Raw genomic sequence first — 57671 nt, forward strand, 5'->3', positions numbered from 1 at the left:
TACGACACCCTCCTCACCGTCGCCAAGGCCACCGAAGACCTCGGTTTCGACGCCTTCTTCCGCTCCGACCACTATCTGAAGATGGGTGACGGGGACGGCCTGCCCGGCCCCACCGACGCCTGGATCACCCTCGCCGGACTCGCCCGCGAGACCAAGCGGATCCGCCTCGGCACCCTCATGACCGCCGGAACCTTCCGGCTGCCCGGCGTGCTCGCCATCCAGGTCGCCCAGGTCGACCAGATGTCCGGCGGCCGGGTCGAACTCGGCCTCGGCGCGGGCTGGTTCGAGGAAGAGCACAAGGCGTACGGCATCCCCTTCCCGAAGGAGAAGTTCGGCCGCCTGGAGGAGCAGCTGGCGATCGTCACCGGGCTCTGGGAGACCAAGCTCGGCGACACCTTCGACTTCCACGGCACCTACTACGACCTCACCGGCTCGCCCGCGCTGCCCAAGCCCGCCCAGGCGCGGATCCCGGTGCTGATCGGCGGCCACGGCGCAAGCCGCACCCCGAAGCTGACCGCGCGGTACGCCGACGAGTTCAACATGCCGTTCGCCTCGGTCGAGGACAGCGACCGGCAGTTCGGCCGGGTGCGGGACGCCGTCGAGGCGGCAGGGCGCGGGGCGGACGAACTGACGTACTCCAACGCCCTCGTGGTCTGCGTCGGCAAGGACGACCAGGAGGTCGCACGGCGCGCCGCCGCGATCGGCCGCGAGGTCGCCGAACTGAAGGAGAACGGCCTGGCCGGCACCCCCGCCGAGGTCGTCGAGAAGATCGGCCGCTACGCCGAGATCGGCTCCCGCCGCTTCTACCTCCAGATCCTCGACCTCTCCGACCTGGACCACCTGGAGCTGATCTCCGCCCAGGTCCAGTCGCAGCTGTCGTAACCGGCCGGGACCGCGCATCCGGCCGGCTGTGACACGGCTGTGACCGGAGCTATGGCTTCCGTCACAGTCACCCGGCGTCCGCCCTGATGAGGTGGCCGGATGCGCAGACCCCGCCCTCGTCTCCTCGTCCCTGCCGCCGCCCTCCTCCTGGCCACGGCCTGCGGCACGGAGCATCCGGCCACCGGCGGCGGAGTCGGCGCGGCCGTCCCGACACCCCGCGCCACCGTCACCGACCCCCCGGTGGACGGCGTCCGGATCACCTCGGTCACCATCCCCGCCGCCTCCCCGACCCCGTCCGCCACTCTGGGCTCGGTGCACGCGGACCCGCTGCCCGGCGACTCCGGCATCTCCGCCGCCTACCAGGTCGGCAACGACGGCGACGAGGCCATGACCTACACCGTGCTCTTCGCCTTCACCACGGACACCGGCGAGGTCATGGGCAACAAGAAGGTGACCGTGCCCGGGGTCCGGGCGGGCCGCAGCACCGCCGGCACCGTCGAACTGGGCGTGCTCGCCCCCGGCGCATCCTCGGTGACCCGGGTGAAGGTGGCCGAGGTGACCAAGGTCCCCGCCGACGAGGCACCGACCGAGACGGGCGCCTGCCCCGCCTCCGGGGTGCGGCTGTGGGCCGACGCCGGCGACGCCGCGATGGGCCTGCGGGTCGTCGGACTCCACCTGGAGAACTGCGGGAAGCGGGACTACACGCTCGACGGCTACCCGTCGCTGAGCCTGCTGGACGACGACCGCGAACCCGTCGACGGCATCCGCATCCTGCACGGCGGCGCCGCCATCGCCATGGGAACCGGCTTCGACGACCCGCCGAGCCCGCTGGTCCTGAAGCACGGCGAGGCCGCCCTCTCCGGCCTGATCTGGCGCAACACGACCCTGGCGGGCACCGCCGTGAACGTGCCCTACGTCCGCGTCCTGGCGAAGCCCGGCGCCGCGCCGGTGACGGTCACCCCCGGCCTGGACCTCGGCACCACGGGAAAGCTCGCGGTCGGCGCCTGGAAACGCGCCGACGGCTGAGCGGGGCCGGCAGCGCCCCGTAAGGGGCGCGGGGAACTGCGCGACCAGCCACGGCGCCGCAGCCGACCGACAGCACATCGCGGTACGTGCCGGCCGGAAATTCCGCGCACCCACCCCGCGAACCTAGGTACGTTGGAACCGCGAACAAGCGCGCGACCAGCGCATTCGCACCCTTCCCTGATCCTTTTCGAGGCGATCCACCGTGTTCCTGACGATCACCACCACCGGCACCCCCGAACGTCCCGCGACCGACCTCGGGTTCCTGCTGCACAAGCACCCCGACAACGCCCAGACCTTCACCACCTCGCACGGCATCGCGCACGTCTTCTACCCCGAGGCGGATGCCGGGCGCTGCACGGCGGCGCTGCTCCTGGAAGTGGACGCGGTGGCGCTGGTCCGGCGCGGCAAGGGCAAGGGACGCGGCGGAGCCCCCGACGCGGCGCTCGCGCAGTACGTCAACGACCGCCCGTACGCGGCCTCCTCGCTGCTCGCCGTGGCGATCGGCAACGTCTTCTCCAGCGCGATGCGCGGCGTCTGCAGGGCCCGCCCCGAAGCCCCCGCGCAGGCACGGCCGTTGCGCGTGGAGGTACCCGCGCTGCCCGCCCGCGGCGGCCCCGACCTCGTACGGCACCTGTTCGAGCCGCTCGGCTGGACGGTGACCGCCGAACCGGTCGCCCTGGACGCCGAGTTCCCGGAGTGGGGCGAGTCGCGGTACGTCGGCCTGGTCCTGGAGTCCGAGGCGCTGACCCTCTCCGAGGCGCTGCGCCACCTCTACGTCCTGCTGCCCGTCCTCGACGACGCCAAGCACTACTGGGTCTCCTCCGAGGAGGTCGACAAGCTGCTGCGCGCCGGCGAGGGCTGGCTGCCCGGTCACCCCGAGCAGAAGCTCATCACCAGCCGCTACCTGTCCCGCCGCTGGTCCCTGACCCGGCAGGCGATGGAGCGGCTGGAACTGGTGCGGCTCGCCGAGTCCGACGACAGCGGGGTCGAGGAGATCGACAACGCGGTCGAGGAGGAGACGGAGACCGAGGAGAAGCCGACCCCGCTCGCCGTGCAGCGCCGGGACGCGATCCTCGACGCGCTCAGGCGCTCCGGCGCCGCCCGGGTCCTCGACCTCGGCTGCGGGCAGGGCCAGTTGGTGCAGGAGCTGCTGAAGGACCCGTCCTTCACGGAGATCGTCGGCGTCGACGTGTCGATGCGGGCGCTCACCATCGCCTCCCGGCGGCTCAAGCTGGACCGCATGGGGGAGCGGCAGGCGGCCCGTGTCAGCCTCCTCCAGGGCTCGCTCGCCTACACCGACAAGCGGCTCAAGGGGTACGACGCGGCCGTGCTCAGCGAGGTCGTCGAGCACCTCGACCTGCCGCGGCTGCCCGCCCTGGAGTACGCCGTGTTCGGCGCCGCCCGCCCGCGCACGGTCCTCGTCACCACCCCGAACGTCGAGTACAACGTCCGCTGGGAGACCCTCCCCGCCGGCCACACCCGGCACGGCGACCACCGCTTCGAGTGGACCCGCGAGGAGTTCCGCGCCTGGGCCCACCGGGTCGCCGAACTCCACGGCTACGACGTCGAGTTCACCCCTGTCGGCCCGGACGACCCCGAGGTCGGCCCACCCACCCAGATGGCCGTTTTCGAAATGAGCACAGTTCCCGCAGGCGTCGCGAAGGAGGCGAAGGCGGCATGACCGAGACACAGCGCACCGGACGGGTCCTCGCCGTCACCGACCTCTCCCTGGTCGTCCTCGTGGGCGCCTCCGGCTCCGGCAAGTCCACCTTCGCCCGGCGCCACTTCAAGCCGACCGAGGTCATCTCCTCCGACTTCTGCCGCGGTCTGGTCTCCGACGACGAGAACGACCAGAGCGCGACCAAGGACGCCTTCGACGTCCTGCACTACATCGCCGGCAAGCGGCTCGCAGCCGGCCGCCGCACGGTCGTCGACGCGACCAGCGTGCAGCAGGAGTCCCGGCGCCAGCTGGTCGACCTCGCCAGGCAGTACGACGTGCTGCCCATCGCCGTCGTCCTCGACGTGCCCGAGGAGGTGTGCGCCGAACGCAACGCGAGCCGCACCGACCGGGCCGACATGCCCCGCCGGGTCATCCAGCGCCACATCCGCGAACTCCGCCGCTCCGTACGGCACTTGGAGCGCGAGGGTTTCCGCAAGGTGCACATCCTGCGCGGCGTCGAGGAGATCGAGTCGGCGACCGTCGTCACCGAGAAGCGGTTCAACGACCTGACCCACCTCACCGGCCCCTTCGACATTGTCGGCGACATCCACGGCTGCGCCAGCGAACTGGAGTCCCTGCTGACCGAGTTGGGTTACCGGGACGGCGTCCACCCGGAGGGCCGTACGGCCGTCTTCGTCGGCGACCTCGTCGACCGCGGCCCGGACAGCCCCGGCGTGCTGCGCCGGGTGATGTCGATGGTCGGCTCGGGCAACGCCCTGTGCGTCCCCGGCAACCACGAGAACAAGTACGGCCGTTATCTCAAGGGCCGCAAGGTCCAGCACACCCACGGACTCGCCGAGACCGTCGAGCAGATGGACGGCGAGAGCGAGGAGTTCAAGGCGCAGGTACGGGAGTTCATCGACGGACTGGTCAGCCACTACGTCCTCGACGGCGGAAAGCTGGTCGTCTGCCACGCCGGGCTGCCCGAGAAGTACCACGGCCGCACCTCCGGCCGGGTCCGCTCGCACGCCCTGTACGGCGACACCACCGGCGAGACCGACGAGTTCGGCCTGCCCGTGCGCTACCCGTGGGCCGAGGACTACCGGGGCCGGGCCGCCGTCGTCTACGGCCACACCCCGGTCCCGGAGGCCACCTGGCTCAACAACACCATCTGCCTGGACACCGGCGCCGTCTTCGGCGGCAGGCTCACCGCGCTGCGCTGGCCGGAGCGGGAGCTGGTCGACGTACCCGCCGAGCGGGTCTGGTACGAGCCGGCCCGCCCGCTGCTCACCGAGGCGCCCGGCGGCCAGGACGGACGCCCGCTGGACCTGGCGGACGTCCACGGGCGCCGGGTCGTCGAGACCCGGCACCAGGGCCGGATCGCGGTCCGCGAGGACAACGCGGCGGCCGCCCTGGAGGTGATGAGCCGCTTCGCGATCGACCCGCGCCTGCTGCCCTACCTCCCGCCGACCATGGCCCCGACCGCCACCTCGCACATGGACGGCTACCTGGAGCACCCGGCGGAGGCCTTCGCCCAGTACGCCGCGGACGGGGTCGCCCGGGTGGTGTGCGAGGAGAAGCACATGGGCTCGCGGGCGGTGGCGCTGGTGTGCCGGGACGCGGAGGTCGCCCACAAGCGCTTCGGTGTCGCCCCCGGCCCGACCGGCTCCCTGTACACCCGCACCGGACGCCCGTTCTTCTCCGACGAGTCGGTCACCGAGGAGATCCTCGGCCGCATCCGCGGCTCCGTCGACGCGGCCGGCCTCTGGGACGAACTCGCCACCGACTGGCTCCTGTTGGACGCCGAACTGCTGCCCTGGTCGCTCAAGGCCTCCGGCCTGCTGCGCACCCAGTACGCGGCCGTCGGCGCCGCCTCCGGCGCGGTCTTCCCGGGCGCGCTTGCGGCCCTGGAGCGCGCGGCGGCCCGGGACGTGCAGGTGACCGATCTGCTGACCCGGCAGCGCGAACGCGCCGCCGACGCGGCCGCGTTCACGGACGCCTACCGCCGCTACTGCTGGACCACCGAGGGCCTGGACGGGGTGCGCCTGGCCCCCTTCCAGATCCTCGCCGTCCAGGGCCGCAGCCTCGCCGCCCTCCCGCACGACGAGCAGCTCGCCCTCCTGGACCGGCTGGTCGAGCACGACCCCACCGGCCTGCTCCAGACCACCCGCCGCCTGCACGTCGACACCGGCGACCCGGAGTCGGTGCGGGCAGGCGTCGACTGGTGGCTGGAGATGACCGGCCGGGGCGGCGAGGGCATGGTCGTCAAACCGGCCGCCGCGGTGGTCCGCGACCCACAGGGCCGACTCGTCCAGCCCGGCATCAAGTGCCGGGGCCGCGAGTACCTCCGGATCATCTACGGCCCCGAGTACACCCGCCCCGACAACCTCACCCGCCTGCGGGGCCGCTTCCTCAACCACAAGCGCTCCCTGGCCATCCGCGAGTACGCCCTCGGCCTGGAAGCCCTGGACCGCCTCGCGGACGGCGAGCCGCTGTGGCGCGTGCACGAGGCGGTCTTCGGGATCCTGGCCCTGGAGTCGGAGCCGGTGGACCCACGGTTGTGACCCACGGCCGTGACCCGCGGCGGTGAGCCGCGGTCGTCACCTGTGGCCGGTCGGCTGACCCGCGGCGGCTGCGGACGGCCGGTCAGCCGACCAGCCGCAACCGCCGCCCGCACGCCCCCACCCGGACCGTCTGCCCCCAGGTCAGCTCGAGGGCGTCGGTCTCGATGCCGTCGCCGAAGGCGATGAGGCGGTCCGACTCGACCGTGAGGGTCAGGGACGCCGAGGCCGTCAGCTCGCCGGCGACGAGGGAGGTCCCGGTCGCCGGTGAGGGCCAGGCCTCCCGGACGAACCAGAGGAGGCGGTCCTCCGTGGGGGCGGGCAGCGGGAGCCGGGCGCCGCGCTCCTGCCACACCGAGCGCAGCCAGCCGGTGGCCCCGGTGCCGGTGCCCACCAGCACCCCGGAGGAGGCCTGGGCCTCGACGACACCCCCGTCGTTCTCGAGGCCCAGGCGGTATCGGGCGGTCTGATGACCGGCGGTACCGAGGTAGATCTCGTTGAGCGCCACGAGCCGCTGGGTGTCGTCGGCGACCGCCTCGACCATCGTCAGCTCGTCGGCGCCCGTGGCCGTGGCGCCCACCGAGGCCAGCAGGACGGGCGCCTGCTCCGGGCGGTGCCGTACCAGGACCCCCGGGTTGCGGCCGGGGTCGGTGTCGACGCCGATCACCGGCTGGCCGTCCAGGTACTTGGCGACGTTCGCCACCAGCCCGTCCTGGCCGACCACCACGACCACGTCCTCGGGCGCGAACAGGAAGCGGTCCAGGTCGGCCCGCTCGACCCGGGCCTGGCGCCAGGCCAGCGGCACCGCCGAGGTCACCTCGGTGAGCGCCCGCCGGGTGCGCCGGTGGCGTTCGGCGACCTCGGCCACGTCCCGGCCCCGGGAGGCGAGGAAGAAGGCGGCCTGGCCGTGCGTGCCGTGCCGGGCCACCAACTCCTCGTACTCCGTGGTCCGGTGGACCAGCACGGCCCGCGGCGCGAGGCTCATTCCCGCTCCCCGCCCAGCTTGGCGAGGAGCCCGGTCAGCACGTCCGGCGACACGGTCACGCTGTCGATGCGCGGCAGGTTCTCGGCGAGCCGGGCACCGGTGAGGGCGTGCAGCGTGGCCACGTCCGCCTCGCCGTGCACCCGCAGCCAGGCCGCCTGCGCCGCGGCCCGCGCCTCGCCGACCTCCCGCGCCCCTACGGCCTCGGCCCGCGCCAGGGTGACCGCCCGGGCCGCCTCCGCCTCGCCCAGCTTCGCCGACCTGGCCGCCTCCGCCTCCGCCAGCCGTACCGTGCGTGCCGCCTCGGCGTCCGCAAGCGTCACGGACCTGGCCGCTTCCGCCTCCGCCAGCCGCACGGACTTGGCCGCCTCCGCCTCCGCCAGCTTGACCGTCCGGGTCGCCTCCGCCTGCGCGCGCACCGCGTCCGCCGCCGCGAGCTCCTCCGCTTCGCGCCGCGCGTTGGTGCCCCGCTGCTCGACCAGCTGCTCCTCGCGGCGGGCCAGTTCGATCTGGCTCGCCAGCTCGTTCTCGGCAATCGCCCGCTCCCGCTCGACGGCCACCGCGCGCCGCTCGTACGTCGCCCGGTCGGCCTCCTGCTGGATCTGCTCCCGGGCCGGGGTGCGCAGCGCGCGCTCCACCTCGGGCTCCGGCCGCAGCGCCATCACGCGGACGGCCACCACCTCGATGCCGGTCGCGGGCAGCCGCGGTTCCGCCGCCAGGCCGGCCGCGATCCGCTCCCGGACCACCGCGACCCCGTCCACCAGCGTCTCCGCCAGCGGGGTGCGGGCCAGCGCGTCCAGCGCGTGCTGCTGGGCCGTCTCCGTGAGCAGGGTGCCCAGCTGTTCGAGCGGGGTGCCGCGCCAGACCCCGGTGTCCGGGTCGATGGAGAAGTCCAGCCGGGCCGCCGCGACGGCCGGGTCGCCGACGCGGTAGGTGACGGTCGCCTGGACCGCCACGTCCTGGAAGTCGGCCGTACGGGCGTGGAACGTCATCGCCAGTTCACGGTCGTCGACCGGGATCTCGGAGATCGCCGCGGTGAGCGCGCGGTACCAGAAGCTGAGCCCCGGCCCGTCGTGCAGCAGCTTGTCGCCCCGGTGGTGTCTGACGTGCGCCGTCGGCGCGCCGCGCAGATGGCGCCAGCCCAGGCGTCGGGTGATGTCGGCCATCGGATCCGCCCCCTCGCTTTAAGAGTCATGATGACCATAATCTTGGACGCTGTTTGTCGTCAAGAGGACGAGAACAAGATTCGGTCGAGCAGGGGGTGAAGACGGTCGCCGATGGTCAGGATGGAGACATGGGATTCCACGTCGACTCCGAGGCCGGGCGGCTGCGCCGCGTCATCCTGCACCGGCCGGATCTGGAGCTCAAAAGGCTCACCCCGAGCAACAAGGACGCCCTCCTCTTCGACGACGTCCTCTGGGTGCGCCGGGCCCGGGCCGAGCACGACGGGTTCGCCGACGTGCTGCGCGACCGCGGGGTCGCCGTCCATCTCTTCGGCGACCTGCTCGAAGAGGCACTGGCGATCGAGGCCGCCCGCACCCTCGTCCTGGACCGCGTCTTCGACGAGAAGGAGTACGGCCCGCTCGCCACCGACCACCTGCGCGCCGCCTTCGAGAAACTCCCGGCGGCCGAACTCGCCGAGGCGCTGGTCGGCGGCATGACCAAACGGGAGTTCCTGGACGCGCACGCGGAGCCCACCTCGGTCCGCTTCCACGCCATGGACCTCGACGACTTCCTCCTCGAACCGCTCCCCAACCACCTCTTCACCCGCGACACCTCCGCCTGGGTCTACGACGGTGTCTCCATCAACGCCATGCGCTGGCCCGCCCGGCAGCGCGAGACCGTGCACTTCGAGGCGATCTACCGGCACCACCCGCTCTTCCGCGGCGAAACGTTCCATGTGTGGTCGGAGGGGCAGGCCGCCTACCCCTCCACCATCGAGGGCGGCGACGTCCTGGTGATCGGCAACGGCGCGGTCCTGATCGGCATGAGCGAACGCACCACCCCGCAGGCCGTCGAGATGCTCGCGCACAAGCTGTTCGCGGCCGGCTCGGCGCGGACCATCGTCGCGCTCGACATGCCGAAGCGGCGCGCCTTCATGCATCTCGACACCGTGATGACCATGGTCGACGGCGACACCTTCACCCAGTACGCGGGCCTCGGCATGCTCCGCTCGTACACCATCGAACCGGGCACCGGCGAGAAGGAGCTCAAGGTCACCGACCATCCGCCGGAGCACATGCACCGGGCCATCGCCGCCGCCCTCGGCCTCAGCGAGATCCGCGTCCTGACCGCCACCCAGGACGTGCACGCGGCCGAACGCGAGCAGTGGGACGACGGCTGCAACGTCCTCGCCGTCGAACCCGGCGTCGTCGTCGCCTACGAACGCAACTCCACCACCAACACCCACCTGCGCAAGCAGGGCATCGAGGTGATCGAGATCCCGGGCAGCGAACTGGGGCGGGGGAGGGGTGGGCCGCGGTGCATGAGCTGCCCGGTGGAGCGGGATGCCGTGTGACGCGTGACGCGTGACATGCGACATGTGACATACCACTGAGCCCGCCCCGGCCGGACCCCCACCGGTGCCTGTATAGAAATGTGGAACATCGTATAGACTTCCAAGGTCCCCGAAGCCGACCCGACCGCTGGAGCGCCCCATGGCGACTGTCCCGACCGCCCTCGCCGGCCGCCACTTCCTCAAGGAGCTGGACTTCACCCAGGAGGAGTTCCGCGGGCTGGTCGAGCTGGCCGCCGAGCTGAAGGCGGCCAAGAAGGCCGGGACCGAGACGCGGTACCTGCGCGGGAAGAACATCGCGCTGGTCTTCGCGAAGACCTCCACCCGCACCCGCTGCGCCTTCGAGGTCGCCGCCGCCGACCAGGGCGCCGCCACCACCTACCTCGACCCGGCCGGTTCGCAGCTCGGGCACAAGGAGTCGGTGAAGGACACCGCCCGGGTTCTCGGCCGGATGTACGACGCCATCGAGTACCGCGGGCACGGCCAGGGCGTCGTCGAGGAGCTGGCCGCGTTCGCCGGGGTGCCCGTCTACAACGGGCTCACCGACGAGTGGCACCCCACCCAGATGCTCGCCGACGTGCTCACCATGACCGAGCACAGCGACAAGCCGCTCACCGGGATCGCCTTCGCCTACCTCGGCGACGCCCGTTACAACATGGGCAACTCCTACCTCGTCACCGGCGCCCTGCTCGGCATGGACGTCCGGATCGTCGCGCCCCGCCTGCTGTGGCCGGACGACACCATCGTCGAGCTGGCCCAGCAGCTCGCCGGCGCGTCCGGCGCCCGGATCACGCTCACCGAGGACGTGAAGGAGGGCGTGCGCGGCGCGGACTTCGTCGCCACCGACGTCTGGGTGTCGATGGGCGAGCCCAAGGAGGTCTGGGACGAGCGCATCGCGCTGCTCGGGCCCTACGCCGTCACCATGGACGTGCTGCGCGCCACCGGCAACGCCGACGTCAAGTTCCTGCACTGCCTGCCGGCCTTCCACGACCTCGGTACCGTCGTCGGCCGCGAGATCCACGAGCGGCACGGGCTGACCGAACTGGAAGTCACCGACGAGGTGTTCGAGTCCGAGCACTCGGTCGTCTTCGACGAGGCCGAGAACCGGATGCACACCATCAAGGCGGTCCTGGTGGCCACCCTCGCCTGACCGGCGCCCGACCGGCGCCCGACCAGCCCTCTTCATTGCCCCTATGCTGTGCGGCGGCCCGGCACCACCCCTCGCCGGAGCCGCCGCCGCGACCGACCCCGGATCGCACCCGCACCACCAGAAACGAGCACCACCCGCATGCCCCGCATCAAGTCCCCGCACCTCCTGGTGGCCGAATCCGGCGCCGACCGGGAGGGCCACGGCCTCCGCCGCACCATGGGCCTCTTCCAGCTGATCTGCTTCGGCATCGGCGCGATCGTCGGCACCGGCATCTTCGTCGGCCTCTCCGACTCGGTCGCCCAGGCCGGTCCCGCCGTCGCCGTCTCCTTCGTGCTCGCCGCGGTCACCTGCGTCTTCACCGCCCTCTCCTTCGCCGAGCTGGGCGGCGCGATCCCGGTCTCCGGATCGTCGTACTCCTTCGCCTACGCCGGACTCGGCGAGTCCACCGCGTTCCTGGTCGGCTGGTGCCTGCTCCTGGAGTACGGCATCTCGATCTCGGCCGTCGCGGTCGGCTGGAGCCAGTACGTCAACGAGCTGCTGCACAGCCTCACCGGCCTGCAGCTCCCGCACGACCTGTCCGCGGGCCCCGGCGACGGCGGGACCGTGAACCTCCCCGCCGTGATCGTCATCGCGATGGCCGCCGTCCTGCTGGTGCGCGGGGTCCGGGAGAGCGCCCGGGCGACCGCCGCGATGGCGGCCGTGAAGCTGGTCGTCCTGGTCGCGTTCTGCGCGATCGGCTTCAGCGCGTTCAAGGACGGCAACCTCGTCCCGTTCTCGCCGGCCGGGCTCGGCGGCATCGGCGCGGGCACCACCGCCGCGTTCTTCTCCTACATCGGCTTCGACGCGATCACCACGGCCGGCGAGGAGGCCAAGAACCCGCGCCGGGACATCCCGGTCGCGATCCTGGTCTGCATGGGCGTGGTCACGCTGCTGTACTGCGCGGTCGCGCTGGCCGCGATCGGCGCCATCGGCGGCGGTCAGGTCGCGGGCCGCCCCGCCGCCCTCTCCTACGTCGTGAACCAGGTCACCGGTTCCACCATCGGCGGCGGTGTGATCGCCTTCGGCGCGGTCGTCGCCATCGCCTCGGTCGTCCTCGCGGTGATGTACGGCCAGACCCGCATCCTCATGTCCATGTCCCGGGACGGCCTGATCCCGCGCGTCTTCGAGAAGGTCTCCCCGAAGACCGCCACCCCGGTGGCCGGCACCCTGATCGTCGCGGCCGTCTTCGCGCTTCCGGCGGCCTTCGCCTCGCTGGACGCGGTGATGAACCTGTGCACCATCGGCACCCTCGCGATCATGGCCGTGGTGAACATCGCGGTGATCGCCCTGCGCCGCCGCGAACCGTCCCTCGCCCGCACCTTCCGGGTGCCGCTCTACCCGGTCGCCCCGCTGCTGGGCGTGGGCTTCTGTCTCTACCTGATGTACGAGACGGGCTGGACGACCTGGCTCCAGTTCGCCGTCTTCCTGGCCGTGGGCCTGCTGGTCTACGTCGGCTACGGGCGCCGGAACTCCAGGCTGGCCGCTTCGGCGGTCGCTACGCCGGACGCCACTGACGCGGTACTACAGGAAGCCTGAACCACACCGCCTTGCCGGACTCGGTGGGGCGGTGCCCGCAGGACGAGCTGAGGGCGCGGATCAGCAGCAGGCCGCGCCCGCCCTCCTGCATGGGGTCGGGCTCCTCGATCACCGGACGGGTGAGATGGCCGGGCGGCGCCGGGTCCGGGTCGTGCACCTCGACCCTGCAGCCCCCCGGCACCATCTCGACGACCAGCTCTATCGGCCCCTTGCCGGCGGTGTGCTCCACGGCGTTGGCGACCAGTTCCGCCGTGAGCAGTTCGGCGGTGTCGGCGTCGGGCGCGTGCTCGGCCTCCTCCATCGCCGAGCGCACCAGGGCACGGGCGACCGGCACGGCCGCGACGGTGTGCGGCAGCGCGATACGCCAGGAGGCGGCGGAAGGTGGTTCGTACACGGCGATTCCGTTCATGGCGCAGGCGATCACTGCTTGTCCTGCTTTCAACTGTAGGAATGGTACGGGTCCCGTCCCGGACGCTGTCGGCGCCCCCCTGACGGGACCTTCGTCCCGGTAACGGGTGGCTTACCCCGCCCGGGGGCCCGTCTCGCACATCCGGCTCCGCTGTTACCGCGTTATTGACGCGCCGTGACCTTGTGACGCGGTACATACGGAAGAGCCCCCGGAATCCGGGGGCTCTTCCGTCGCAGGAGGGATGGGGGGGATCAGCCGAACTCGACCATTCCCGCGGTCAGCGTCGCGCCGTCCGCCGGGTCGATCAGGATGAACGCGCCGGTACGGCGGGAGACCGCGTAGGCGTCCAGCGGCAGCGGCTCGGCGCTGCGCAGGGTGATCCGGCCCAGGTCGTTGGCGGTCAGCGAGGTCGCGCCCCCCAGGTCCCGGACGATCGCCTTGACGGTCCGGGTGGCGTGCTTGAGCAGTACCCGGTCGCCGACCCGGAGCGGCCGGTCGGCCAGATGACACACGGCCGCCGTCACGTTCTGGGTGAGCACCGGCGCCTCCGGACCGGCGGTGATCATGTCACCGCGGGACACGTCCCGCTGGTCGGCCAGCCGCACCCCGATGGACTGCGGGGCATGGGCCGCCCGGGCGCCGGCCCCGAGCACGTCGATCGCCGCGATCTCCGAGGTCTCGCCGGACGGGTGGACGGTGACCCGGTCGCCGACCCGCAGTGAGCCCGAGACCAGCTGGCCTGCGTAGTGACGCACGTCGCCGTGCCGGATGACGTACTGGACCGGGAAGCGGGCCGGGGCGTCGGCGGCGTCCGCGGCCACCGGGACGTTCTCCAGGAACTCCAGGAGCGCCGGGCCGCCGTACCAGTCCATGTGCGCGGAACGGTCGACGACGTTGTCGCCCACCAGCGCCGAGACCGGGATCGCGGTGACCTCGGGGAGCCCCAGTTCGGCGGTCTGGGCGGTGAAGTCGGCGACGATCCGCTCGAACTCGGCGCGCTCGTAGCCGACCAGGTCCATCTTGTTGACGGCGAGGACGACGTGCGGGACGCGCAGCAGGGCGGCCACGGCTGCGTGCCGCCGGGTCTGCTCGACCACCCCGTTGCGGGCGTCGACCAGGATGATCGCCAGTTCGGCGGTGGACGCGCCGGTGACCATGTTGCGGGTGTACTGCACGTGGCCCGGGGTGTCGGCGAGGATGAACCGGCGCTTCGGGGTGGCGAAGTAGCGGTACGCCACGTCGATGGTGATGCCCTGCTCGCGCTCGGCCCGCAGACCGTCGGTCAGCAGGGCGAGGTCCGGGGCGTCCTGGCCGCGCGAGGCGGACGCGCGCTCCACGGCCTCCAGCTGGTCGGTGAGGACCGACTTGGAGTCGTGCAGCAGCCGTCCGACCAGGGTGGACTTGCCGTCGTCGACCGAGCCGGCGGTCGCGAACCGCAGGGTGTCGATGGTCGTGCTCATGCTTAGAAGTACCCCTCGCGCTTGCGGTCTTCCATCGCGGCCTCGGAGAGCTTGTCGTCGGCACGCGTGGCGCCGCGCTCGGTGAGCCGGGAGGCGGCGATCTCGGCGATCACCTTCTCGATGCTGTCGGCGTCGGAGTCGACCGCGCCCGTGCAGGACATGTCACCGACGGTCCGGTAGCGGACCCGCCGCTTCTCGACGGTCTCGTTCTCCCGCGGCCCGCCCCACTCGCCGGCCGTCAGCCACATCCCGCCGCGCATGAAGACCTCGCGGTGGTGGGCGTAGTAGATCTGCGGGAGTTCGATCTCCTCGCGGGCGATGTACTGCCAGACGTCGAGTTCGGTCCAGTTGGACAGGGGGAAGACGCGGACGTGTTCGCCGGGGGCGTGCCGGCCGTTGTACAGGTTCCAGAGTTCGGGGCGCTGGCGGCGGGGGTCCCACTGGGAGAACTCGTCGCGCAGGGAGAAGACGCGTTCCTTGGCGCGGGCCTTCTCCTCGTCCCGGCGGCCGCCGCCGAAGACGGCGTCGAACTTCTCGCTCTGGATCTTCTCGGTGAGGGGGAGGGTCTGGAGCGGGTTGCGGGTGCCGTCGGGACGTTCGCGGAGCACACCGCGGTCGATGTAGTCCTGTACGGAGGCCACATGGAGGCGCAGCCCATGTGCGGCGACCACACGGTCGCGGTACTCCAGGACCTCGGAGAAGTTGTGTCCGGTGTCCACATGCAGCAGCGAGAAGGGGATCGCGGCGGGGGCGAACGCCTTCAGCGCCAGGTGGAGCATGACGATGGAGTCCTTGCCGCCGGAGAACAGGATCACCGGCCGTTCGAACTCGCCCGCCACCTCGCGGAAGATGTGGACCGCCTCGGACTCCAGCGCGTCCAGGTGCGACAGCGTGAAGGTGCTCATGCCAGCCCCCGCTCCGCCAGCAGCGCGTGCACCGCGTCCGCCGACTCCTGCGGGGTCTGCTTCTGGGTGTGCAGCACCAGCGCCGGGTCGACGGGCGGCTCGTAGGGGTCGTCGATGCCGGTCAGCCCGGTCAGCTGACCCGCGGCCTGCCTGGCGTACAGGCCCTTCACGTCCCGCTCGCTGCACACCTCGACGGGGGTCGCCACATGGACCTCCAGGTACGGCGTCCCGCTCTTCTCGTGCCGGTTGCGGACCGCCTCGCGGCTGTCGGCGTAGGGGGCGATGACCGGGACGACGGAGAGCACGCCGTTGCGCGCGAGCACCTCGGAGACCAGGCCGATGCGCTGCACGTTCGTGTTGCGGTCCGCCCGGGAGAAGCCGAGGCCGGCCGAGAGGAAGCGGCGTATCTCGTCGCCGTCGAGGACCTCCACGCGATGTCCCTCGGCCTTGAGCCGGTCACCGAGGAGGCGGGCGATCGTCGTCTTGCCCGCGCTCGGCAGCCCCGTCAGCCAGACCGTGGCTCCCTGAGCCCTTGGCGTGGTGGTCATGCGCAACAGACCTCTTCCTTACCTTCTCGGCGAACTCGCGTACGACCCGTCGAAGAGTAGGTAAGAAGTCTGAGAGGAGTGGTTAAGGAACCTGAGGTTTGGCTGAGTGACTCCTGGTACGCAAGAGGTCACAGCCTCCTGCAATGAACATTTCACAAAGGGCGGCCCGTTCACAGACCGGCGAAGGCGCCCCCGGCCTCCCGCAGCCGTTCGTGCAGCGCCTGGAAGACGGCCGCCGAGCGGGTGCCGGGCCAGTCGGCCGGCAGCAGGTCCGTCGGCAGCCCGGGGTCGGTGTACGGCAGGTGGCGCCAGGTGTCGAGGGCGCGGAGATAGTCGCGGTAGGCATCCTCGGGCGGGGTGTCGGCGCGGTGCTCCCAGGCGCGCAGCACCGGCTCGTGGGCGTCGAGGAACTGCTCGTGGGCCTTGGCGATCGCCGTCAGGTCCCACCAGCGCGCGACCGCCTCGGTGGTGGGCTGGAAGCCCAGGTGGTCGCCGCGGAAGAAGTCCACGTACGGGTCGAGGCCGAGCCGGGACAGGGTGTGCCTGGTCTCCTCGAACAGCCGGGCCGGGGCGATCCACACGCCCGGCGCGGCCGTGCCGAAGCCGAGCCCGGCCAGCCGCGAGCGGAGCACGTGCCGCTTCTGCCGCTCCGACTCGGGCACCGAGAACACCGCGAGCACCCAGCCCTCGTCCTGCGGCGGTGCGCAGGCGTACACCCGGCGGTCGCCGTCGTCGAGCAGCTGCCGTGCCTCCGCGGAGAGCTCGTACCCGGCGGCGCCCTGCGCGGTTCTGGCCGGTGCCAGCAGCCCGCGCCGTTTCAGCCGGGACACCGACGAACGTACGGACGGGGCGTCCACGCCCACGGCGGCCAGCAGTCTGATCAGCTCGGCGACGGGCACCGGGCCGGGCAGGAAGCGGCCGTACGCGCCGTAGAGCGTGACGATGAGGGACCGCGGGGCGTGTTGCTCGGGCACGTTGATCATTTTAGGTCCCCGGCATCACTGCTGGTCACCTTCGGTGCACGGCTGAATGAGAGTCAGGGCTCCGGGGCCCGTCCCGGATGCCGCGCGCCGGTTGCCGGGGGCCTGCTCAGGCGGCGGCGACGAGGCGGTCGGCCGGGCCGCGGTGCGGCGGGACCACGCTGCCGTCGGCGTGCAGCTCGCCGGTGTCGTCGAAGACGATCGCCCCGTCGCACAGCAGGGTCCAGCCCTGCTCGGGGCGGGCGGCGACGATGTGCGCCAGGCCGCGGTCGGCCGTCGCGCTGGGGGACTGGTGGGAACACATGGCGCACCTCCACGGGTCTGCCTCCGGCACGGTCGCCGACCGGCATGACCAGACCATGCTCCTGCCGTGAACGCCGGGGAACCTCCTGCCGCGACCTGTGACAACACGCGGACAACCTTCGGACGCCGTCACGACGGTCGCCGCGCCGCCGGGACACGGACACCGCCGTGGGACGCGCCACCGAAGGGGTGACGGTCACGCTCCCGGGCCCGGTCGCCCGGTATCCAGGGCGTACCCCCCACCCCGTTTTCCGGGAAGGAAACCATGCCTGTACGCCCCGCCCTCGCCGCGGCCCTCGGTTCCGCCGCCCTGCTCTGCGGCGCCGTCGCCCCCGCGACCGCCGCCCCGGCGAGCGCCCCCACCGAGGCCGTCACCGTCGACACCACGGGCCGTCTCGCCGCCGACGGCACCGTCACCCTGTCCGGCACCTACACCTGCACCGACGCCACCGGACCGGTGTTCATCAGCTCCTCGCTCAGCCAGGACTCCCCGAACTTCCGGCACGGCATCGGCGGCAGCCAGGCCGTATGCGACGGCACCGAGCACCACTGGGAGAACACCGGCGAGATCACCGGGGAGAAGCTGAAGCCCGGCGCGGCCAACGTCGAGGCCACGATCCTGGAGCTGCGCAACACGGGCGGCCTGCCGCTGCCCTCCATCCACGCCGTCGGCCGGCAGGACATCACCCTCGCCAAGGCCTGAGCCGCGCCTCCGGGCGGTCCGGCGCCCCGGCGGTGCCGGACCGCCGGCCGTCGCCGGCCGTCGCCGGCCGTGGCGAGCCTCCGTCAGCGGGCCAGCAGCTTCCGCAGCGCAGCCCCCACCTCGTCCGGCGCCTCCTCCGCCATGAAGTGCCCGCAGTCCACCGTGCGGTGCTCCAGGTCCGGTGCCCACGCCCGCCACAGCGCGGCCGCGTCGTAGCCGAGGGCGGCGCCCCAGTCCTGCTGGAGGACGGTCACCGGCATGCGCAGCACGTTCCCCGCTGCCCGGTCGGCCCGGTCGTGCTCGGTGTCGACGCCGGCCGAGGCCCGGTAGTCGGCCACGATCGAGGGCACCGCCGCCCGGCAGGCCGCGAGATAGGCGGCGCGGACGCCGGCCGGGATCGCCCCGGGGTCACGCGTCCACAGGTCGAGGAAGTGGCCGAAGAACAGGTCCGGGGCCGCGCCGATCAACTCCTCGGGCAGACCGGGCGGTTGCGCCATCAGGTACAGATGGAAGGCGACGGCGGCCGTGGCGCCGTGCAGCACCTCCCACATGTCCAGGGTGGGCAGCACGTCCAGCAGCGCCAGGTGCGTGACCGCGTCCGGATGGTCGAGCCCGGCCCGGAAGGCGACCAGCGCGCCCCGGTCGTGCCCGGCCAGCGCGAACCGCTCGTGTCCGAGGGCCCGGGCGAGCGCCACGACGTCGGCGGCCATGGTCCGCTTCGCGTACGCCGTCCCGTCCGCGTCGGCCGGTCTGTCGCTGGCGCCGTAGCCGCGCAGGTCGGGACAGATCACGGTGTGTGCGTCCGCGAGGCCGGCGGCCACGTGCCGCCACATCAGGTGGGTCTGGGGGAAACCGTGCAGCAGGACCACCGGGCTGCCGGTGCCGCCGACGGCCGCGTGCAGGGCGACGCCGTCCGCGACCGGGACGCGGTGCTGCCGGAAACCGGGGATGTGCGTACGGGGGATGTCCGTACCGGGGATGTTCATGTGCCGAGGCTCCCGCGCCCGGATCAGCAGCCGATCAGCAGCGTGTGCGGCACGTACGGTGGGCGGGTGAGGATCGACCAGGTCGCCTTCGGGGTGCTCGGGCCCGTGACGGCCGGGCGGGCCGGCCTCCCGCTCGCCCTGAAGGGCCCCCGGCACCGCGCCGTACTGGCCCGGCTGCTCGTCGCCCGCCGGCGCGTGGTGCCCGTCGCCCGGCTGGTCGCCGACCTCTGGGAGGAGCCGCCGCCCGCCGCCGTCGGCGCGATCCGCACCTTCGTGGGCGACCTGCGGCGGATCCTCGAACCCGACCGGCCGCCCCGCGCCCCCGCCCGGCTCCTCGTCACCGACGGCCCCGGCTACGCCCTGCGCGCCGAGACGGTCGACGCCTGGCGGTTCGAGCAGGCCGTGGAGGCCGCCGCGCAGGAGGAGCCCGCACGCGCCGCGCACCTGCTGCGGGAGGCGCTGGAGCTGTGGCGGGGACCCGCCTACGCCGAGTTCGCGGACGAGCGGTGGTGCGGGGGCGAGCGGGCCCGCCTCGCCGAGCTGCGGCTGCGGGCCGTGGAGCAGCGGGCCGAGGCGCTGCTGGCGGCGGACCGGGCGGCCGAGGCGGTGCCCGACCTGGACGCCCACCTCACCGGCCACCCGTGGCGCGAGGAGGCCTGGCGGCTGCTGGCGCTCGCCCTCTACCGGACCGGCCGCCAGGGCGACGCCCTCGCGGTGCTGCGCCGGGCCCGCGCGACCCTCGCCGGGCGGCTGGGCGTCGACCCGGGCCGGGCGCTGCGCCGCCTGGAGGCCGACGTACTCGCCCAGGACCCCGGCCTGGACGCCCCCGCCGCCCGGGAAACCGGCGCGGCCCGGGTCTGGTCCCGGGCGGCCGAGGCGTACGACCGCAACGTCGCCGCCGGTGCCCGGGTCCGGCTGGAATCGACCGTCGGGCTGCTGCGCACGCTCGCGGTGACCGGCTCCGGCGGACTGGCCGCCGCCCGCGAACACCGGCTCGCGGCGATCACCGCGGCCGAGGAGTCCGGCGACCCGGAACTCACCGCCCGGGTCATCGGCGCCTACGACGTCCCCGCGGTCTGGCCCCGGTCCGACGACGAGACGGCCGCCCGCCGCATCGTCCGGGCCGCCGAACGGGCCCTCGTCCTCCTCCCCGCCACCCCGGCCCAGGACGCGGCCCGTTGCCGGCTGCTCGCCACCGTCGCCCTGGAGACACGCGGCACCAGGTCCGGCCGCGCCGCGGCTGCCGCCGCCGAGGCCGAACGCCTCGCCCGCCGCCTGGACGACCCTGCGCTGCTCGCCTTCGCCCTCAACGGTGTCTTCATGCAGTCCTGCGCCCGCACCGGCCTCGCCCCGCGCCGCGACGCCGTCGGCACCGAACTGGTCGCCCTCGCCGCCCGGCACGGCCTGGTCACCTACGAGGTGCTCGGCCACCTGATCAGGACCCAGGCCCGGGCCGCCCTCGCCGACTTCACGACGGCCGACGAACACGCCGCGGCGGCCGACCGGCTGGCGGAGCGTCATGAACTGCCACTGGCAGGGGCGTTCACGACGGGATACCGGGCGCTGCGCCTCGCCGCGCACGGCGGGGGCGGAGCCGAGGCCGCCTACCGCGAGGCCGGCCGGCTCCTCGACGGGCCCGGCATGCCCGGTGTGCGCGACGGGCTGCTTCCCCTCGCGCTGCTCTGCCTCCACCTGGCCGGACGGCCGTACGGCATCCGGGACGCCGTCGACCCGGCCGCCGACTGGGGACCGTACCTCCCCTGGCTCCGCCCCGCCCTCGCCCTCGCCGCCGCCGACGAGAGGACAGCCCGCGCCGCCCTGCGCGAGCTGCCCGAGCCGCCCGCCGACCTCGTGCAGGAGGCCCTGTGGTGCATCGCGGCAGCCGTCGCCCTGGCCCTCGACGACCGCCCGGCCCTGCGCCGCTGCCTGGCGGCCCTCCGCCCGGCCGCGGGCCAACTCGCCGGCGCGGGCAGCGGCTTTCTTACGGCCGGTCCGGTCGACGTCTGGCTGACGGCGATCGAGGAGGCTCTCGGCTGAGCGGGCCCCGCGAAGTTCACCGCGGTTCGGCAGCGCCCCGAAAGGGGCGCGGGGCTGTATTTGATGTGCGGCTGCCGCCGCGTGGGCGCGACCAGCCACGACGCCGCCGCAGCCGACTGACGGCATATCGCGGGAGCGCTACGCCACCAGCTCCTTCCTGATGCGGTCCAGCATGAACGCCGAGGACTCCCGCGCCCGTTCCTCCCACGCGAAGACACACGCGGTGGCGACCCCGTCGAAGCCCAGCTCCCGCAGCGTGCCGAAGAACGCGTCCCAGTCGACCTCGCCCTGGCCGACGTCCAGGTGCTGGTGGATACGGGCCGTGGTGCCGGGCGGGTTGAGGATGTAGCGCAGGCCGCTGGAACCCTTGTGGTTGAAGGAGTCCGCGATGTGCACGTGCCGGAGCCTGTCACCGGCGTACCGCATCATCGCCGCGATGTCCGCCGTCGGGTCCGCGCCCGACAGGTGGAAGGAGTGCGGGGCGCAGTACAGGTAGTTCACCCACGGCTTGTTGATCGCGCGGACCAGGTCGACCGCGGGGGTGTTCTCCTCGCAGAAGTCGTCCGGGTGGGCCTCCAGGTTGAGGGCGATGCCCTCGCGCTCGAAGAGGGGGAGGAGTTCCTCCAGGGAGCGCCAGAAGGCCGCCTCGCTCTCCGCGGCCCGCTCGGGGCGGCCGTTGAACTCGCTGTTCATCAGCGGACATCCGAGGTCCGCCGTGATCTCGATCATCCGCTTCCAGTAGCGGACGGCCGCCTGCCGCTCCGTCTCGTCCGGCGACGACCACTTGTACAGCGGCAGCACCGAGGACAGCTTCACCCCGTGCGTGCGCAGGGAGTTCTTCAGTTCCGCGATCCGGTCGTCGTCCGCGCGCGGGTGCAGGAAGAACGGCATGAAGTCGTCGCGTGGCGACAACTCGATGTACTCGTAGCCGAGTTCGGCGACCGTGCGCACCATGTCGTCGATCGGCAGGGCGCGGAACATGTACGGGTCGAGGGCGATCTTCACGCGGTGCCTCCGTAGAAGGCCGGGCGGGGCTTGAGGTCGGTGGCGACGACGGTGCCCGACTCCAGGGCCTCGACGGTCGCGGCGGTGATGACGGTGGCGGCGTAGCCGTCCCAGGCCGAGGGACCGGTGGGCTCGTTGCCGGCCGCGAGGCCGGCGGTCCACTCGCGGAACTCGGTGTCGAAGGCGTCGCGGAAGCGGCCCACCCAGTCGGTGAGGACCTCGGTGCTGTGCTGTCCGGCGGTACGGACGCCGACCGCGGCCGGGTCGGGCAGCCGGACCAGGCCCTCCTCGCCCACCGCCTCGCACTGGATGTCGTAGCCGTACCGGCAGTTGACGAAGACCTCCAGGTCGATGCGGGCGCCCTTGGCGGTCTCGAAGAGCATGATCTGCGGGTCCTTCAGGTGCGCGAACCGCTTGCTCGTCGCGCGTGGGGTGATCACCTGGGTGGAGACGATCTCGTCGTCGAGGAGCCAGCGCAGCACGTCGACCTCGTGCACCGCCGTGTCCAGCGCGGCCATCGCCGAGGTGTAGGACTCCGGGACGGTCGGGTTGCGGTGGGCGCAGTGCACCATCAGCGGCTCGCCGATCCGGCCGGCGTCGATGACCTGCTTGAGCTGCCGGTAGCCGGTGTCGTAGCGGCGCATGAAGCCGACCTGGACCAGGTGGCGGCCGTGTGCCTGTTCGGCCTCGACGATGCGCAGGCAGTCCTCCGCGGTCGTCGCGAGGGGCTTCTCGCAGAAGACCGGCTTTCCGGCGGCGATCGCGTTCAGCACGTGCTCGGCGTGGGTGGGGCCCCAGGAGGTGACGAGTACGGCGTCCACGTCGTCCGCCGCGACCACGGCCGCGCCGTCGGGCAGCACCCGTGCGCCTACCGGCTCCGCGGCACCGGCGGCGCGGGCCGGGTCGATGTCGGTGACCGCGGTGACCCGGGCCCCGGTGACGGTGTGGGTGAGGCGCTGGATGTGCTCGTTGCCGATCCAGCCGGCGCCGATGACGCCTACACGTACGGTCATGGTCGTCCCTTCAGGGGGTCGTTCGGGAGGTCAGGAGAAGCGGGCCCGGAGTTCGGCTTCGAGGGTTTCGAGGGTGCGGCCCTTGGTCTCGGGGACGTAGAGCTTCACGAAGGCGAGCGAGAAGATCCCCGCCACGACGAAGAGGAAGAAGGTGTTGGAGATCCCGATGGCGGAGACCAGCGACGGGAAGACCAGGCCGATCACGAAGTTGGTCAGCCACAGCACCACGGCCGCGACGCCCATCCCGAAGCCGCGCATCCGCATCGGGAAGATCTCGGAGAGCATCAGCCAGGTCACCGGCGAGATCGCGCCCTGCTGGAAGGCGAGGAAGGTGACGGTCATCGCGAGCACGGCGTAGGCCCGGCCGTCGCCGGCCGGCAGCAGCAGGGAGAAGACGCCGATGAGGAGCAGGGCGAGGGTGGTGCCGAGCTGGCCGGTCATCAGCATGGGCCGGCGGTTGACGCGCCCCAGGAGCCAGATGCCCACGAACGTGGCGAGGACCGAGATGACGCCGTTGGCGATGTTCGCGGTCAGCGCGGTGTCCGAGGCGAAGCCGGCGTCGGAGAGGATCTGGGTGCCGTAGTACATGATCGTGTTGACGCCGGTGATCTGCTGGACGATCGCGATGCCGAAGCCCACGAACATCAGCTTGCGCAGCCACGGCGTGGCCCTCATGTCCTGCCAGCCGCCGAGCTTCGCCTGCTCCTCCTTCACCGCGAGCGCGGACACCTCGGCCAGCTCGGCCTCGGCGCGCTGCTGGGAGCGGACCTGCTTCAGGACTTCCAGCGCCTCGCCGAACCGGGTCCGGGAAGCGAGCCAGCGCGGGCTCTCCGGCATCACCAGCATGCCGAACCACAGCACCACGGCCGGGACGGTGGCGATCACCAGCATCCAGCGCCAGATGCCGCCGCTCTCGCTGCCGACGTGCGCGATCACCGCGTTGGAGGTGAAGGCCAGCAACTGACCGCTGACGATCATCAGTTCGTTGCGGGTGACCAGCGCACCGCGCCGCTCGGCGGGCGAGATCTCCGCCAGGTACACCGGCACGGTCACCGACGCGCCGCCGACCGCGAGGCCGAGCACGAAGCGGGCGACGATCATGAACGCGGTGGTCGGGGCGAGAGTGGCGCCCAGCGCGCCGACGAAGAACAGCACCGCGAGGGTGAGGATCGTACGGCGGCGGCCCCGCGCGTCCGACAGCCGGCCGCCGGCCACCGCGCCGAGCGCGGCGCCCAGCAGCAGCGAGCTGGTGACCATGCCCTCGGTGACCGAGTTCAGCCCGAGGTCCTTGCTCATGTAGGGCAGGGCGCCGTTGATGACGCCGGTGTCGTAGCCGAAGAGCAGACCGCCGAAGGTGGCGATGACCGTGATGACCCGCAGCCGCCGGGAGACCGCGGGGGAGGGCCGGTCGGTGCCGGGGGCGGTGGCCCGGAGCGTGTCGTCGCCGACGTTCATGGGCCGCCTCCTCACCCGTCGAGGGCGGGGCGCCGGGTACCGGACAGCCCGTGGCCGTTCAGGTACTCGCGGGTGCCGGTGGCGATGGGCAGCGGCACCTCGGGGGCGCACGGGTACAGGTCCTGCTCGACGATCACGAACAGTTCGGCGTCGAGACCGGCCAGTTCGGCGATCACGTCGGCGGGGTCCGGCACCCCGGCCGGCGGCGAGACGCACACGCCCCGCTTCACGGCCTCGCCGAAGCCGAGGTCCTCGGCCGCGACCTGGGCGAGGACCGCCGGGTCCATCTGCTTGACGTGGACGTAGCCGACGCGCTCGCCGAAGCGGCGGATCAGGTCGACGTTGTCACCACCGCCGTAGGCCACGTGACCGGTGTCCAGGCACAGGTTCGTGTAGCGGCCGTCGGACTCGTCGAGCAGCCGCTCGATCTCCGGCTGGGTCTGGATGTGGCTGTCGGCGTGCGGGTGGACGACGAGGCGCACGTCGTACTCGTCGAGGAGCAGCCGGCCCAGCCGGTCGGCGGCCTTGCCGAAGCCCGCCCACTGCCCGGCGGTCAGCTCGGGCGACTCGGTGAACGCGCCGGTCTTCTCGTCCCGGTACATGGGCGGGATGAGGACCAGGTGGTGGGCGCCGGCGGCCTGGGTCAGCGTGGCCACCTGGCGGACGTGGGCGAGCATCTCGTCCCAGGCCTCGGGGCGGTGCAGCGCGCCGAACGCGGTGCCGCCGGAGACCTTGAGCCCGCGGGCGTCGAGTTCCTCCTTGAGCTGCCGCGGGTCGGTGGGGAGGTAGCCGTAGGGGCCGAGTTCGAACCACTCGTAGCCGGCCTGCCTCAGCTCGTCGAGGAAGCGGGTGTACGGCACCTGGTGCTCGTCCTCGGGGAACCAGATGCCCCAGGAGTCGGGGGCCGAGCCGAGGCACAGGTTGCCGGCCGTGGTGCGGAGGGCGGATGGCGCCGTTGCCATGGCATGTCCTTCGGGGAGGGGGCTCTGCCGCGTGAGGCGGACCTTTGTCGCGCTCTACTAGCGCGCTCTAGTGCGAGTACGATGACCCCTGTCCGAATGTCATGTCAATACCTTGTTGCCGGGGGATTTCCGGGAGTGTTCGGGGGCAGCCCGTAGGGTGGGCTCCGGCGAAGGGCGGGTGCACAGGTGGATGCGGCGGGCAGGCGGCGGCCGACGATGGCCGACGTCGCGGAGCGGGCGGGTGTCTCCCGGGCGCTGGTGTCGATCGTGTTCCGCAACCAGCCGGGGGCCAGCCAGGAGACGCGTGAGCGGGTGCTGCGGGTCGCCGACGAGATCGGCTACCGCCCGGACAGTGCGGCCCGGCTGCTGGCCCGCGGGCGCAGCCGCACCCTCGGCGTGATGTTCACCGTCCACCAGACCTTCCACACCGACCTCATCGAGGGCATCTACCCGGAGGCCGAGCGGCTCGGCTACGACGTGCTGCTCTCGGCCGCCGCCGAGGGCCGCAGCGAGGAGAAGGCGGTCGAGGCGCTGCTCGGGCACCGCTGCGAGGCGCTGATCCTGCTCGGCCCGGACGCGGACCCCGGCTACCTGGACGAACTCGGCCGGCGTGTCGTGACCGTGTCGGTCAGCAGCCGGGTGCCACGGGCCCGGGTGGACTTCGTGCACAGCGCGGAGAGCAAGGGCGTCCGGCAGGCCATGGACTACCTGGTCGAACTCGGCCACCGCAGGATCCTGCACATCGACGGCGGCCGGGGCCCCGGCTCGGCCGAGCGGCGGCGCTCCTACCGGGCCGCGATGCGCCGGCACGGACTGGAGCCGGAGATCCGGGTCGTACCCGGTGAGCACACCGAGCAGTCCGGCATCGAGACCGGACGGCTGCTGCTCGCCGAACGCGACCGCGGGCTGCCGCTGCCGACGGCGGTGCTGGCGGGCAACGACCGGTGCGCGATGGGCGTGTTGATGTCGATGACGCGCGGCGGCGTCGAGGTCCCGCGCGACGTCTCCGTGGTCGGCTTCGACGACAGCCATCTCTCCCACCTCATGCCGATCGGTCTGACCACCGTCCGCCAGGACGCGCGGCTGATGGCCGAGTACGCGGTGCGGTTCGCCGTGGAGCGGCTGGAGGAGCCCGAACTGGAGCCGCGCGAGGCGGTACTGGACCCGAAACTGGTGGTACGCGGCACGAGCGGACCGCCCCCCGCAGGGGACGGCCCGCTCGCCCGCTGACCGCCGACCGGACGTCAGCGGGTGCCGTTGGCGGCGAACCCGGCGATGGTGGCGGCGTTGTCCCTGGTGACGAACGCGGGCCCGGTGAGCACGGGTTCGGCACCGCCGCCGCTGTAGTTGCCGTTGTTCTTGTACAGCCACAGGGCGTCCACGGCGAGGTAGCCCTGGAGGTAGGGCTGCTGGTCGACCGCGAACTCCACGGAACCGTCCTGGACGGCGGAGACCAGGTCCTTGTTGAGGTCGAAGGTGGCGACCTTCGCCTTGCTGCCCGCGTCCTTGACGGACTGGACGGCGGTCAGCGCGAAGGGGGCGCCGAGCGTGACGACCTGGTCGATCGAGGAGTCCTGCTGGAGCTTGGCGGTGATGGTGGACTTGGCGGACGGCATGTCGGTGCCGTTGACGTAGATCTTCTCCGTCTTGCCCTTGAAGCCCTTGGCGAGACCCGCGCAGCGCGCTTCGAGGGCGACCTGGCCCTGGGACTGGACGACACACAGGGCGTGCTTGGCGCCGAGCTGGTTGAGCCGCTCCCCGAAGGCCTCGCCCGCGATGTTCTCGTCCTGGCCGAAGTACTCCAGCATCCCGAGCTTCTTCCAGTCGTCCACGCCGGAGTTGAAGCCGACGACCGGGATGTCGGCGGCCCTGGCCTTGGCCACGACGGACTTCAGCGCGTCGGGCGTGGCGGCGGTCAGGGCGATGCCGTCGACCTTCTGGTCGATCGCGTTCTGCACCAGGTTGGCCTGGTTGGGGGCGCTGGGGTCGCTGGAGTAGACCAGCCTGATGTTGTCCTTGGCGGCGGCCGCGGCGGCCCCCTTGCGGATCAGGTCCCAGAAGGTGTCGCCGGGCTCGGCGTGCGTGATCATGGCCACCGTCATGCGGGGCGTGGACGCCTTGCCGGCGGACGCGGCCGCGCCGCCGTCCGCGGACTTCTTGCCGCCGGAGCTGCTGGAGCAGCCCGCGGCGAGCAGGACGCCCGCGAGAACGGCGGCGGCCATGGCGGCGGCTCGGTGGTTTCTGTGCATGTCCCTTGCACCTCGCTGTGCGGTCTGGGTCGGCTCTGCGGAGCGGAACGAGCGGTGAGTGACGGGGAAGGAATCCGAGGGCGCGAGCGGTGGGGGCGGCACCGGTGGCCGGCCGGGTGCCTCGCACGGGAGTGGGGAAGGAGCTCCTCGCCGACGGCCAGGGGTGCGACCGCCGACGGCTTGTGGCTATGCTAGAGCGCTTTATTAGCGCGCTCTAGTGACACGTACTATGGGGGCGCCCTCAGGGGATGTCAATCGCTTTGTCATGACGTTCCAACAAAGGCGGCGGAGTCGCCGCGGGGCAGGCCCGGGGTGGGGGAAGCTCGCGCGGGGACACCCCCGTGGCCCCCGCGCGAGCTGGTTCCGAGAGGCGCCGCGATCGTCGTCCGCGGGCTCCGGTGTCCGGCCCATCGTGGCCGAGTCGTCGCCCAACCGGCCATGATTCAGGGCCGGTTGGGACATCAGGGGACGATCCCGCCGCTGAGCTGCCGGGACGTCGCGCGGGACGACGAAACGGCGGGATGTGCGGATATCGTGAAGGCGGGACGGGGGGTCGGACGGGGGCTGGACGGCTGCGCCACGGCGCACGCGAAGGGGTGGGGCATGCCGCGATGGAAAGCGCTGCCCGAGTCGACGGATCCCCGGGTCCGCCGGCTCGTGGTCGAGCTGCGTCGGTTGAAGGACCACAGCGGACTGAGCATGGCCGCGCTGGCGTCCAGGACGGGGTTCAGCAAGTCGTCCTGGGAGCGCTACCTCAACGGCAGGGTGACGCCGCCCCGGCACGCCGTCGAGACCATGGCCGACGTGTGCGGCGGCGACCGGATCGGCCTGGCGGCACTGTGGGAGGTGGCCACCTCCGGCACGGCGCCGGGCCTCACGGCTCCGGCGCCGGCTTCGGGAGCGGCTTCGGTGTCGGGACCGAAGCCGGCACCGGGACCGAAGCCGGCACCGGGAGCGGCTTCGGACCCGGCACCGGCACCGGCACCGGAATCGGCACCGGGAGCGGCACCGGCACCGGCACCGGCCCTGGAACCGGATTCGGCTTCGCGGGAGTTGGAGCAGCCGGAGGCCTCCGAAGCGGTGTCTGAGGAGCACCGCGGACGGGAAGCGGCGGCCCCGGACGGTCGTCCGGACACCGGTCGGGAGGAGGCTCGCCGGACTCCGCGCGGGCGGCGGCCGGTCGCGACGGTGGCCGGGGTGGCCGTGGTGGCGGCAGCCCTCGCGGTGGTGGCGGCGGTGGCCGTGGCGATCACCTGGCCCGGGTCCCCGTCGGCGGAGCCGGAATCGCGCGCGGTCACCGCGACGACGAAGGTGCCGACCTCCACCTACTCCGCCGAGACGTTCCCGTGCTACTTCACCCTGCACGACGGCCTGCTGTACGCGGGGCACAGCACGACCCTCACCGACGAGTACCACGTCGGCATCACCGTCGAGGCGGTGGCGGAGGTGCAGTGCCTGGTCAGACGGCACGGCTTCGACCCGAAGGGCATCGACGGCTCGTTCGGGCCCAACACCAGGGCCGCGGTCCGGGGGTTCCAGCGGTCCCGCGGACTCACCGCCGACGGCATCGTGGGCCCCATGACCTGGCGCGAGCTCAGGAAGCCGGGTGACTGACGGCGCCGGGCCGGGGCCGGGCCGTTCGCCGCGGGCGGAGACCGCACCCGAGGTCCGCCACCTGGTGGAACGGCTGCGGGAGGCACGGGAGTCGACCGGGCTGAGCTTTGCCGCGCTGGCGGCCAGGACCGCGTACAGCAAGTCGTCCTGGGAGCGGTACCTCAACGGCAAGACGCTCCCGCCCCGGGACGCGGTGGAGACGCTCGCGAAGCTGAGCGGTGCGGATCCGGTGCGGCTGCTGGCGCTGTGGCGGCTCGCCGACCGGGCATGGAGCGGCCGCGACGCCCACGCGACCGCCGCCGTCACCGAGGCCGAGCCGACCGGCCGCCCACCGGAGGCGGCGCCGGAGTCGCGGGCCGCCCCCGAGGCCGGGGCCGCCGCCGTCGCGGACCTGCCCCCCGCCCGGCCCGCCGCCACCGGCGCCGCCCCCGTGCCGCGCACCCCGGGCGACCACGGCGGGCCGGAGCCCCGGGCCCGGAAGCCGCACCGTGGCACCGTCCTCCTCGTGGCGGCGGGGACCGCGCTGGTCACCGCCCTCGGCGTGGGTGCCGTGGCGTGGACGTACGGCGGCGGGCACCGGGCAGCGGCGCCGGAACCCACCAGCGGGACCTGCCGGGGGGAGAACTGCACGGACCGCGATGCCGAACAGCACGACACGGACTGCTGGACCGACGCGGTCACCCGGGCGCGACGGGAGATCGCCGGGCGGACCCTGGAACTGCGCTTCAGTCCGGGCTGCCGTGCGGCCTGGGGCCGGATCACGGCGCCGGGCACCGGTGACCGGGTGCGGGTCGACACCACCGACGGGCGGCACCAGTCACGGCTGGTGCTGGTCCCCGGCCGGTACCTCTACACCCTGATGATCGGCGTCGGGCGTTCCTCGGAGGCACGCGCCTGCGTCGAACTGCCCGACGGCGCGTCCTCCTGTACCGGATGGGGGCGCTGACCGACCGCCGGCCGACTGCTGACACGGCGCCGGCACCTCACTGACACACCGTCAAGCGGCTGTTCAGCCGGACACCTGCACCACCGCGGTCGCCCCGGCCCGTACCGTCGGCGTCGCGTACGTGTACGTCACGCCGTTCACCGTCCTGGTGCGCGCCCGCCGCGGCACGCCGTCGACGGTGATCCTCTTGTGGACGCCGGGGAAGCGGGCCTCCCAACGGTAGGCGCCGTGGCGGGAGTTGTTGGTGAGCGTGGTCTTCGTCGCGGCGTCGTGGCGGACGGTGACCGTGCCCGTGCCGACGGGTACGTCCGCGACCTGGAGCCACTTCATGCCGGACGGCAGCCGGGACTGGGTGGTCACCCGGTGGTCCGCCGCGTCCGGGGTGATGCCCATCAGGCCCTCGACGGTCTGGCTGACCAGGGTGAACGAGACCTCGGGGTAGTCGCCGTCGGGGCCCTGGCGGGAGTTGACGTGCTGGGTGTTCCGCTCGCCGTAGATCTTCCGCATCCACCACCAGGCGGTGTCGGCACGGTTGTTGCGGAAGAACATGTCGGGCAGGTACGTCGTCGACTCGATGTTGGGCGAGCCGTTCGGGCCGAGCTCCTGTGCCTGGATGTAGTCGAGGTAGGCGTCGTTGCGCGGGCCGGGGTCGATGATCTGCTTCATCGGCATGAAGACGCTGTTCTCCTTGCCCCAGCCGGTGACCGGGGTGCCGGAGGTGGTGTAGGCGCGGACCATGTCGGCTCCGCTGCCGCTCCCGCTCCACGTGTCGTTGAAGTACTTCTTCAGGTCGGCGGCCTTGCGGTCGTACGTCTTCGCCAGCGCGGTGTCGCCCTTGCCGCGGGCGAGCACGCCCATCGCCAGATACGCCTGGTACTCCGAGGCGATGCCGTCCCCGGCCTCGGCGAGGCCGTCGCCGTCCTGCTCGTTGTAGCTGGCGGCACCGGAGAAGATGCCCTTGCCTGTGCCCTCGGCGACCTTCACCGTGCCGTTGTCCTTGGCGCTGTTGTGCAGGTCGATGAACTGGTCGGTGGCGTGCCGGTAGAAGTCCCACAGCACCGGGTCGTCGACGTATCTGCGGTCGCCGGTCCAGAGGTAGGCCTGGGCGGCCTTCTCGACGAGTTCGAAGACGGCCGGGACCTCGCGGACGTAGTCGTCCGGGCCGTGGTAGTCGATGCTCAGGTACGTCTTGGCGTCGAAGTTGAGCGACCAGACCGGGAAGTACCTGTGCTCCGCTGTGGCCGACGCGGCGTACGAGGTGAGCATCGTCCTGTTCTCGGTGTCGAGGCCGAGGACGGCGGCGCCGTCGAGCTGGTGGGTCATGTCCCGGGAGTAGTAGGCGCTGCGGTTGGCGTATCCGGCCCAGTAGGTCGGCCCGTACGTCCCCGTGCCGGTGCCGCTGGTGTGGTGCTCGTCGGCGTTGACCGGGCCGACGGTGCCGGGCAGTTGCACCCAGCTGTTGGCCTTCCGCTTCGCCCAGTCGAACATCTCGACGACCTCGGGGTCGGACGAGGTGACCTGCGGGTCGGCGGGCGCGGCCGGGGAGATCATGAGGTCGTCGGCGTTGACCCAGGAGGTGCCGGAGCCGAAGGCGATCTCCAGCCGGTCGCCGGCCTTCAGCTCGACGCGGCTGATGGTGTACCGGGCGTAGGAGGCGCGCTGCGGCAGCTCCACCGTGCCGACGGTCTCGCCGTTGCGCAGGATCGTGTACGTACCGCTGGCGCCGGCGCTCCCCACCCAGGCGGAGAAGTCGTACCTGCCGTCCCGCGGTGCGACCAGGTCCAGCCGCGCGGTCCTGCCGGTACCGGCGTCCAGGTAGAGGAAGCGGCTGCCGCTGTGCACGTTGCCGGTCCCGACCCCGGTGCCGGGGCCGAAGGTCCAGCCCGTGCCGCCGTTCTCGAATCCGGGGTCGGGCAGGGCGAGTTGGGGACGGGAGTCGGTGGCCGCGCGCGGTGCCGCCGTGGCGGAGGCCGCGGGGGCGATCGGCGTGAGCAGAGCAACGGCGGTGAGCAGCATGAGCCTTGAGGGCTTCATCGGGTCTCCGGTCTTCAGCTACGGCGTGCGGGCGAGCGGCTGATTCGTGGCCGAAGCTAACAGGGCCGGAAGAAGTCGTTCAATGGTCATGCAGGGCAAAGTTGCAAGAGAAGTGGCGATACCGCACTTCAAGCTGACTGCTTCGGGCGAAAGTTTTCATCAAGATCTTGCAAGTGACACGGATCCGGGGAGCGTGACTCCCGCGTGTCCGCGTATCATCGACGCCTGCGAACGGTCGCCGGGCGACCGCACGACGGGGGCACGGAGGGAACCGTATGAAGGTCGGTATCACCGAGGTCGCGGACCGGGCGCGGGTGAGTGAGGCGACGGTCAGCCGTGTGATCAACCGGCGTCAGGGGGTGTCCCGCAAGACGCGTGAGGCGGTCGAGCGGGCGATGGCGGACCTGGGGTACGAGCGGCAGACCCAGGGGCAGCTGGTGGCGGTGGTCACGGAGCTGGTGTCCAACCCGTTCTTCGCCGACGTGTGCGAGCGGATCGAGGCGACGCTCGCTCCGCACGGTCTGAAGACGATCCTGTGTCCGTGTTTCGCGGGCGGGGTGCAGGAGCTGGACTACCTGAGCGCCCTGGCGGACCGAGGGGTGGCGGCGGTGGTGTTCCTGTCCGCGAGCAACACGATCGAGGGCGCGGATCCGCAGGCGTACGAGCTGCTGAGGTCGCGGCGGATCCCGTTCGTCGGGGTGAACGGGCAGTTCGAGGGCGACTGCCGGGCTCCGGTGTTCTCCACCGATGATCTGCTGGCCGCGGAGCTCGCGGTCGATCATCTGTACCGGCTGGGGCACCGGCGGATCGGGATGGCGTCGGGTCCGGTGGGCAACCGGCCCGCCGACCGGCGGGTGAGCGGGTTCCTCGACGCGCTGGCGCGGCGCGGGATCGCGGATCCCGAGCGGTGGGTGGTGCGGCAGTCCTACACGGTCGAGGGCGGTCAGTCCGCCGCGCTGTCGCTGCTGGGCCTCGGGGCGACGGCCGTGGTGGCGGCCAGCGACTACATGGCGCTGGGCGCGATCCGCGGGGCGCGCCGGCAGGGCTACGACGTGCCGGGTGACGTCTCGGTCGTCGGCTACGACGGCTCGATGATCATGGATTTCGTCGATCCGCCGCTCACCACGGTGCGTCAGCCCGCCGACCGGCTGGCTCCCGAGGTCGCCCGCAGCGTCCTCGCCCTCCTCGGCAACCGCGACGTCCCGGTCGGTGAGCTCCTCTTCGACCCCGAACTCGTCGTCCGCGCCAGCACCGCACCCCCGAAGGGCCGCTGACCGGCGGCATCGGGCCGCCCGTCGGGGCCGGCGCCGTACCCGCCGGCCAGGACGGCCGGACGCGGCCCGCGGGAGCGCCGCGTTCACCCGGATGCCGCGGTCGCCCGGCGCATCCGGGCGGGCGGGCGGCACCGTAGAGATACCGGGGGCGCGGGGCGCGAGGGCGCACGGACGACGACTGAGGCGGTTCGCGTGGCGGACGAGACGGCCGGGACGACGACGAACGCGCACGGAGCCGCTGCCCCGGGTCCCAGGACCTGCCTGGTGACCGGCGCCAGCGGCTACATCGGCGGGCGGCTGGTGCCGGAGCTGCTGGACGCCGGGTACCGGGTGCGCTGCCTGGCCCGCACCCCCGGGAAGCTGCGGGACCAGCCGTGGGCCGGGCGGGTGGAGGTCGTGCGGGGCGACGTCTCCGACGCGGACTCGGTGGCGGCGGCGCTGGCGGGCGTCGACGTCGCCTACTACCTGGTGCACGCGCTCGGCGCCGGCCGCGACTTCGAGCGCACCGACCGGCAGGCGGCCCACGTCTTCGGCGAGCAGGCCCGCAGGGCGGGCGTCGGCAGGCTGGTCTACCTGGGCGGCCTGACCCCGGCCGACGTGCCCGAGCGGGAACTCTCGCCGCACCTGCGCTCCCGCGCCGAAGTGGGCCGTATCCTCCTCGGCTCGGGCGTGCCGACGGCCGTCCTGCGGGCCGCCGTCATCATCGGTTCCGGCTCGGCCAGCTTCGAGATGCTGCGCTACCTGACCGAGCGGCTGCCGGTGATGGTCACGCCGCGCTGGGTGCACACCCGCATCCAGCCGATCGCCGTACGGGACGTGCTGCGTGTCCTGGTGGGGTGCGCCGGCCTGCCGCCCGACGTCAGCCGCAGCTTCGACATCGGCGGCCCCGAGGTGCTCACCTACCTCGAGATGATGCAGCGGTACGCCGCCGTCGCCGGGCTGCCCCGGCGGCTCATCCTGCCCGTGCCGGTGCTCACGCCCGGCCTGTCCAGTCACTGGGTCGGCCTGGTGACCCCGGTGCCGGCCTCCATCGCCCGCCCGCTGACGGAGTCGCTGCGCCACGAGGTGGTGTGCCGGGAACAGGACATCGCACGGTACGTGCCCAGCCCGCCCGGCCACCCGGTCGGTTTCGACCGCGCCGTCTCCCTCGCGCTGCAACGCGTGCGGGACGCCCAGGTCGTCACCCGCTGGTCCTCCGCCGCCGTGCCGGGCGCCCCCAGCGATCCGCTGCCCACCGACCCGGACTGGGCCGGCGGCAGCCTCTACACCGACGTGCGCGAACGCCACGCCCGGGTGGCTCCCGGCGCGCTGTGGGAGGTGGTCGAGGGCATCGGCGGCGAGAACGGCTGGTACTCCTTCCCGCTGGCCTGGGCGGTACGCGGCTGGCTCGACCGCCTGGCCGGCGGGGTGGGCCTGCGCCGGGGACGGCGCGACGCGCGGCGGCTGCGGGTCGGCGACTCGCTGGACTTCTGGCGGGTGGAGGAGATCGAACGCGGGCGGCTGCTGCGGCTGCGCGCCGAGATGCGGCTGCCCGGCCTGGCCTGGCTGGAGATGTACGTCGACGCGGAGGGGGCCGGCGGCGCGCGCTACCGGCAGCGGGCGCTGTTCCACCCGCACGGACTGCTGGGCCAGCTCTACTGGTGGAGCGTGTCGCCCTTCCACGCGGCCGTCTTCGGCGGCATGGCCCGCAACATCGTCCGCGCCGCCGAACGCGGGCAGGACCCGGACTCCGCCCCCTCGACCGGGCGACGCGGGCGGACCGGGCTCACCGGGCGGAGCGGCGGGTCCCACGGGTGAGCGGTGACTCCGCGGCCGGCCGGGTCCGTCGTGCGCGGCCCGGTCAGTGCGTGCGGGGCTCCTCGTAGGGGATGCGGTTCAGGTGCACGACCTCGCCCAGGGTGCCCCATTCGTCGCCGCCGAGTTTGGTGAGCGGACGCAGCAACTCGCTGCTGGGCCGGCCGTCGGCCAGGTAGTCCTCGTCGACGGCGGCATGCAGCACCCGTCCGAAGACCAGCGTGGAGTTGCCCATGCGCAGCGTGGTGTGCGAGCGGCACTCCAGCACCGCGTGGGAGGCGGCGACCCTGGGCGGGCGCACGCACTTGCTGGCCTCGCGCTCGATGCCGGCGGTGTCGAACTCGCTCACCGAACGGGGGAAGTCGACGGCGGTGGCGTTGATCAGTTGCAGGAGCGGTTCGGAGGAGAAGTTGACGACGAACTCGCCGGTGTCCTCGACGTTGCGCAGGGAGTCCTTCCGGCCGATCGAGGTGAACTGGACGATCGGGGGATCGGTGCTGGCGATGCTGAAGAAGGAGTGCGGTGCCAGGTTCTCGGTGCGCCCGTCGGGTGTGACCGTGGAGACCCAGGCGATCGGCCGGGGAACGACGACCGAGGTCAGGAACCGGTAGAAGTCCGTGCTGCTCATCGTCTCGGGGGTGTATTCCAGACGCATGGTGGCCCCTCAGGCAGTGCTCCGAAGTCCGACGTGGTCGTGGGGCACCTCCTTCCCGGGCCGGTCAGCGCACCGGGCCTCCACGTTCATGCTCCACCAGCCGCCCGGCATCCGCGCCCGGGTCGGGCGTCCGTCGTTTCAGCCGGTCCGCGGCGGAGCGGGCAGCCCCCGGCCCAGCATCTCCACGGCCTCGTGGACCAGGGTGACCACCTCCGGGCCGGAGTCCGGCTGCCAGCAGCTGATGGCGGCCTGCAGCGCCGCGAAGACCGCGGCTGAGGTCGTCCGTACGTAGAGGTGGCCCTCCGGCAGTCCGGTGCGTGCCGCGACCGCCCTCGTCACGGCGCCCTCCACGGCGCGGTTCGTCAGCACGATCCGGGGCAGCAGCTCCGGACGCTCGCGCACCAGCAGCACCCGTTCCAGCCAGATCCTGCCGGTGGCGAGCTCGCCCAGCCGCGCGACGAACACGGCCCTGACCGCCTCCAGCGGGGTCTCCTCAGGGGGCCGGGCGGTGATCCGTTCCTCGATCAGCGCCGGGGTCCCCTCCTCCAGCATGAAGGCGGCCTCGTCCTTGCCGGCGAAGTAGTTGAAGAAGGTGCGCGGGGAGACGCCGGCGTCGGCGCAGATGCTCTCGACCGTGACGGCTTCCGGGCCGTGGCGGCGGAAGAGGGCCACCGCGGAGCCCTGCAGCGCTCGGTGCGTCGCCCGCTTCTTGCGTTCGCGCAGCCCGTCGGGGCGGCCGTTCTCCATGGGCGCGTTGCTCTCCGTCCGCTCGTCGGCCCCTGTGAACAGGCGGCCGGACGATTCCTACAGTACTGCAAAAATGCAGTACTGCAAGAATCTATTACGATGACCGCACTGAGTCGTATGCCGGACGGGACCCGCTCCGGTCGTCCCCGGCGAGTTGGAGTCCCCGTGTCGGAACGGACAGAACGATCCAAGGGCCGGTCCGTGGCCGTGACCCTGGCCGAGGCCCTGTGGTTCCCGGTCTCCCTGTTCCTGGGCATGCTGTTCTTCTTCGCACCCGCCCTGCACGCACCGCAGCCGCACCATGTGCGGGTCGCGGTGGCCGGTCCCGTGGCGGCCCGGCAGGTCGGCAGCGCGCTGAGCGGCAGGCTGCCCGGCGGGTTCGACGTCACCGCGGTCGCCGACGGCCGGGCGGCACGCCGGTCGGTGCTCGACCGGGACACGGTGGCGGGATTCCGCCAGAGCGGGCGGCACGCGGTGCTGTACGTGGCGAAGGCCAACGGCGCCTCCCTCGAACAGACCCTGACCACGGTGTTCACCCAGGTCGCCGCCGGGAACCACCGGCAGCTGACCGTCACCGACGTGGCGCCCACCGAACCCGAGGACGAGCTGGGCACCACCCTGCTCTACTTCGCGCTGGCCTGGAGCATCCCCGCCTACGTGCTGGCGACCACGCTGCTGCGCGCGGTGACCTTCAGGCGGCGCGGAAAGCTCCTCACCATCGCCGGGGTGGCCGCCGGGTGCAGCGCCGTCGGCTTCTACGTCGGCCTGTGGCTGGGCTACCTGCCCGACAGGCCCGCGGCCATGGCGGTCTCCTTCCTGCTCACCACGGCGGTGGCGACGGCCGCCTCGGGACTCGCCCCGTTCACCCGGCAGTTCTTCCCCGCCGTCGCCATGGGCCTGTTCATCGTGATGAGCATCCCGACCAGCGGCGGCGCCGTGGCCGCGCCGATGCTGCCGATGTTCTTCCAGCACGTCCGTACGGTGATGCCGCTGGCCAACGGCCTCGACGCGCTGCGCGGCGTCCTCTACTTCGACGGCGCCGGAGTGCTCGAACCGGTCCTGGTGCTGTGCGCCTGGTTCGCGGGCGGGATCGCCCTGCTGGGGCTCGACTTCTGGCTGCACGGGCGCAAGGGCGGAGCACTGGCCGTACAGCCCGGCGAGGCGGGCGACGGCGACGAGAACGAGAACGAGGACGAGGACGAGAACGAGGCCGGGGCCGGGGCCGGGTCCGACGACGGGGAGAGCGGGCCCGTCGCGGAGCCGCCGGTCGAGGACCCGGCGCTGGAGACGCCCAGGCCGACGGCGCTCCCGGTGCACGCGCACCGCTTCGGGGAGCAGGTGCCGGTGCTGACCGGCCGGGTCCAGGACGGGGAGGGCCGCCCGGTCCGCGGCGCCGCGGTCACCGTCATCGACGCCCGGGGACGGCAGCTCGTGCGCAGCGTGACCGACGGAACCGGTGAGTACGCCGCGGCCGGTCTGCCCGCCGGCCACCTCAGCATCGTGGTCTCGGCGCCCGGCCTGCATCCGATGGTGCACCAGGCGCTGCTGCAGACGGGGCTGACGGCCCGGGCCGACTTCGCCCTGCGGCACAGGCCCCAGGGACGCCACGCCAGACAGCTCCCGTAGGACCGCGCGGACAGCACCGCGCATACCGGCGGCGCCGCCACCCGGAAGGGCCGGCGCCGCCCTGCCTGCGAAACACTTTCGGAAACGTGCTCGTGACACACCGCTGCCGTATCCCAATACTGTCCTCACCTTTCGTCCGGCGTTTTCCGCCAGAGGAATCCACAGGCCCCCCCAAGGAACCGCTTTGATGCGCTCATTGATGAGGAAAGTGCTCGCGGCGGCAGCGGCCGCGGGCACCGCCATGGCATTCACCATCGCCTCGGCGGCGACCGCGACCGCCTATCAGCCGAGCCCCACGAACCTTTATACGGCGACGAATTCGGCCGCCTGCAACAAGAGCCCGTGCGTGCTCTACCCGAAGTCGGCCCAGTTGCCCGACGGGCGGATCGTCGCGACCTTCGAGGACAGCGAGACCACCCCGGTCGGACAGACCCTGCCCGTCTACAAGAGCGACGACGACGGCACGACCTGGTCCAAGCTCTCCGACGTCAAGGCCCCCGCCTACCTGTCCGCCGACTCCGCGTACGCGAAGTACACGAGCAACTGGACGAACCCGTATCTCTACGTGCTCCCGCAGAGCGTGGGCAGCCTGAGCGCCGGCACGCTGCTGCTCGCGAGCATCGTCTCGGGCGACGACTACTACTACGAGGAGCAGAAGGCCGCGAACTCCTCCTGGACGCCGACCGGCGACGGCGACCGCAAGGACGTGGCGCTGGCCCTGTACTCCAGCTCGGACGACGGGGCGACCTGGAGTTTCCGGAACATCATCGCCGCGGGCTCCTGGCAGGGCGGCAGCGCGGGCGCCCTCGGCCGCACCTCGGCCGCCAACACGTACCAGCAGGTCGACCCGGTCTGGGAGCCGCATCTGCTCGCCCACAACGGGCAGTTGATCGCCTACTACTCCGACGAGAACGACTACACGGGCTACGACACCACCACCGGCGCCCCGACCCTCGACCCCGACAACGCCACGGCGACGGACTCCGGCGGCCAGGTCCTCATGCACCGCACGTGGGACGGCACCAGCACCTCCGCGTGGAGCGGCCCGGTCGTCGACGTCCCCGGCTCCACCGTGACCATGAGCGGCGGCAAGACGGAGATCGGCGGCGGACGGCCCGGCATGACCACGGTCGCGCCGACCACCGACGGCAAGTGGCTGATGACGTACGAGTACTGGGGCGGCGGCACGAACGTCCGCTACCGGATCGCGGACGACCCGACGAAGTTCTACGCGGGCACCGACGGCGCGGTCACCTCGCTGCCCGTACCCTCCGGCGGCAACACCCTCGCCACCGGCGGCAGTCCGGTCCTGCTTCCGCTGCCCGACGGCCGGATCGTCTACAACGCGGCCGGCAGCGGCAGTGTGTGGGTGAACGAGTCCGGCTCGTCCACCGGCACCTGGAAGCAGTACCAGACCCCGATCGCCGCCGGGTACAGCCGCCAGCTCCAGTACGTCGACGGCACCGGACGCGTCCTGGTCCTCCAGGCGTCCTGGAGCGGTACGAGCGTCGGGCCGGTGAAGTACGCCGAGGTCGACCTGGGGCGCTCCGACGGCGCCTACTACTCCCTGGTCAACCGGCTGACGGGCCAGGTCCTGACCACCGACTCCGGCAGGACCCAGGACGCGAACCTGACCGGGAACACCCCCGACCTCGTCCTCGGGGCATCCAGCTCCACCTCCCTGACCCAGCGCTGGCACCTCCAGGCCACGGGCTCCGACGTCACCCTGCTGAACAAGGCGGGCGGCCGCGCGGTGGCCATCTGGACCGGCACGGCGACGGCGGGCCAGAAACTGACCCAGTGGGTCGACGACGGCGCCACCGACAAGCAGTGGACCGAGGTCGCGTCCTCGACCTCCGGCTACTACAAGCTCCGCTCGGTGAAGAACACGAGCCTCTACATGACCGGTGCCACCGCAGGCGGCGCCGTCACCCTGGCCGCCTCGGCCGACGACGGCTCCCAGGACTGGCAGCTCCTCCAGGACCCGCTGCCCACGGCCGCCACCTTCACCCTGAAGGGCACGGGCTCCGGCCGCTGCCTGGACGTCCCCAACGGCGCGACCGGCGTCCAGGTCCAGCTCTACGACTGCTCGGGCAACGCCAACCAGACCATCACCCGGACCGCGGCGGGCGAACTCCGGGTCTCGGGCAAGTGCCTGGCCGCCGACGGCGACGGCACCACCGCGGGCACCAAGGTCATCCTCTGGACCTGCAACGGCAAGACCAGCCAGCAGTGGGCGTTCCGCGTGGACGGGACCATCGCCAACCGTTCCAACGGCCTGGTCGTCGACGTGACCGGCGCGGGCACCGCCAACGGCACGAAGGTCGACCTGTGGACCGGCCGCGGCGCCGCCAACCAGCAGTGGAGCAGAGCCTGAGCAGACGCGGCGGCGGGCACCGGAGTCTTGTCTCCCGGCGCCCGCTGCTGTTGGCTTGCGCGGGAGGGCCAGGTCAGGGGCCGGCGGGAGAGCGAGAACAGTGACTGCTCAGGACAAGGGGCAGCTGGACGGGCAGTACGGTCTGCTGACGAACATCGCCCAGGAGGCGGGGGTGTCACTCAGCACCGTCTCCAAGGTGGTGCACCGCCGCCGCGACGTGGGCGCGAGGACCCGGTCCCGGGTCGAGGAACTCCTGGAGCAGTACGGGTACGTGCGCCCCTGGGACCGGGAGTCCGCCGCGTCCCGGCAGATCATCGCCGTCTTCCGGGACCTGTCGGGCCCGTACACGCTGGAGGTCGTCCGCGGGGTCGTGGAAGCGGCCGGCGAGTTCGGCGTCGACGTGCTGACCGGGACCACGAGCCGGCGGTCCATCTCCCAGTGGCTGGAGGAGTGCCTGGCGCTCGGCGCCGCCGGACTGATCATCGTGATCTCGATGCTGGCCGACGACGACCAGCGGCGGATCGTCGAACAGCGACTCCCGGTGGTGCTGGTGGATCCGCTGAGCGCGCCGTCGGCCGACATCCCGAGCATCGGGGTGACGAACTGGAGCGGGGCCCGGGAGGCGGTGCAGCACCTCCTCGGCCTCGGCCACACCCGGATCGCCATGGTCGCCGGACGGTCGCACTCGCTGGCCGGGGCCGCACGGCTGCACGGGTACCGGGCGGCGCTGGAGGAGGCCGGCATCGGCTACGACCCGGCGATCGTGGGGTCCACCGACTTCGACTACGACGAGGCGCTCGCCGTCGGCCTCAGGATCCTGCGTGGCGAGCGGCGGCCCACGGCGGTCTTCGCGGCCAGCGACGCCCAGGCGCTCGGCGTGCTGGAGGCCGCCCGCCAGCTGGGGCTGCGGGTGCCCGACGACCTGGCCGTGATGTCCTTCGACGACACCCTGGTGGCGGCCATGGCGTCCCCGCCGCTGAGCGCGGTCCGGCAGCCCTTCGAGGAGCTGGGACGCGAGGCCACCCGGGTGCTGCTCTCGGTCGCCGACGGCCGCCCACCCGCCTCCCCGCGCATCGAACTCGCCACCGAACTGGTCCTGCGGGCCTCGACGTCCGCCCCGCGCACCCCCCGCTGAACGGCACGCAAGAGCGGGCGGCCCCCCCGAAGAGGACCGCCCGCCCGCGCGCCGTCCGGCCCCGCTCAGGCCCGCTCGACCAGCGCCGGCACCCCGTGCTGCCGCAGGACCCGCGCGTCCCGCTGCTCACCGACGAGCCGCACGCTCACCTCGTTCCGGGTGTCCACGCTGGAGGACCCGGCACGGAGCAGGATCTCCCCGGGCTCGACGACGCGCCGGCCGTCCAGACCGGTGAAGGCCAGGCGGTCGGTGTGGACGCGGAAGCGGACGGTCGCCTCCTCGCCCGGCTCCAGCGGCACCTTGGCGAAGGCAAGCAGCGCCCGGACCGGCCGGGTGACCTGGGCGACCGGGTCGGTGAAGTACAGCTGGACGGTCTCGGCGCCCGCGACCGCACCGGTGTTCCGCACCCGCACGCAGACCTCGAACTCGCCGTCCACGTCCACGTCCTGACGATCCGCCCGCAGATCGTGGATCTCGAATCCGGTGTAGGACAGGCCGTGCCCGAAGGGGAACGCCGGGCTCGGGTCCAGGTTGGACAGCTGGCTCTGCCGGTCGCCCAGCGGCGGGTGCAGGTAGGTGTACGGCTGCCCGGCGGGCGAGCCGGGGATCTGCACCGGCAGTCTGCCGCTGAAGTTCGCACGTCCGGAGAGGAGTTCGGCGACCGCACGGCCCCCTTCCTCGCCGGGCAGGAAGACCTGCACCACGGCCGCCGTACCGGCCGCGAACCGCCCCACGGCGTACGGGCGTCCGCTGACGACGACGAGGACGACGGGACCGCCCGCCGCCAGCACCGCCTCGACCAGTTCCTCCTGCACGCCGGGCAGCCGCAGGTCCTCGACGTCGCAGCCTTCGCCGGAGGTGCCGATGCCGAACATGCCGGGCCTGTCGCCGACGGCCAGCACGGTGAGGCCGGCCGCGCGACTCGCCTCCACCGCGGCCGCGATGCCGCTCCCGTCCTCCTCCCGTATCGGGCACCCCTGCGCGAACAGCCACTCCACGCCCGGGAGTTCACCGGCCAGGGCGGCCCGCAGCGAGAGCGCCCCGACACCGTCGCCGAGGTCGTCGCGTTCGGAGAGGACGTGGTTGGGGAAGCTGTAGCAGCCGAACATCGTGCGGACGTCGTCGGCACACGGGCCGATCAGGGCGATCCGGCCGGTGGCGGGAAGCGGCAGCCCCCCGGCGTTGTGCAGCAGCACGGCACCGGCCTGGGCGACGGCGTGGGCGAGCCGGCGGCTCTCCGGCCTGTCCAGGTCCAGGACCCCCGCGCGCAGGGCGGGCGGCTCCGGTTCCCAGCCGGCGTCGAGGAGCCCGAGGGCGGCCTTCTGCCGCAGGACCCGGCGCACGGCCCGGTCGACATCGGCCTCGTCGGCCGCTCCGGCGCGGACGGCGGCGACGAGCGCGGCGCCGAAGCCCCGCTGGTCGGGCAGCTCCACGTCCATGCCCGCACGGAGTGCCAGGGCCCCGGCGCCCGGCAGATCGGCGGCCACCCGGTGCGCGTCGACCAGGAACGGCAGCGACCAGTAGTCGGAGACCACGGTCCCCTCGAAGCCCCACCGCTCGCGCAGCACCCCGGTCAGCAGCCGGCGGCTCGCGGCGGGGGCCTCGCCGTCGATCTCGGCGTACGAGTTCATGACCGAGCCCACTCCGGCGGCGACGATCCGCTCGAAGGGCGGCAGCAGGACGTCGGCGAGTTCGCGTTCTCCGATGCCGACCGGGGCGTGGTTGCGGCCGCCCATGGAGGCGGAGTAGCCGGCGAAGTGCTTGAGGGTGGCATACACCCCGGCGCCCTGGAGGCCGAGGACGTACGCCTCGCCCATCTCCCCGACCAGGTAGGGGTCTTCGCCGTACGTCTCCTCGCAGCGGCCCCAGCGGTAGTCGCGGATGACGTCGACGACGGGGGCGAGGCCCTGGTGGACGCCGGCCTCGGCCATGTCGGCGCCGATGGCCGCGCCGACCCGCCCGACCAGCGCCGGGTCGAAGGTGGCGGCCATGGCCAGGGAGGTGGGGTAGACGGTGGCGCCGTAGGCGGTGAAGCCGGTCAGGCACTCGTCGTGCGCCATCGCCGGGATGCCGAAGCGGCTCTGCGCCATGATCTGCCGCTGGCGTGCGGCCAGCAGGCGGGCGTGTTCCAGGGCGGGGCGGGGGACGGTGCCGTAGGGGCGGGTGAGCTGGCCGAGGCCGTGCCGGGCGGTCGCGTCGAGATCGCCGACGCGGCCGAACAGGCTGGTGCCGGGGGCCACTTCGGGGCCGGCCGGCTCGACGTCCTCCCAGGCGCTGCTGAGCTGGGCGACCTTCTCCTCCAGCGTCAGCCGGGCGAGCAGCGCCTCGGCACGTTCGTCCGCCGGGCGGCCGGGGTCGGTCCAGGGGCGGTCGTCACCTGCCGGGGCGAGCGCGGAGTGGTCCGGCGTGGTGGTCGTCATGCACGACTCCTCGTGGGGGTTGTTGCGCGGGCATGCCGAGGGCGGCCGGCGCGCCACGGCACCGGCCGACTCCCGTGCGGTATCCGTTACTTGGAGAATCCGGCGGTCAGCCCGGCGACCAGCTGCCGCCTGGCGAGGACGAAGACCACCAGCATGGGAAGGGTGGAGAGCACCACCGCGGCCATGGTCGCGGGCACGTTGATGCCGAACTCGCCGCGGTACAGGGTGAGGGCGAGCGGCAGTACGGCCTTGTCGCCGCTCTGGGTGAGGATCAGGGGGAAGAGGAAGCCGTTCCAGACCTGGAGGCCGTCGTACACCGCGACCGTCACCAGCGCCGGGCGGGCCATCGGCGCGGCGAGCGAGAACAGCATCCGCCAGTCGCCGGCGCCGTCCACGACCATCGCCTCGAACAGCGAACGCGGGATGTCCCGCAGGAAGTTGACCAGGATCATCACCGTCACCGGCAGCGCGAACGCCGCCGAGGGCAGCACGATCGCGAGCAGGCTGTCGTACAGGTGCATGCGGATGATCAGCAGGTACACCGGGATGATCACCGCCTGGAGCGGGATGGCCAGGCCCAGGAGGTAGAGGCGGAAGGTCAGCCGGGACCAGGGGTTGGTGTGGCGGACGATCGAGAACGCGGCCATCAGGGCGACGACGATGACGATCGCGACCGTGGCGACGGTGACGATCACGCTGTTGAGCAGGTAGGTCGTGAAGTCCCCGTCGAGGACGGTCCGGTAGTTGGCCAGGCTCGGGTGGCCGGGCAGCGCCAGCGGGTTGCCCGTGGTGAAGTCGGCCTGGCCGCGGAGGCTGGTCACGACCACCCAGTACAGGGGTACGACGACCAGCGCGGTCCACAGCAGCGTGACGCCGCCGGACGCGGTACGGCGCAGGGTCGCGACGACGGTGCTCACATGCCCTCCTGCTGGCTGTCCATCCGGGTGAAGCCGGACAGGCGGGTGGTCAGCAGCGACAGCGCGAGGCCGAGGACCACCAGGATGGTGGCGATCGCGCTGGCCCGGCCCATGTCGTGGGTCTGGAAGCCCGTGATGTACATCGCCAGCGGCAGTACCCGGGTCGCGGTGCCCGGACCGCCGGTGCCGCCGGACAGGACGTAGATCAGGTCGAAGTAGGTCAGCGAACCCACCAGCATCAGGGTGCTCGACGTGACGAACGTGTACTTCAGCTGCGGCAGCGTGATCCGCAGCAGGCGGGTGACAGGACCGGCGCCGTCGATGGCGGCGGCCTCGTACAGCGACACCGGGATCTGGCGCACGCCCGCCTGGTAGAGCAGCGCGTGGAACGGCACGAACTGCCAGGCGATCACGAAGATCACCGTGTACAGGGCCAGTTCGGGCGAGCCGAGCAGGGGCTTGGCGAGCCGGTGCAGCCCGGGGGCGGCGCCGATGCCGAAGGACGGGTCGAGCAGGGCCTGCCAGGTCAGGCCGATCGCCACCGCGGACAGCAGCAGCGGCAGGAACCACAGCACGGCGAAGAAGGCGCGCAGCCGGCCCCGGGGCGCCTGGAAGAGGCCGAGCGCCAGCGCGAGGGGCGTCTGGACCAGCCAGCTGACCACCATCACCTTGACGGTGAGCCACAGCGCCTGCCAGGTGGCGCCGTCGGTCAGCACACCGGTCCAGTCGGCGAGGCCGGACCAGCCGATCGAGCCGAGGCCGTCCCAGCGGGACAGGCTCAGCACCAGCACACCGACCAGCGGGACCAGGCCGAACAGACCGAACAGGAGCAGGGCGGGCGCGGCCATCAGCAGACCGCTGTGACGGCGGCGCCCGGAGCGGCCCGTGGCCGGGCGCGCCCGGTGGGACGCGACCGGCCGCGGGGTACGAACCACGGTGGTCACTACTGCGCCGCCTTGCTCATGGCCGTGCTCATGTCCGTGCCGAACCGCTCGGGCGTGATCTGCCGCAGGAACGACTTGTCCACGTTGGTCAGCAGCGGGTCGGCCTGGTCGGAGGGGAGGGCCTGGTCCCAGGAGAGCTGGAAGTTCGGCGAGTTCTGCACCAGGTCGTAGACGAAGGTCAGCCACTTCTTGTCGTCGGCCGACTTCACCGCCGCCAGCTTCGAGTCGAGCTCGTTGACCGGGGGCACGCTGCCGGCCGCCAGGTAGGCGTCGACCTGGGAGCCGTTCAGGACGTAGTCCTTGAGGTAGGTGAGCGCCGCCGACTTGTTCCTGCTCTTCGAGTTCAGCGACAGGAAGTTGGAGGGGTTGCCGACGATGTCCTTCGGGTCGCCCTTGCCGCCGGACAGGGCCGGGAAGGCGACGTAGCCGAGGTCGTTCTTCGCGAAGTCCGGGGCGGCCTTGACGATGTTGGCGTACTCCCAGGTGCCCATCAGCTCCATGCCGGCCTTGCCGGTGTAGAGCAGGGCCGTGGCGGCGCCCTGGTCGTAGTTGACGGAGGAGGCGTTGTCGCCGAAGGCCCCCGCCTTGGCCAGCTCCTGGAGGCGGGTGCTGGCCGCGGTGACCGAGGCGTCCTTCCAGCCGGCCGCGGAACCGGCGGCTATCCGGTCGAACACGTCCGGGCCGCCCTCGCGGTCGAGCAGGTACTCCAGGTACATCAGCGTCGGCCACTTGGAGTTGGCCGCGAGGGAGACCGGGGTGACGCCGGCGCCCTTGAGCTTCTTCACGTCGGTGAGCAGGTCGTCGTACGTCTTCGGGGGCTGGATGCCCGTGCTCCTGAAGACCTTCTTGTTGTAGTAGAGGACCACCGGGGCGAGTCCGTTGGCGGGCACGCCGTAGGTCTGGCCGTCGAAGGTGGCGCTCTTCAGGACGCTCGGCGTGAACCGCAGCAGGTCCACCTGGGCGTCGGTGAGGGCGTCCACCTTGCCCGCCTTGACGTAGTCGTCGAGGGCGCCGCCGCCCCAGCTGAAGAAGATGTCCGGGGCCTGGTCCGCGCCGAAGGCCACCCGCAGCTTCTGCTTGTAGTCGTCGTTGGCGAACAGCCGCAGCGTGATCTTCGAGTCCGGGTGGTCCTTGTTGTAGGCGTCCACCGACTTCGCGAGGATCGTCTGGTCGTTGAGCGCCCACATCGTCAGCCCCTTGGCCGACGCGCCCCCTGACGATCCGGCCGGCCCCGAAGTCCCGCACGCGGCAAGGGACATGGCCGCCGTCACGGCTATCGCGGCACCGATCCCGCGCCGTCTTCCGGGAATCCCCGCACCGCTCATTCCGTGCACCGGAAATCCGCGCATTGTCTGCCTCTCTTCTCTCGGCATGCCGTATTCACTCGCCAGGCAGTCGGGCGGCTGGTGCGAAAAGCTTTCGGACGTCGTCACCGCGGGTGGCCTGTCTGCTGGACCGGGACACTGGCACGTAATTCACGCCGGGGACAAGGAGGGGAAATTCCTCGGTTACGAAAGACTTTCGCACCCGGGCACACACGTCGGCACCGCGCGAACCCGGAGAACCGAAGAAGGCACAGACATGCCACCGCACCCCGCCCGACCCGTGCAGCAGGGGGTCGGACGGGGTGCGGCGGCGGCGTCGGATCAGATGTCGCGGAAGATCTCGATCTGCGCCCCGATCGAGTTGAGGCGTTCGGCGAGGTCCTCGTAGCCGCGGTTGATGACGTACACGTTGCGCAGGACGGACGTGCCCTCGGCCGCCATCATGGCGAGCAGGACGACCACGGCGGGGCGCAGGGCCGGCGGGCACATCATCTCGGCGGCGCGCCAGCGGGTCGGACCCTCCACCAGGACCCGGTGCGGGTCGAGGAGCTGGAGACGGCCGCCGAGGCGGTTCAGGTCCGTCAGGTAGATCGCGCGGTTGTCGTAGACCCAGTCGTGGATGAGGGTCTTGCCCTGGGCGACGGCTGCGATGGCGGCGAAGAACGGGACGTTGTCGATGTTCAGGCCGGGGAACGGCATCGGGTGGATCTTGTCGATCGGCGCCTCCAGCTTGGAGGGGCGGACCGTGAGGTCGATCAGGCGGGTACGGCCGTTGTCCGCGCTGTACTCGGGGCTGCGGTCGTGGTCGAGGCCCATCTCCTCCAGGACCGCCAGCTCGATCTCCAGGAACTCGATGGGGACGCGGCGGACCGTCAGTTCGGACTCCGTCACCACCGCGGCGGCCAGCAGGCTCATCGCCTCGACCGGGTCCTCGGAGGGGGAGTAGTCCACGTCCGCGTCGATGTTCGGCACGCCGTGCACGGTCAGCGTCGTGGTGCCGATGCCCTCGACCTTGACGCCGAGCGCCTCCAGGAAGAAGCAGAGGTCCTGGACCATGTAGTTGGAGGAGGCGTTGCGGATGACGGTGACGCCGTCGTGCCGGGCGGCGGCCAGCAGCGCGTTCTCGGTCACTGTGTCGCCGCGCTCGGTCAGCACGATCGGGCGGTCGGGGCGGATCGCGCGGTCGACCTGCGCGTGGTACTGCCCCTCGGTCGCCGCGATGTCCAGGCCGAACCGGCGCAGCGCGATCATGTGCGGCTCGATGGTCCGCGTGCCCAGGTCGCAGCCGCCGGCATAGGGCAGCTTGAAGTGGTCCATGCGGTGCAGCAGCGGGCCGAAGAACATGATGATCGAGCGGGTGCGGACGGCGGCCTCGGCGTCGATCGACGCCATGTCGAGGTCGGCCGGCGGTACCAGCTCCAGGTCGACGCCGTCGTTGATCCAGCGGGTGCGCACGCCGATGGAGTTGAGCACCTCCAGCAGGCGGTACACCTCCTCGATACGGGCCACCCGGCGCAGCACCGTGCGCCCCTTGTTGAGCAGCGAGGCGCACAGCAGGGCCACGCACGCGTTCTTGCTGGTCTTCACGTCGATGGCGCCGGACAGCCGGCGGCCGCCCACCACCCGCAGATGCATCGGGCCCGCGTAGCCCAGTGAGACGATCTCGCTGTCCAGGGCCTCACCGATTCGAGCGATCATCTCAAGGCTGATGTTTTGGTTGCCGCGCTCGATGCGGTTGACAGCGCTCTGACTGGTGCCGAGCGCCTCCGCGAGCTGTGTCTGTGTCCAGCCGCGGTGTTGCCGGGCGTCACGGATGAGCTTGCCGATGCGTACGAGGTAGTCGTCTGCCATGAGGCCGAGGTTATCTCAGATATGAGATGGCGCCCGTCGGGGGGTCCGTTCGGGTGATGTCCTGTCAGCGGGCCCGGCCGTTCGGCCCGTCGACCCTCGTTCAGATGCGCACAAGGGCGGGGTGAGAGCGCGTCAAGACGGCGCCCAACGTTTGGTCAGGAATTCGGCAGGCCGTTGTCCGGGTGCCTTTCCTCCGTACGCTTGGGTGGTGCTCGTTACTCGGCACGGGCACGTGTCAACAGGCTCAAGTCGGAGGTACGCGAAATGCCCCAGGTAGCCATTGAGACCGCCCTGTTCGTCGGAACTCTGGAAGCCCCGGAGATCACCCTGCTCGGCTCCCTCGACGCCGACCGGGGAACGACCGCCATGACGCCCGAGGGTGAGAACCCCAAGCCGTTCCTCGCGATCATCTACAACGGAATCTGATTCGCGTTCCGTTGTGCCGGAAACCGCCTCCGGTGCACTGCTCGGAGATGCACCGGCGGCGGCGCCCGGAATTCCCGCACTCTCACCGCACACAGTGGGGACCGCATATGACTCGAAGGATCTGGGTGGCGGAAGGCGTGGCGAGCGACGGTGACATGTACGGCCGCGCCCTGAAGATTCCGGACGGGCGGCCGGAGCCCGGCGCGGATGCCGGAGGGGGCGTGCGGCGGCAGGTGCCCGCGGTCCTGAAGAGCCATCTGGGTGACATCCCGACCTGCCCCTGCCTGGCCGCGCCGGTGCCCGATGCGTGACGGGCTGCTGACCAACCTGGGTGTGATCTTCGCAGGTCAGGAGGTGAGCATCCTGACCGACGAACCCGGTCTCGCGGACTGGCTGACGGCGCACGGGGTGCCGGCGTCGACGTTCGAAGGCGTCCTGGACGGCCGTGAGCCGACGCCCTCGCGAGCGGTCGCGGTGCCGGTGGACTACGGTCGGCTGCCGTCCCGGCGGGCCCTGCGCGACATCTTTTCCGGGTCCAGTGTGCTGTGGATTCCGCTGGCCTCCTTCTCCGCCGATCCGCAGGTCGCCAGATACGGTCTTGAAAGGTTCGCCGAGATCGATATCCCGAGCTGTATCGCGGCGAACCGGCGGATCATCTCCCAACTTCTCCTGGCCCGCGAAGAAGTACGGATGACCGGCCCCGGGACGGATCTCGCCATCCGCCTTCCCGAACAACTCCAGCTCTCCAGCCGTACCCGTCCGGAACTTCTCCCGGACGAGCACTCCACCATCGGTAACTATTTCGAGGTGGCCATGTCGCCGACCGATCTGGCCGGCCGTGTGGACACCGACCTCACTGTTTCCGGAACGTTGCGGGTGGATTCCGTACTCGTCGCCAAACACCGTGAACTGACGGGTGCCCGCGCCGGCCGATTCGGCGCCGCCGCCGAAACGGCGGAGATGATGCGGAAATCCTGTCCGCTGTCCGTGGAGATCCGGGACAACCGGTTCGTCGACGGGTTCGGCCCCTTCGCCGACGGCATCCACGCGACGAGCGGTCCGGAGTACCGGGGCGCGGTCACCGAGGTCGCCATCGGCACCGGTGTGCTCTCCGCCGACCGGGTGGACTGGGGCCTGAACTGCCTGCTCAACGAGGGTGCCGCGGGCGTCCATCTGGGGGTGGGCAACGGCCTGACCGGTATGCACTTCGACTTCATCTCGCGGGAGGCCCGGCTTGACACGCTCTGACCCGGTTTCCGACACGCCGACGATCCGCCTTCTGGGTTCCCTGCACCTCCGTCCGGAGCAGGACGGCGGCGCCCAGGTGATCGACGACACCACCTTCACCGCCGCCCACTGCTCCCCGGCCGAGGCCACGGCCCCGGTCGCCCGCCTCCTGGCCGACCTCACCGCCTACGGCTGGATCGAGCGCTCCTGAGCCGGAGACTGCGGCGTGGTGCGGCCCCGCGGGCGTCTCCTGCCGTCCGTGGTCAGCGGGGGCTGGACGAGGCCGGGCAGGTAGTGGTGGAAGAAGACCTCTTCCATGAGTTCGCGGCGGCTGTGCACGTCCGCCTTGCGGAAGATCTTCTTCAGATGGTCCTGGACGGTGTCCTCGGTGATCGCCAGCTCGTCCACGATCTCGGTGGTGGACCGGCCCACCAGCACCCGCTGGGCGACCTGGCGTTCGCGCGCCGACAGACCGTACGCGTCGAGCACGATCGCGGCGAGTTCGCCGGGCTGGCTGAGCCCGACCGAGACGTAGGTGTGCCCGGCCCCGGCATCCTCCCCGGCCCCTTCGCCGTCCCCCGGGGCCGGCAGGTGGGTGGCGTGCAGGGTGACCCAGTGGCCGCTGTGGGTCCGTACCCGGGAGCGGGTCGAGTGCGCCGGGGCCGGCTCCCCGGCGTTCTCGTGCGCGGTGGTGCGGACCCTGGCCGCGACGGCCTGCAGCGCGAGCGGGCCCGTCTCCTCGCCGGCCGGGCGGCTCTCCTGGATCTGGCCGAGCCAGTGCCGCGCCGTCGGCGTGGCCTGCCGGATGCGCCCGTTCCGGTCGAGGACGACGAGACCGGGCGCGTCCGGGGTGTCGCCCAGGTCCGTGCCGCCCAGCAGGAACGCCTGGCGCAGTGCCCGGCCCGCCGGGGTGCTGAGCCGGGCGGCGAGCGCCACGTCGGCGGGGGAGAAGGGCACGGCACCCTTGGCCCGGCACAGCACCAGCAGGCCCCAGCAGTGCCCGCGGTCGCGCAGGGCCACCCGCAACTCGTCGGCGAGACCCTCGGGGCGCAGGATGTCCCGGTAGTAGACGTTGTCCTCCAGGCCCTCCAGCCGACGGCCCGTGGACAGACTCAGCAGACTGGCCGGCTCGGTACGGCGGGACAGCGCCCGGATGTTGTCGACGCCCGCCTGCTCGGCGTGTTCGATCTCGAAGAGCCGGGGCATCACCCGCTCGGGAAAGCCCTGTTCGTGACGGCCGCCCGTGTCAAGGAGCGTCGCCGGATCGAGCAGCACCCCGCACCACACGTCCGCCGGCACCCGGCGGAGCAGACACCCGGCGGCGGCACCCAGCACCTCCAGGGCGGCGCCGGAGGCGGGCGCGGTGGCGAGCAGCCGGCGGGAGCGGCGCTCGAAGGCGTCCACCAGGTCGCCGGAACGGGCACGTAACGAACCGGAACGGCCCGCGGCGGGCTCCGGCGAGGGCTCTGACGCGGGGCGAGGCATATCCACAACTCTACGGATATCCCAGATGGTTGGGATGGGTTACGGGCGATCCGCCGCTTACGGTCGCCGTACCGCTCCACACGGGGGGTGTGTCGCGGGGGCCCTGCGCCCCCGCGACGCTGTTCCGCGTCACCGAACGAGGCACTGCATGGACACGATTCCTGTCACCGTGCTCGGGCCGTCCGGCTCGGGCAAGACCCTCTACCTGGCCAGCCTCTTCCGCCGGCTGGCCATCCAGCGGGCGGACACCGGGTTCTTCGTGAACGTCCCCGGCGCCGACAAGGTCAGACTGAACAACATCTTCCGCGAGGTGACGTCCGGAGCGCCCGACGAGTGGCCCGACCCCAACATGCAGGCGAACACCACGGAGTGGACGTTCACGTGTTCGCTGCGGACCGAGGACGGCGAGGTCTTCAGCCCGTTCTCCCTCTCCTACCTCGACTATTCGGGCGCGTTCATGCAGATCGCGGACGCCTGGGAGAGCGAGGCGGGCCAGGCGGTCTGGGACCGGGTCAGGGCTTCGAAGTTCCTGCTGCTCCTGCTGGACGGCGAGAAGGTGCTCCGCCAGCTCGACGGCGAGCCGGGCCTCACCGACGAACTCATCGCGATCTTCAACGAGATCCAGCAGAGCGACGCCGCGGTGCACGTGGTGGTCACCAAGTGGGATCTGCTGCAGGCGGCCGGTCACACGCTGCGCAGCGTGCTCGACGGTCTGCTGGAGCATCCGGACTTCGCGGACTTCTACCTGGACCGGCTCAACCGCAAGTCTGTCGGGACGTTCCGCTTCATCCCGGTGAGCGCGCTCGGCCAGGGGTACGCGGTCCTGGACCCCGCCTCCCGGACCATGGTCAAGCAGGTCAGGCCCGGCACGTACCCGAGGCCGTACAACGTCGAGATACCGTTCATGGCCGTCCTGGTGGACCTGGTCCGCGACGAGCTGCGGGCCTCGGCGCTGCGGGCGGAGAGCGCGGGCCCGCTGCTCGAGCAGCACAGGCGGCGGCTGGAACGGATGGAGGGGTGGGACGGCAAACTCTCCCTGCTGCGCGGCGTCCTGGGCGCCCGGCCCGCCCGCTCGCCGCTGCTGCGGGTGATCCAGCAGGATGTCCTCGGAGCCGCCGAGGAGTACGGCAGGGAGCGGATCGCCGAGCGCAGACAGCAGGTCGAGCGGGAGATCGCCCAGGTACGCGGCCAGATGCTGCAGGCGCGCACGGAGGACGAGGCGCTGACCCGCATGGCCGAGGTGTTCGACGCCGTCCTGGCCGAGTTCGAGGCCGTGCACCCGGGGTCGCTCGTCCTGAAGGAGGCCTCATGACCCACGGAACGGACCGGCAGGACGCCTGGCCCTTCGTCATCACCCGTACCGCCAGCCACGACTTCCAGGTGGTGGTCGCCCCCAGGTTCCTCGCCGAGACCCGCACGCACGGGCTGCTCACCAGCGTCGCGGGCGGCGAGGTCTCCGACGACAACGCCTACTTGCGCGAGTACCGCGACCGGGCCGGGCACTCCCTGTGGCTGCTGTACCGGGTGGTCTACCTGACGGGAGCCGACGTCGGCCGGGACGTCGAGTACGTCCGCAACCGCTCGCGCAGGACGCCCCTGATGGAAGGCGTCGTCTTCCTGGACCGGCCGCGGACCGACGACGCCACGCGGGAGCTCTTCCGCCTCGTGCACGTCCGGTGCGCGGAGGTCGTCAAGGACTTCCACGACGCCGACTCCGACACCTTCGGGGTGCGCCCCTCCGACGCGATCGAGGTACCGGAGAGCGGAACGCTGCTGCCCTGCGTCACCCAGGACACCTACCACTCGCAGAGGAGCATCCAGGCGGCCCTCTCGGGCCGCCCCCGACCCCCGGCCGAGCGGCGCGTCCCGGTCGCGACGGGCGGCGGACCCGCGGTCGTTCCCGTACCGCAGGACCGCGGCGGGGTTCCTGCGGCTGGCGGGTACGACGCTGGACCGGGCAGGCCGGGAAGCCCGGAACCTGGGGGCCAGGGCCCACTCGGCCGCCGCGGCCCTCGAAGCACGGGAGACACCGGAGCGCCGGCGTCCCCGGACGACGGGCGCGCCGTCGACCGGACGTGGGCCGTCATCGGTGCGCTGACGGTCACCGTACTGATCCTGTCCGCGGCCCTGCTGGTGATGCTGCTGACCTCGCTCTGAAACGGAGCCGCGGGGGCCGAGCCGACAAAGGACGAACGAGCCGGCCCCCACCGCCCGGGGTGAGGGCGGGAGCGGGGGCGCGGCCCCGTCCGGCACAGGGTGCGGCCGCCCCGGACCGGGTCGGGCCACGCGGAGATCCGGGGGAGCGAGTGCGGCCGGGGCAGCCGGGGGGTTCCGGCGGGGGCGAGGCGAGACGGCCGGGGAACTGCAGGGGAGTTCCCCGGCCGCACGATCTCGGCCGCCGGGAGGCCTGTCGCCGGGAGACCCGTCACCGGCAGGCCTGTCGCCGGGAGACCCGTCACCGGCAGGCCTGTCGCCGCGAGATCCGTCACCGGCAGGCTCCGCCGTGCCCCGGCCCCGTCCACACACGCTGGGCCCCGCGCCCTCTCGGGTGAGTCCGTGCGGGCCGTCGGATGCGGGCGGCTGACGACACGGGGTGGAACGCGCCTCTGGCCCAGGAGATCCGACGGCTTCGGGAAGGGGCGGTGCTCGGCGGGCGGCCCGGCCGACCAGGGCGGTCGTGGGCCCGCCGCAGGCGCGGGCGGCGTGGCGGCGCACAACACAGCGGGTCCGGGCATGACCAACCCGCGACCGTGTACTAGAGTTATCTCGACATCGAGATATCTGCCTAGGCGCACCGTAGCCGCCACCCCGGTAAGGCATGCCTAACTTAGCCTGACCTTACTGGATCGGCCAAGTCGGCGTGGCGGCACGATGACGGTGGTACGCGCACATCAATGAAGGAGACTGTCGTGTCGGCGAACAGCTTCGACGCCCGCAGCACGCTGCAGGTGGGCGACGAGTCGTACGAGATCTTCCGGCTGGACAAGGTGGAAGGCTCGGCTCGCCTTCCGTACAGCCTGAAGGTGCTGCTGGAGAACCTGCTCCGCACTGAGGACGGCGCGAACATCACCGCCGACCACATCCGCGCCCTCGGCGGCTGGGACTCGCAGGCCCAGCCCAGCCAGGAGATCCAGTTCACGCCGGCCCGCGTGATCATGCAGGACTTCACCGGCGTTCCCTGTGTCGTGGACCTCGCGACCATGCGTGAGGCCGTGAAGGAGCTGGGCGGCGACCCGGCGAAGATCAACCCGCTGGCCCCGGCCGAGCTGGTCATCGACCACTCCGTCATCGCCGACAAGTTCGGCACCAACGACGCGTTCAAGCAGAACGTCGAGCTTGAGTACGGCCGCAACAAGGAGCGCTACCAGTTCCTGCGCTGGGGCCAGACCGCGTTCGACGAGTTCAAGGTCGTCCCGCCGGGCACCGGCATCGTCCACCAGGTGAACATCGAGCACCTCGCGCGCACCGTCATGGTCCGGGGCGGGCAGGCCTACCCGGACACCCTGGTCGGCACCGACTCGCACACCACGATGGTCAACGGCCTCGGCGTGCTCGGCTGGGGCGTCGGCGGCATCGAGGCCGAGGCCGCCATGCTCGGCCAGCCGGTCTCGATGCTCATCCCGCGCGTCGTCGGCTTCAAGCTGACCGGTGAGCTCAAGCCCGGCACCACCGCCACGGACCTCGTCCTCACCATCACCGAGATGCTCCGCAAGCACGGCGTCGTCGGCAAGTTCGTCGAGTTCTACGGCGAGGGCGTGGCGGCCACGAGCCTCGCCAACCGCGCCACCATCGGCAACATGTCGCCCGAGTTCGGCTCCACCGCCGCGATCTTCCCGATCGACGACGAGACCCTGAACTACCTGCGCCTGACCGGCCGTGACGCCCAGCAGGTCGCGCTCGTCGAGGCGTACGCCAAGGAGCAGGGCCTCTGGCTGGACCCGAAGGCCGAGCCCGACTTCTCCGAGAAGCTGGAGCTGGACCTCGCCACGGTCGTCCCCTCCATCGCCGGCCCGAAGCGCCCGCAGGACCGTATCGTCCTGGCCAACGCCGCCGAGCAGTTCAAGACCGACGTCCGCAACTACGTGGACACCGCCGACGAGGCGGGCAAGGAGTCCTTCCCGGCCTCCGACGCCCCGGCCACCACCAACGGCGTCCCGACCAACCCGGTCACCGTGACCGCCCCCGACGGCACCACGTACGAGATCGACCACGGCGCGGTCACCGTCGCCGCGATCACCTCCTGCACCAACACCTCGAACCCGTACGTCATGGTCGCCGCCGCCCTGGTGGCCAAGAAGGCGGTCGAGAAGGGCCTGACCCGCAAGCCCTGGGTCAAGACCACCCTCGCCCCGGGCTCCAAGGTCGTCACCGACTACTTCGAGAAGGCGGGCCTGACCCCCTACCTCGACAAGGTCGGCTTCAACCTCGTCGGCTACGGCTGCACCACCTGCATCGGCAACTCCGGTCCGCTGCCGGACGAGGTCTCCAAGGCCGTCAACGACCACGACCTCGCGGTCACTTCGGTCCTCTCCGGCAACCGGAACTTCGAGGGCCGGATCAACCCCGACGTCAAGATGAACTACCTGGCCTCCCCGCCGCTGGTGGTCGCCTACGCGCTCGCGGGCTCCATGAAGGTGGACATCACCAAGGACGCCCTCGGCACCGACCAGGACGGCAAGCCGGTCTACCTGTCGGACATCTGGCCGACCGAGGCCGAGGTCAACGACGTCGTCGCCAACGCGATCGGCGAGGACATGTTCAACAAGTCCTACGCCGACGTCTTCGCCGGTGACGCCCAGTGGCAGTCGCTCCCGGTCCCGACCGGCAACACCTTCGAGTGGGACGCCGAGTCGACCTACGTCCGCAAGCCCCCCTACTTCGAGGGCATGCAGCACGAGCCGTCCCCGGTCACCGACATCGCCGGCGCCCGCGTCCTCGCCAAGCTCGGCGACTCGGTCACCACCGACCACATCTCGCCCGCCGGTGCCATCAAGGCCGACACCCCGGCCGGCACGTACCTCACCGAGCACGGTGTGGAGCGTCGTGACTTCAACAGCTACGGCTCGCGCCGAGGCAACCACGAGGTCATGATCCGCGGCACGTTCGCCAACATCCGCCTGCGCAACCAGATCGCGCCGGGCACCGAGGGCGGCTACACCCGCGACTTCACGCAGGCGGACGCGCCGGTGGCGTTCATCTACGACGCCTCGCGCAACTACATCGAGCAGGGCATCCCGCTGGTCGTCCTGGCCGGCAAGGAGTACGGCTCCGGCTCGTCCCGCGACTGGGCCGCCAAGGGCACCGCGCTGCTCGGCGTGAAGGCCGTCATCGCCGAGTCGTACGAGCGCATCCACCGCTCGAACCTCATCGGCATGGGCGTGCTGCCGCTCCAGTTCCCGGAGGGCGCCAACGCCGAGTCCCTCGGTCTGACCGGCGAGGAGACCTTCTCCTTCACCGGCGTCGAGGAGCTCAACAACGGCACCACCCCGCGCACGGTCAAGGTCACCA

The 57671-nt window shown here is 72.0% G+C and carries 47 protein-coding genes (2 of these 47 only partly in view); 24 read left to right on the plus strand and 23 right to left on the minus strand.

Annotated features, from left to right (window positions below; all coding sequences use genetic code 11):
- From ACGF5O_RS15275 to ACGF5O_RS15290, 4 genes are all read left to right on the plus strand, one after another.
- On the plus strand, nt 1–882 hold the 3' portion of the coding sequence (locus tag ACGF5O_RS15275) for an LLM class F420-dependent oxidoreductase (protein ID WP_393810346.1). The gene continues 42 nt to the left of window position 1, outside the view; the window shows 882 of its 924 coding nt (coding positions 43–924); its start codon lies off the left edge, out of view; it ends in the stop codon at nt 880–882.
- A gap of 99 nt (nt 883–981) precedes the next feature.
- Complete coding sequence (locus tag ACGF5O_RS15280) at nt 982–1908, plus strand: DUF4232 domain-containing protein (protein WP_393810347.1); 927 nt, start codon at nt 982–984, stop codon at nt 1906–1908.
- Between the two features lie 202 nt (nt 1909–2110).
- A complete protein-coding gene (locus tag ACGF5O_RS15285; protein WP_393810348.1) occupies nt 2111–3589 on the plus strand; it encodes a 3' terminal RNA ribose 2'-O-methyltransferase Hen1 in 1479 nt (492 codons plus the stop codon).
- Nucleotides 3586–6132 carry a polynucleotide kinase-phosphatase gene (locus ACGF5O_RS15290; RefSeq protein ID WP_393810349.1) on the plus strand — a complete coding sequence of 849 codons (2547 nt, stop codon included), beginning with the start codon at nt 3586–3588 and terminating at the stop codon, nt 6130–6132. The genes ACGF5O_RS15285 and ACGF5O_RS15290 overlap by 4 nt, the downstream gene beginning before the upstream one ends.
- Before the next feature lie 82 nt (nt 6133–6214).
- Here ACGF5O_RS15290 and ACGF5O_RS15295 read toward each other — a convergent pair whose 3' ends face one another.
- On the minus strand, nt 6215–7114 hold the full coding sequence (locus ACGF5O_RS15295) for a hypothetical protein (RefSeq protein ID WP_393810350.1): 900 nt from the start codon (nt 7112–7114) through the stop codon (nt 6215–6217).
- On the minus strand, nt 7111–8277 hold the full coding sequence (locus ACGF5O_RS15300) for an SPFH domain-containing protein (RefSeq protein ID WP_393810351.1): 1167 nt from the start codon (nt 8275–8277) through the stop codon (nt 7111–7113). Before ACGF5O_RS15300 ends, ACGF5O_RS15295 begins: the two co-directional genes overlap by 4 nt.
- A gap of 128 nt (nt 8278–8405) precedes the next feature.
- Here ACGF5O_RS15300 and ACGF5O_RS15305 point away from each other — a divergent pair, with 128 nt between their 5' ends.
- The 3 genes from ACGF5O_RS15305 (at nt 8406) to ACGF5O_RS15315 (ending at nt 12351) form a co-directional block, all read left to right on the plus strand.
- Nucleotides 8406–9629, plus strand: coding sequence for an arginine deiminase (locus ACGF5O_RS15305; RefSeq protein WP_393810352.1), 1224 nt, complete (start codon nt 8406–8408; stop codon nt 9627–9629).
- A 139-nt stretch (nt 9630–9768) separates the two neighbouring features.
- Nucleotides 9769–10776, plus strand: a complete 1008-nt coding sequence (argF, locus tag ACGF5O_RS15310; protein WP_393810353.1) for an ornithine carbamoyltransferase — start codon at nt 9769–9771, stop codon at nt 10774–10776.
- A 138-nt stretch (nt 10777–10914) separates the two neighbouring features.
- Nucleotides 10915–12351 (plus strand): amino acid permease, encoded by a 1437-nt coding sequence (locus ACGF5O_RS15315; RefSeq protein WP_393810354.1) that lies wholly within the window; start codon nt 10915–10917, stop codon nt 12349–12351.
- On the opposite strand, the gene ACGF5O_RS15320 is transcribed toward ACGF5O_RS15315, so the two are convergent.
- The 6 genes from ACGF5O_RS15320 to ACGF5O_RS15345 form a co-directional block, all read right to left on the minus strand.
- Nucleotides 12311–12760, minus strand: coding sequence for an ATP-binding protein (locus ACGF5O_RS15320; protein WP_393810355.1), 450 nt, complete (start codon nt 12758–12760; stop codon nt 12311–12313). The genes ACGF5O_RS15315 and ACGF5O_RS15320 overlap by 41 nt on opposite strands.
- A 251-nt stretch (nt 12761–13011) precedes the next feature.
- A complete protein-coding gene (locus ACGF5O_RS15325; RefSeq protein ID WP_393810356.1) occupies nt 13012–14220 on the minus strand; it encodes a sulfate adenylyltransferase subunit 1 in 1209 nt (402 codons plus the stop codon).
- Between the two features lie 2 nt (nt 14221–14222).
- The gene (cysD, locus tag ACGF5O_RS15330) at nt 14223–15125 is read right to left on the minus strand and encodes a sulfate adenylyltransferase subunit CysD (RefSeq protein WP_393810357.1); all 903 of its coding nucleotides are present in this window, start codon (nt 15123–15125) and stop codon (nt 14223–14225) included.
- Nucleotides 15122–15673, minus strand: coding sequence for an adenylyl-sulfate kinase (gene cysC, locus ACGF5O_RS15335; RefSeq protein WP_393810358.1), 552 nt, complete (start codon nt 15671–15673; stop codon nt 15122–15124). Before cysC ends, cysD begins: the two co-directional genes overlap by 4 nt.
- A gap of 170 nt (nt 15674–15843) precedes the next feature.
- Nucleotides 15844–16656 carry a PaaX family transcriptional regulator C-terminal domain-containing protein gene (locus ACGF5O_RS15340; RefSeq protein WP_393810359.1) on the minus strand — a complete coding sequence of 271 codons (813 nt, stop codon included), beginning with the start codon at nt 16654–16656 and terminating at the stop codon, nt 15844–15846.
- 106 nt (nt 16657–16762) lie between these two features.
- A complete protein-coding gene (locus tag ACGF5O_RS15345; RefSeq protein WP_393810360.1) occupies nt 16763–16957 on the minus strand; it encodes a DUF5999 family protein in 195 nt (64 codons plus the stop codon).
- Between the two features lie 264 nt (nt 16958–17221).
- On the opposite strand from ACGF5O_RS15345, the gene ACGF5O_RS15350 reads away from it, so the two are divergent.
- Nucleotides 17222–17659: a DUF6299 family protein gene (locus tag ACGF5O_RS15350; protein ID WP_393810361.1), complete on the plus strand. Its 438-nt coding sequence runs from the start codon at nt 17222–17224 to the stop codon at nt 17657–17659.
- An 83-nt stretch (nt 17660–17742) separates the two neighbouring features.
- Here ACGF5O_RS15350 and ACGF5O_RS15355 read toward each other — a convergent pair whose 3' ends face one another.
- Entirely contained in the window at nt 17743–18645 is a 903-nt protein-coding gene (locus ACGF5O_RS15355) for an alpha/beta fold hydrolase (protein ID WP_393810362.1), read from the minus strand.
- Nucleotides 18646–18717: 72 nt separating this feature from the next.
- Between ACGF5O_RS15355 and ACGF5O_RS15360 the strand changes: the two genes are divergently transcribed.
- Complete coding sequence (locus ACGF5O_RS15360) at nt 18718–20682, plus strand: BTAD domain-containing putative transcriptional regulator (protein ID WP_393810622.1); 1965 nt, start codon at nt 18718–18720, stop codon at nt 20680–20682.
- A 138-nt stretch (nt 20683–20820) separates the two neighbouring features.
- On the opposite strand, the gene ACGF5O_RS15365 is transcribed toward ACGF5O_RS15360, so the two are convergent.
- From ACGF5O_RS15365 to ACGF5O_RS15380, 4 genes are read right to left on the minus strand one after another with little or no spacing between them, the layout of a single operon-like run.
- Nucleotides 20821–21687 (minus strand): sugar phosphate isomerase/epimerase family protein, encoded by an 867-nt coding sequence (locus ACGF5O_RS15365; RefSeq protein WP_393810363.1) that lies wholly within the window; start codon nt 21685–21687, stop codon nt 20821–20823.
- Nucleotides 21684–22700 (minus strand): Gfo/Idh/MocA family oxidoreductase, encoded by a 1017-nt coding sequence (locus tag ACGF5O_RS15370; protein ID WP_393810364.1) that lies wholly within the window; start codon nt 22698–22700, stop codon nt 21684–21686. Before ACGF5O_RS15370 ends, ACGF5O_RS15365 begins: the two co-directional genes overlap by 4 nt.
- A 30-nt stretch (nt 22701–22730) precedes the next feature.
- Entirely contained in the window at nt 22731–24155 is a 1425-nt protein-coding gene (locus ACGF5O_RS15375; protein WP_393810365.1) for a sugar porter family MFS transporter, read from the minus strand.
- An 11-nt stretch (nt 24156–24166) separates the two neighbouring features.
- On the minus strand, nt 24167–25117 hold the full coding sequence (locus ACGF5O_RS15380) for a TIM barrel protein (RefSeq protein ID WP_393810366.1): 951 nt from the start codon (nt 25115–25117) through the stop codon (nt 24167–24169).
- Between the two features lie 216 nt (nt 25118–25333).
- On the opposite strand from ACGF5O_RS15380, the gene ACGF5O_RS15385 reads away from it, so the two are divergent.
- Nucleotides 25334–26347 carry a LacI family DNA-binding transcriptional regulator gene (locus ACGF5O_RS15385; protein WP_393810367.1) on the plus strand — a complete coding sequence of 338 codons (1014 nt, stop codon included), beginning with the start codon at nt 25334–25336 and terminating at the stop codon, nt 26345–26347.
- A gap of 14 nt (nt 26348–26361) precedes the next feature.
- Here ACGF5O_RS15385 and ACGF5O_RS15390 read toward each other — a convergent pair whose 3' ends face one another.
- Nucleotides 26362–27366, minus strand: coding sequence for a substrate-binding domain-containing protein (locus ACGF5O_RS15390; protein WP_393810368.1), 1005 nt, complete (start codon nt 27364–27366; stop codon nt 26362–26364).
- 603 nt (nt 27367–27969) lie between these two features.
- Here ACGF5O_RS15390 and ACGF5O_RS15395 point away from each other — a divergent pair.
- Nucleotides 27970–28980 carry a helix-turn-helix domain-containing protein gene (locus ACGF5O_RS15395; protein ID WP_393810369.1) on the plus strand — a complete coding sequence of 337 codons (1011 nt, stop codon included), beginning with the start codon at nt 27970–27972 and terminating at the stop codon, nt 28978–28980.
- Nucleotides 28973–29926: a helix-turn-helix domain-containing protein gene (locus ACGF5O_RS15400; RefSeq protein WP_393810370.1), complete on the plus strand. Its 954-nt coding sequence runs from the start codon at nt 28973–28975 to the stop codon at nt 29924–29926. The genes ACGF5O_RS15395 and ACGF5O_RS15400 overlap by 8 nt, the downstream gene beginning before the upstream one ends.
- A gap of 63 nt (nt 29927–29989) precedes the next feature.
- On the opposite strand, the gene ACGF5O_RS15405 is transcribed toward ACGF5O_RS15400, so the two are convergent.
- Complete coding sequence (locus tag ACGF5O_RS15405; protein ID WP_393810371.1) at nt 29990–31960, minus strand: hypothetical protein; 1971 nt, start codon at nt 31958–31960, stop codon at nt 29990–29992.
- A 275-nt stretch (nt 31961–32235) separates the two neighbouring features.
- On the opposite strand from ACGF5O_RS15405, the gene ACGF5O_RS15410 reads away from it, so the two are divergent.
- Complete coding sequence (locus ACGF5O_RS15410; RefSeq protein WP_393810372.1) at nt 32236–33234, plus strand: LacI family DNA-binding transcriptional regulator; 999 nt, start codon at nt 32236–32238, stop codon at nt 33232–33234.
- A gap of 264 nt (nt 33235–33498) precedes the next feature.
- Complete coding sequence (locus ACGF5O_RS15415) at nt 33499–35031, plus strand: SDR family oxidoreductase (protein ID WP_393810623.1); 1533 nt, start codon at nt 33499–33501, stop codon at nt 35029–35031.
- A gap of 43 nt (nt 35032–35074) precedes the next feature.
- On the opposite strand, the gene ACGF5O_RS15420 is transcribed toward ACGF5O_RS15415, so the two are convergent.
- Together ACGF5O_RS15420 and ACGF5O_RS15425 are read right to left on the minus strand one after the other, a co-directional pair.
- On the minus strand, nt 35075–35683 hold the full coding sequence (locus ACGF5O_RS15420) for a flavin reductase family protein (RefSeq protein ID WP_393810373.1): 609 nt from the start codon (nt 35681–35683) through the stop codon (nt 35075–35077).
- A 138-nt stretch (nt 35684–35821) separates the two neighbouring features.
- Nucleotides 35822–36430 (minus strand): TetR/AcrR family transcriptional regulator, encoded by a 609-nt coding sequence (locus tag ACGF5O_RS15425; RefSeq protein WP_393810374.1) that lies wholly within the window; start codon nt 36428–36430, stop codon nt 35822–35824.
- A 201-nt stretch (nt 36431–36631) separates the two neighbouring features.
- Here ACGF5O_RS15425 and ACGF5O_RS15430 point away from each other — a divergent pair, with 201 nt between their 5' ends.
- The 3 genes from ACGF5O_RS15430 to ACGF5O_RS15440 all read left to right on the plus strand — a co-directional run bounded on the left by ACGF5O_RS15430 (nt 36632) and on the right by ACGF5O_RS15440 (nt 41568).
- Nucleotides 36632–38056, plus strand: a complete 1425-nt coding sequence (locus ACGF5O_RS15430) for a carboxypeptidase regulatory-like domain-containing protein (protein ID WP_393810375.1) — start codon at nt 36632–36634, stop codon at nt 38054–38056.
- 187 nt (nt 38057–38243) lie between these two features.
- Nucleotides 38244–40433, plus strand: coding sequence for a ricin-type beta-trefoil lectin domain protein (locus ACGF5O_RS15435; RefSeq protein ID WP_393810376.1), 2190 nt, complete (start codon nt 38244–38246; stop codon nt 40431–40433).
- Nucleotides 40434–40533: 100 nt separating this feature from the next.
- Nucleotides 40534–41568: a LacI family DNA-binding transcriptional regulator gene (locus ACGF5O_RS15440; RefSeq protein ID WP_393810377.1), complete on the plus strand. Its 1035-nt coding sequence runs from the start codon at nt 40534–40536 to the stop codon at nt 41566–41568.
- A gap of 65 nt (nt 41569–41633) precedes the next feature.
- On the opposite strand, the gene ACGF5O_RS15445 is transcribed toward ACGF5O_RS15440, so the two are convergent.
- The 5 genes from ACGF5O_RS15445 to ACGF5O_RS15465 form a co-directional block, all read right to left on the minus strand.
- On the minus strand, nt 41634–43988 hold the full coding sequence (locus ACGF5O_RS15445; RefSeq protein ID WP_393810378.1) for a glycoside hydrolase family 3 N-terminal domain-containing protein: 2355 nt from the start codon (nt 43986–43988) through the stop codon (nt 41634–41636).
- 86 nt (nt 43989–44074) lie between these two features.
- Complete coding sequence (locus ACGF5O_RS15450; RefSeq protein ID WP_393810379.1) at nt 44075–44905, minus strand: carbohydrate ABC transporter permease; 831 nt, start codon at nt 44903–44905, stop codon at nt 44075–44077.
- The gene (locus tag ACGF5O_RS15455) at nt 44902–45753 is read right to left on the minus strand and encodes a carbohydrate ABC transporter permease (RefSeq protein ID WP_393810624.1); all 852 of its coding nucleotides are present in this window, start codon (nt 45751–45753) and stop codon (nt 44902–44904) included. The genes ACGF5O_RS15450 and ACGF5O_RS15455 overlap by 4 nt, the downstream gene beginning before the upstream one ends.
- A gap of 95 nt (nt 45754–45848) precedes the next feature.
- Nucleotides 45849–47036: an extracellular solute-binding protein gene (locus ACGF5O_RS15460; protein WP_393810380.1), complete on the minus strand. Its 1188-nt coding sequence runs from the start codon at nt 47034–47036 to the stop codon at nt 45849–45851.
- 459 nt (nt 47037–47495) lie between these two features.
- Nucleotides 47496–49025, minus strand: a complete 1530-nt coding sequence (locus ACGF5O_RS15465; protein WP_393810381.1) for a helix-turn-helix domain-containing protein — start codon at nt 49023–49025, stop codon at nt 47496–47498.
- A 264-nt stretch (nt 49026–49289) separates the two neighbouring features.
- Here ACGF5O_RS15465 and ACGF5O_RS15470 point away from each other — a divergent pair, with 264 nt between their 5' ends.
- From ACGF5O_RS15470 to ACGF5O_RS15485, 4 genes are all read left to right on the plus strand, one after another.
- Nucleotides 49290–49451: a hypothetical protein gene (locus ACGF5O_RS15470; RefSeq protein WP_393810382.1), complete on the plus strand. Its 162-nt coding sequence runs from the start codon at nt 49290–49292 to the stop codon at nt 49449–49451.
- A gap of 107 nt (nt 49452–49558) precedes the next feature.
- Nucleotides 49559–49762 carry a hypothetical protein gene (locus ACGF5O_RS15475; RefSeq protein ID WP_393810383.1) on the plus strand — a complete coding sequence of 68 codons (204 nt, stop codon included), beginning with the start codon at nt 49559–49561 and terminating at the stop codon, nt 49760–49762.
- Nucleotides 49755–50699: a hypothetical protein gene (locus tag ACGF5O_RS15480; RefSeq protein WP_393810384.1), complete on the plus strand. Its 945-nt coding sequence runs from the start codon at nt 49755–49757 to the stop codon at nt 50697–50699. The genes ACGF5O_RS15475 and ACGF5O_RS15480 overlap by 8 nt, the downstream gene beginning before the upstream one ends.
- Nucleotides 50686–50889, plus strand: a complete 204-nt coding sequence (locus ACGF5O_RS15485) for a hypothetical protein (RefSeq protein ID WP_393810385.1) — start codon at nt 50686–50688, stop codon at nt 50887–50889. The genes ACGF5O_RS15480 and ACGF5O_RS15485 overlap by 14 nt, the downstream gene beginning before the upstream one ends.
- On the opposite strand, the gene ACGF5O_RS15490 is transcribed toward ACGF5O_RS15485, so the two are convergent.
- Entirely contained in the window at nt 50865–52163 is a 1299-nt protein-coding gene (locus ACGF5O_RS15490) for a LuxR C-terminal-related transcriptional regulator (RefSeq protein ID WP_393810386.1), read from the minus strand. The two genes, ACGF5O_RS15485 and ACGF5O_RS15490, sit on opposite strands and share 25 nt — an antisense overlap.
- Nucleotides 52164–52311: 148 nt before the next feature.
- Here ACGF5O_RS15490 and ACGF5O_RS15495 point away from each other — a divergent pair, with 148 nt between their 5' ends.
- The 3 genes from ACGF5O_RS15495 to acnA form a co-directional block, all read left to right on the plus strand.
- Nucleotides 52312–53475 (plus strand): hypothetical protein, encoded by a 1164-nt coding sequence (locus tag ACGF5O_RS15495; RefSeq protein ID WP_393810387.1) that lies wholly within the window; start codon nt 52312–52314, stop codon nt 53473–53475.
- Nucleotides 53472–54320, plus strand: a complete 849-nt coding sequence (locus ACGF5O_RS15500; RefSeq protein WP_393810388.1) for a hypothetical protein — start codon at nt 53472–53474, stop codon at nt 54318–54320. The genes ACGF5O_RS15495 and ACGF5O_RS15500 overlap by 4 nt, the downstream gene beginning before the upstream one ends.
- A 752-nt stretch (nt 54321–55072) precedes the next feature.
- Nucleotides 55073–57671 carry the 5' portion of an aconitate hydratase AcnA gene (acnA, locus tag ACGF5O_RS15505; RefSeq protein WP_393810389.1) on the plus strand. It continues 116 nt past the right edge of the window, so the window shows 2599 of its 2715 coding nt (coding positions 1–2599); the start codon lies at nt 55073–55075; the stop codon falls past the right edge of the window.

Origin of the sequence: Streptomyces sp. NPDC048291 (genome assembly GCF_043201715.1) — a bacterium.
Taxonomy (GTDB): domain Bacteria; phylum Actinomycetota; class Actinomycetes; order Streptomycetales; family Streptomycetaceae; genus Streptomyces.

Coding starts and splice junctions, on each gene's coding strand:
- ACGF5O_RS15280 (WP_393810347.1), top strand. CDS start 982: ATGCGCAGACCCCGCCCTCGTCTCCTCGTCCCTGCCGCCGCCCTCCTC.
- ACGF5O_RS15290 (WP_393810349.1), top strand. CDS start 3,586: ATGACCGAGACACAGCGCACCGGACGGGTCCTCGCCGTCACCGACCTC.
- ACGF5O_RS15295 (WP_393810350.1), bottom strand. CDS start 7,114: ATGAGCCTCGCGCCGCGGGCCGTGCTGGTCCACCGGACCACGGAGTAC.
- ACGF5O_RS15300 (WP_393810351.1), bottom strand. CDS start 8,277: ATGGCCGACATCACCCGACGCCTGGGCTGGCGCCATCTGCGCGGCGCG.
- ACGF5O_RS15305 (WP_393810352.1), top strand. CDS start 8,406: ATGGGATTCCACGTCGACTCCGAGGCCGGGCGGCTGCGCCGCGTCATC.
- argF (WP_393810353.1), top strand. CDS start 9,769: ATGGCGACTGTCCCGACCGCCCTCGCCGGCCGCCACTTCCTCAAGGAG.
- ACGF5O_RS15315 (WP_393810354.1), top strand. CDS start 10,915: ATGCCCCGCATCAAGTCCCCGCACCTCCTGGTGGCCGAATCCGGCGCC.
- ACGF5O_RS15320 (WP_393810355.1), bottom strand. CDS start 12,760: ATGAACGGAATCGCCGTGTACGAACCACCTTCCGCCGCCTCCTGGCGT.
- ACGF5O_RS15325 (WP_393810356.1), bottom strand. CDS start 14,220: ATGAGCACGACCATCGACACCCTGCGGTTCGCGACCGCCGGCTCGGTC.
- cysD (WP_393810357.1), bottom strand. CDS start 15,125: ATGAGCACCTTCACGCTGTCGCACCTGGACGCGCTGGAGTCCGAGGCG.
- cysC (WP_393810358.1), bottom strand. CDS start 15,673: ATGACCACCACGCCAAGGGCTCAGGGAGCCACGGTCTGGCTGACGGGG.
- ACGF5O_RS15340 (WP_393810359.1), bottom strand. CDS start 16,656: ATGATCAACGTGCCCGAGCAACACGCCCCGCGGTCCCTCATCGTCACG.
- ACGF5O_RS15345 (WP_393810360.1), bottom strand. CDS start 16,957: ATGTGTTCCCACCAGTCCCCCAGCGCGACGGCCGACCGCGGCCTGGCG.
- ACGF5O_RS15350 (WP_393810361.1), top strand. CDS start 17,222: ATGCCTGTACGCCCCGCCCTCGCCGCGGCCCTCGGTTCCGCCGCCCTG.
- ACGF5O_RS15355 (WP_393810362.1), bottom strand. CDS start 18,645: ATGAACATCCCCGGTACGGACATCCCCCGTACGCACATCCCCGGTTTC.
- ACGF5O_RS15370 (WP_393810364.1), bottom strand. CDS start 22,700: ATGACCGTACGTGTAGGCGTCATCGGCGCCGGCTGGATCGGCAACGAG.
- ACGF5O_RS15375 (WP_393810365.1), bottom strand. CDS start 24,155: ATGAACGTCGGCGACGACACGCTCCGGGCCACCGCCCCCGGCACCGAC.
- ACGF5O_RS15380 (WP_393810366.1), bottom strand. CDS start 25,117: ATGGCAACGGCGCCATCCGCCCTCCGCACCACGGCCGGCAACCTGTGC.
- ACGF5O_RS15385 (WP_393810367.1), top strand. CDS start 25,334: ATGGCCGACGTCGCGGAGCGGGCGGGTGTCTCCCGGGCGCTGGTGTCG.
- ACGF5O_RS15390 (WP_393810368.1), bottom strand. CDS start 27,366: ATGCACAGAAACCACCGAGCCGCCGCCATGGCCGCCGCCGTTCTCGCG.
- ACGF5O_RS15395 (WP_393810369.1), top strand. CDS start 27,970: ATGCCGCGATGGAAAGCGCTGCCCGAGTCGACGGATCCCCGGGTCCGC.
- ACGF5O_RS15405 (WP_393810371.1), bottom strand. CDS start 31,960: ATGAAGCCCTCAAGGCTCATGCTGCTCACCGCCGTTGCTCTGCTCACG.
- ACGF5O_RS15410 (WP_393810372.1), top strand. CDS start 32,236: ATGAAGGTCGGTATCACCGAGGTCGCGGACCGGGCGCGGGTGAGTGAG.
- ACGF5O_RS15420 (WP_393810373.1), bottom strand. CDS start 35,683: ATGCGTCTGGAATACACCCCCGAGACGATGAGCAGCACGGACTTCTAC.
- ACGF5O_RS15425 (WP_393810374.1), bottom strand. CDS start 36,430: ATGGAGAACGGCCGCCCCGACGGGCTGCGCGAACGCAAGAAGCGGGCG.
- ACGF5O_RS15435 (WP_393810376.1), top strand. CDS start 38,244: ATGCGCTCATTGATGAGGAAAGTGCTCGCGGCGGCAGCGGCCGCGGGC.
- ACGF5O_RS15445 (WP_393810378.1), bottom strand. CDS start 43,988: ATGACGACCACCACGCCGGACCACTCCGCGCTCGCCCCGGCAGGTGAC.
- ACGF5O_RS15455 (WP_393810624.1), bottom strand. CDS start 45,753: ATGGCCGCGCCCGCCCTGCTCCTGTTCGGTCTGTTCGGCCTGGTCCCG.
- ACGF5O_RS15460 (WP_393810380.1), bottom strand. CDS start 47,036: ATGTGGGCGCTCAACGACCAGACGATCCTCGCGAAGTCGGTGGACGCC.
- ACGF5O_RS15465 (WP_393810381.1), bottom strand. CDS start 49,025: ATGGCAGACGACTACCTCGTACGCATCGGCAAGCTCATCCGTGACGCC.
- ACGF5O_RS15470 (WP_393810382.1), top strand. CDS start 49,290: ATGCCCCAGGTAGCCATTGAGACCGCCCTGTTCGTCGGAACTCTGGAA.
- ACGF5O_RS15475 (WP_393810383.1), top strand. CDS start 49,559: ATGACTCGAAGGATCTGGGTGGCGGAAGGCGTGGCGAGCGACGGTGAC.
- ACGF5O_RS15480 (WP_393810384.1), top strand. CDS start 49,755: ATGCGTGACGGGCTGCTGACCAACCTGGGTGTGATCTTCGCAGGTCAG.
- ACGF5O_RS15490 (WP_393810386.1), bottom strand. CDS start 52,163: ATGCCTCGCCCCGCGTCAGAGCCCTCGCCGGAGCCCGCCGCGGGCCGT.
- ACGF5O_RS15495 (WP_393810387.1), top strand. CDS start 52,312: ATGGACACGATTCCTGTCACCGTGCTCGGGCCGTCCGGCTCGGGCAAG.
- ACGF5O_RS15500 (WP_393810388.1), top strand. CDS start 53,472: ATGACCCACGGAACGGACCGGCAGGACGCCTGGCCCTTCGTCATCACC.